The organism is Halobacillus massiliensis, assembly GCF_900166625.1.
Classification (GTDB): Bacteria; Bacillota; Bacilli; order Bacillales; family Halobacillaceae; genus Halobacillus_A; species Halobacillus_A massiliensis.
In genome coordinates, this window is the sequence record NZ_LT800499.1 from 3,290,859 (window position 1) to 3,347,007 (window position 56,149).

At 41.1% G+C, this 56,149-nt stretch carries 60 protein-coding genes (2 of these 60 only partly in view); 21 read left to right on the forward strand and 39 right to left on the reverse strand.

The genetic code is table 11. The features are described from left to right. The 6 genes in view from trpA to trpE are tightly spaced (at most 1 nt apart) and all read right to left on the reverse strand, a layout consistent with a single transcriptional unit that may run on beyond the window. Window positions 1-322, reverse strand: the start of a protein-coding gene (gene trpA / locus B7E06_RS16410; RefSeq protein WP_082235015.1) for a tryptophan synthase subunit alpha. 476 nt of this gene lie to the left of the window's left edge; the window shows 322 of its 798 coding nt (coding positions 1-322); it begins with the start codon at window positions 320-322; the stop codon falls past the left edge of the window. A 1-nt stretch (window position 323) separates the two neighbouring features. Continuing rightward, complete coding sequence (trpB, locus tag B7E06_RS16415) at window positions 324-1,520, reverse strand: tryptophan synthase subunit beta (protein WP_082235016.1); 1,197 nt, start codon at window positions 1,518-1,520, stop codon at window positions 324-326. Further along, a complete protein-coding gene (locus B7E06_RS16420) occupies window positions 1,498-2,157 on the reverse strand; it encodes a phosphoribosylanthranilate isomerase (protein ID WP_082235017.1) in 660 nt (219 codons plus the stop codon). Before B7E06_RS16420 ends, trpB begins: the two co-directional genes overlap by 23 nt. Further along, the gene (trpC, locus tag B7E06_RS16425) at window positions 2,154-2,915 is read right to left on the reverse strand and encodes an indole-3-glycerol phosphate synthase TrpC (protein ID WP_082235018.1); all 762 of its coding nucleotides are present in this window, start codon (window positions 2,913-2,915) and stop codon (window positions 2,154-2,156) included. The genes B7E06_RS16420 and trpC overlap by 4 nt, the downstream gene beginning before the upstream one ends. Then, window positions 2,908-3,930, reverse strand: a complete 1,023-nt coding sequence (gene trpD / locus B7E06_RS16430; RefSeq protein WP_082235019.1) for an anthranilate phosphoribosyltransferase — start codon at window positions 3,928-3,930, stop codon at window positions 2,908-2,910. Before trpD ends, trpC begins: the two co-directional genes overlap by 8 nt. After that, window positions 3,927-5,438 (reverse strand): anthranilate synthase component I, encoded by a 1,512-nt coding sequence (gene trpE / locus B7E06_RS16435; protein ID WP_082235020.1) that lies wholly within the window; start codon window positions 5,436-5,438, stop codon window positions 3,927-3,929. The genes trpD and trpE overlap by 4 nt, the downstream gene beginning before the upstream one ends. A 349-nt stretch (window positions 5,439-5,787) precedes the next feature. Between trpE and B7E06_RS16440 the strand changes: the two genes are divergently transcribed. From B7E06_RS16440 to B7E06_RS16455, 4 genes are all read left to right on the forward strand, one after another. Further along, window positions 5,788-6,003, forward strand: a complete 216-nt coding sequence (locus B7E06_RS16440) for a PLD nuclease N-terminal domain-containing protein (RefSeq protein WP_245807759.1) — start codon at window positions 5,788-5,790, stop codon at window positions 6,001-6,003. A 7-nt stretch (window positions 6,004-6,010) separates the two neighbouring features. Further along, the gene (locus tag B7E06_RS16445) at window positions 6,011-6,931 is read left to right on the forward strand and encodes an ABC transporter ATP-binding protein (protein WP_082235021.1); all 921 of its coding nucleotides are present in this window, start codon (window positions 6,011-6,013) and stop codon (window positions 6,929-6,931) included. Then, window positions 6,909-7,682: an ABC transporter permease gene (locus tag B7E06_RS16450; RefSeq protein WP_082235022.1), complete on the forward strand. Its 774-nt coding sequence runs from the start codon at window positions 6,909-6,911 to the stop codon at window positions 7,680-7,682. Before B7E06_RS16445 ends, B7E06_RS16450 begins: the two co-directional genes overlap by 23 nt. A gap of 66 nt (window positions 7,683-7,748) precedes the next feature. Next, window positions 7,749-8,519: an SDR family NAD(P)-dependent oxidoreductase gene (locus B7E06_RS16455; RefSeq protein WP_082235023.1), complete on the forward strand. Its 771-nt coding sequence runs from the start codon at window positions 7,749-7,751 to the stop codon at window positions 8,517-8,519. A gap of 42 nt (window positions 8,520-8,561) precedes the next feature. On the opposite strand, the gene B7E06_RS16460 is transcribed toward B7E06_RS16455, so the two are convergent. After that, window positions 8,562-8,966, reverse strand: coding sequence for a GNAT family N-acetyltransferase (locus B7E06_RS16460; protein WP_082235024.1), 405 nt, complete (start codon window positions 8,964-8,966; stop codon window positions 8,562-8,564). Between the two features lie 138 nt (window positions 8,967-9,104). On the opposite strand from B7E06_RS16460, the gene B7E06_RS16465 reads away from it, so the two are divergent. Continuing rightward, on the forward strand, window positions 9,105-9,587 hold the full coding sequence (locus tag B7E06_RS16465; protein WP_082235025.1) for a hypothetical protein: 483 nt from the start codon (window positions 9,105-9,107) through the stop codon (window positions 9,585-9,587). Window positions 9,588-9,940: 353 nt separating this feature from the next. On the opposite strand, the gene B7E06_RS16470 is transcribed toward B7E06_RS16465, so the two are convergent. Further along, entirely contained in the window at window positions 9,941-10,156 is a 216-nt protein-coding gene (locus tag B7E06_RS16470; protein ID WP_082235026.1) for a hypothetical protein, read from the reverse strand. 160 nt (window positions 10,157-10,316) lie between these two features. Here B7E06_RS16470 and B7E06_RS16475 point away from each other — a divergent pair, with 160 nt between their 5' ends. The 4 genes from B7E06_RS16475 (at window position 10,317) to B7E06_RS22265 (ending at window position 11,883) form a co-directional block, all read left to right on the forward strand. Beyond that, window positions 10,317-10,901 (forward strand): TetR/AcrR family transcriptional regulator, encoded by a 585-nt coding sequence (locus tag B7E06_RS16475; protein ID WP_082235027.1) that lies wholly within the window; start codon window positions 10,317-10,319, stop codon window positions 10,899-10,901. Window positions 10,902-10,905: 4 nt separating this feature from the next. After that, window positions 10,906-11,256: a DMT family transporter gene (locus B7E06_RS16480; RefSeq protein WP_082235028.1), complete on the forward strand. Its 351-nt coding sequence runs from the start codon at window positions 10,906-10,908 to the stop codon at window positions 11,254-11,256. Beyond that, window positions 11,256-11,570 carry a DMT family transporter gene (locus tag B7E06_RS16485; protein WP_082235029.1) on the forward strand — a complete coding sequence of 105 codons (315 nt, stop codon included), beginning with the start codon at window positions 11,256-11,258 and terminating at the stop codon, window positions 11,568-11,570. The genes B7E06_RS16480 and B7E06_RS16485 overlap by 1 nt, the downstream gene beginning before the upstream one ends. Window positions 11,571-11,751: 181 nt before the next feature. Continuing rightward, on the forward strand, window positions 11,752-11,883 hold the full coding sequence (locus B7E06_RS22265) for a hypothetical protein (RefSeq protein ID WP_281249114.1): 132 nt from the start codon (window positions 11,752-11,754) through the stop codon (window positions 11,881-11,883). 45 nt (window positions 11,884-11,928) lie between these two features. On the opposite strand, the gene B7E06_RS16490 is transcribed toward B7E06_RS22265, so the two are convergent. The 3 genes from B7E06_RS16490 to nadE form a co-directional block, all read right to left on the reverse strand. Next, window positions 11,929-13,857, reverse strand: coding sequence for an endonuclease MutS2 (locus B7E06_RS16490; RefSeq protein WP_082235030.1), 1,929 nt, complete (start codon window positions 13,855-13,857; stop codon window positions 11,929-11,931). A 377-nt stretch (window positions 13,858-14,234) separates the two neighbouring features. After that, window positions 14,235-14,786 carry a cysteine hydrolase family protein gene (locus B7E06_RS16495; protein WP_082235031.1) on the reverse strand — a complete coding sequence of 184 codons (552 nt, stop codon included), beginning with the start codon at window positions 14,784-14,786 and terminating at the stop codon, window positions 14,235-14,237. A gap of 6 nt (window positions 14,787-14,792) precedes the next feature. Beyond that, window positions 14,793-15,542, reverse strand: coding sequence for an NAD(+) synthase (gene nadE, locus B7E06_RS16500; protein ID WP_082235032.1), 750 nt, complete (start codon window positions 15,540-15,542; stop codon window positions 14,793-14,795). 188 nt (window positions 15,543-15,730) lie between these two features. Between nadE and bshB2 the strand changes: the two genes are divergently transcribed. Both bshB2 and B7E06_RS16510 read left to right on the forward strand, forming a co-directional pair. Then, window positions 15,731-16,411 carry a bacillithiol biosynthesis deacetylase BshB2 gene (gene bshB2, locus B7E06_RS16505; RefSeq protein ID WP_082235033.1) on the forward strand — a complete coding sequence of 227 codons (681 nt, stop codon included), beginning with the start codon at window positions 15,731-15,733 and terminating at the stop codon, window positions 16,409-16,411. A 102-nt stretch (window positions 16,412-16,513) separates the two neighbouring features. Beyond that, on the forward strand, window positions 16,514-17,272 hold the full coding sequence (locus tag B7E06_RS16510) for a FixH family protein (protein ID WP_082235034.1): 759 nt from the start codon (window positions 16,514-16,516) through the stop codon (window positions 17,270-17,272). A 681-nt stretch (window positions 17,273-17,953) separates the two neighbouring features. Here B7E06_RS16510 and typA read toward each other — a convergent pair. After that, the gene (typA, locus tag B7E06_RS16515; RefSeq protein ID WP_082235035.1) at window positions 17,954-19,795 is read right to left on the reverse strand and encodes a translational GTPase TypA; all 1,842 of its coding nucleotides are present in this window, start codon (window positions 19,793-19,795) and stop codon (window positions 17,954-17,956) included. Window positions 19,796-20,002: 207 nt separating this feature from the next. On the opposite strand from typA, the gene B7E06_RS16520 reads away from it, so the two are divergent. Further along, window positions 20,003-20,932 (forward strand): RluA family pseudouridine synthase, encoded by a 930-nt coding sequence (locus B7E06_RS16520; protein WP_082235036.1) that lies wholly within the window; start codon window positions 20,003-20,005, stop codon window positions 20,930-20,932. A 65-nt stretch (window positions 20,933-20,997) separates the two neighbouring features. On the opposite strand, the gene B7E06_RS16525 is transcribed toward B7E06_RS16520, so the two are convergent. Further along, window positions 20,998-21,294, reverse strand: coding sequence for a 4a-hydroxytetrahydrobiopterin dehydratase (locus tag B7E06_RS16525; protein WP_082235037.1), 297 nt, complete (start codon window positions 21,292-21,294; stop codon window positions 20,998-21,000). Further along, complete coding sequence (locus B7E06_RS16530) at window positions 21,295-23,094, reverse strand: M3 family oligoendopeptidase (RefSeq protein ID WP_082235038.1); 1,800 nt, start codon at window positions 23,092-23,094, stop codon at window positions 21,295-21,297. A gap of 150 nt (window positions 23,095-23,244) precedes the next feature. On the opposite strand from B7E06_RS16530, the gene B7E06_RS16535 reads away from it, so the two are divergent. The 4 genes from B7E06_RS16535 to B7E06_RS16550 all read left to right on the forward strand — a co-directional run bounded on the left by B7E06_RS16535 (window position 23,245) and on the right by B7E06_RS16550 (window position 26,238). Beyond that, window positions 23,245-23,601: a PilZ domain-containing protein gene (locus B7E06_RS16535; protein WP_082235039.1), complete on the forward strand. Its 357-nt coding sequence runs from the start codon at window positions 23,245-23,247 to the stop codon at window positions 23,599-23,601. Between the two features lie 564 nt (window positions 23,602-24,165). Further along, on the forward strand, window positions 24,166-25,104 hold the full coding sequence (locus B7E06_RS16540; RefSeq protein WP_082235040.1) for an LLM class oxidoreductase: 939 nt from the start codon (window positions 24,166-24,168) through the stop codon (window positions 25,102-25,104). A gap of 17 nt (window positions 25,105-25,121) precedes the next feature. Then, the gene (locus B7E06_RS16545; protein WP_245807819.1) at window positions 25,122-25,820 is read left to right on the forward strand and encodes a DUF5694 domain-containing protein; all 699 of its coding nucleotides are present in this window, start codon (window positions 25,122-25,124) and stop codon (window positions 25,818-25,820) included. A gap of 154 nt (window positions 25,821-25,974) precedes the next feature. Further along, window positions 25,975-26,238 carry a hypothetical protein gene (locus B7E06_RS16550; RefSeq protein WP_082235042.1) on the forward strand — a complete coding sequence of 88 codons (264 nt, stop codon included), beginning with the start codon at window positions 25,975-25,977 and terminating at the stop codon, window positions 26,236-26,238. Here the strand turns inward: B7E06_RS16550 and B7E06_RS16555 are convergent. The 13 genes from B7E06_RS16555 to B7E06_RS16615 all read right to left on the reverse strand — a co-directional run bounded on the left by B7E06_RS16555 (window position 26,235) and on the right by B7E06_RS16615 (window position 39,598). Continuing rightward, window positions 26,235-26,489, reverse strand: coding sequence for a hypothetical protein (locus tag B7E06_RS16555; RefSeq protein ID WP_082235043.1), 255 nt, complete (start codon window positions 26,487-26,489; stop codon window positions 26,235-26,237). The genes B7E06_RS16550 and B7E06_RS16555 overlap by 4 nt on opposite strands. Before the next feature lie 74 nt (window positions 26,490-26,563). Beyond that, on the reverse strand, window positions 26,564-26,989 hold the full coding sequence (locus B7E06_RS16560) for a hypothetical protein (protein WP_082235044.1): 426 nt from the start codon (window positions 26,987-26,989) through the stop codon (window positions 26,564-26,566). 125 nt (window positions 26,990-27,114) lie between these two features. After that, window positions 27,115-27,555 (reverse strand): GNAT family N-acetyltransferase, encoded by a 441-nt coding sequence (locus tag B7E06_RS16565; protein ID WP_245807760.1) that lies wholly within the window; start codon window positions 27,553-27,555, stop codon window positions 27,115-27,117. Further along, window positions 27,552-29,126 (reverse strand): acyl-CoA synthetase MbcS, encoded by a 1,575-nt coding sequence (mbcS, locus tag B7E06_RS16570; RefSeq protein ID WP_082235045.1) that lies wholly within the window; start codon window positions 29,124-29,126, stop codon window positions 27,552-27,554. The genes B7E06_RS16565 and mbcS overlap by 4 nt, the downstream gene beginning before the upstream one ends. 819 nt (window positions 29,127-29,945) lie before the next feature. After that, window positions 29,946-30,794, reverse strand: a complete 849-nt coding sequence (locus tag B7E06_RS16575) for a YitT family protein (protein WP_082235046.1) — start codon at window positions 30,792-30,794, stop codon at window positions 29,946-29,948. A 190-nt stretch (window positions 30,795-30,984) separates the two neighbouring features. Further along, window positions 30,985-32,856 (reverse strand): ATP-binding protein, encoded by a 1,872-nt coding sequence (locus B7E06_RS16580; protein ID WP_245807820.1) that lies wholly within the window; start codon window positions 32,854-32,856, stop codon window positions 30,985-30,987. Window positions 32,857-33,011: 155 nt separating this feature from the next. Continuing rightward, a complete protein-coding gene (locus B7E06_RS16585) occupies window positions 33,012-33,884 on the reverse strand; it encodes a DNA-3-methyladenine glycosylase family protein (protein WP_082235048.1) in 873 nt (290 codons plus the stop codon). Between the two features lie 85 nt (window positions 33,885-33,969). After that, window positions 33,970-34,746 carry a delta-lactam-biosynthetic de-N-acetylase gene (gene pdaA, locus B7E06_RS16590; protein WP_082235049.1) on the reverse strand — a complete coding sequence of 259 codons (777 nt, stop codon included), beginning with the start codon at window positions 34,744-34,746 and terminating at the stop codon, window positions 33,970-33,972. Window positions 34,747-34,836: 90 nt separating this feature from the next. Next, window positions 34,837-36,153 (reverse strand): Na+/H+ antiporter family protein, encoded by a 1,317-nt coding sequence (locus B7E06_RS16595; RefSeq protein WP_082235050.1) that lies wholly within the window; start codon window positions 36,151-36,153, stop codon window positions 34,837-34,839. Between the two features lie 98 nt (window positions 36,154-36,251). Beyond that, entirely contained in the window at window positions 36,252-36,452 is a 201-nt protein-coding gene (locus B7E06_RS16600; RefSeq protein WP_082235051.1) for an SE1561 family protein, read from the reverse strand. A 118-nt stretch (window positions 36,453-36,570) separates the two neighbouring features. Beyond that, entirely contained in the window at window positions 36,571-37,347 is a 777-nt protein-coding gene (locus B7E06_RS16605; protein ID WP_143414513.1) for a YfkD family protein, read from the reverse strand. 543 nt (window positions 37,348-37,890) lie between these two features. Beyond that, on the reverse strand, window positions 37,891-38,283 hold the full coding sequence (locus B7E06_RS16610) for an OsmC family protein (RefSeq protein WP_082235053.1): 393 nt from the start codon (window positions 38,281-38,283) through the stop codon (window positions 37,891-37,893). A 226-nt stretch (window positions 38,284-38,509) separates the two neighbouring features. After that, a complete protein-coding gene (locus B7E06_RS16615) occupies window positions 38,510-39,598 on the reverse strand; it encodes an NAD(P)/FAD-dependent oxidoreductase (protein ID WP_082235054.1) in 1,089 nt (362 codons plus the stop codon). Window positions 39,599-39,804: 206 nt separating this feature from the next. Between B7E06_RS16615 and B7E06_RS16620 the strand changes: the two genes are divergently transcribed. Then, window positions 39,805-40,974 carry an MFS transporter gene (locus B7E06_RS16620; protein ID WP_082236041.1) on the forward strand — a complete coding sequence of 390 codons (1,170 nt, stop codon included), beginning with the start codon at window positions 39,805-39,807 and terminating at the stop codon, window positions 40,972-40,974. 18 nt (window positions 40,975-40,992) lie between these two features. Here B7E06_RS16620 and B7E06_RS16625 read toward each other — a convergent pair whose 3' ends face one another. The 4 genes from B7E06_RS16625 to B7E06_RS16640 all read right to left on the reverse strand — a co-directional run bounded on the left by B7E06_RS16625 (window position 40,993) and on the right by B7E06_RS16640 (window position 44,241). Beyond that, window positions 40,993-42,000 (reverse strand): metal ABC transporter solute-binding protein, Zn/Mn family, encoded by a 1,008-nt coding sequence (locus B7E06_RS16625; RefSeq protein WP_082235055.1) that lies wholly within the window; start codon window positions 41,998-42,000, stop codon window positions 40,993-40,995. Window positions 42,001-42,206: 206 nt separating this feature from the next. Then, window positions 42,207-42,617: a Fur family transcriptional regulator gene (locus B7E06_RS16630; protein ID WP_082235056.1), complete on the reverse strand. Its 411-nt coding sequence runs from the start codon at window positions 42,615-42,617 to the stop codon at window positions 42,207-42,209. Then, window positions 42,614-43,471: a metal ABC transporter permease gene (locus B7E06_RS16635; RefSeq protein ID WP_082235057.1), complete on the reverse strand. Its 858-nt coding sequence runs from the start codon at window positions 43,469-43,471 to the stop codon at window positions 42,614-42,616. The genes B7E06_RS16630 and B7E06_RS16635 overlap by 4 nt, the downstream gene beginning before the upstream one ends. After that, a complete protein-coding gene (locus B7E06_RS16640; RefSeq protein ID WP_082235058.1) occupies window positions 43,468-44,241 on the reverse strand; it encodes a metal ABC transporter ATP-binding protein in 774 nt (257 codons plus the stop codon). Before B7E06_RS16640 ends, B7E06_RS16635 begins: the two co-directional genes overlap by 4 nt. A gap of 165 nt (window positions 44,242-44,406) precedes the next feature. Here B7E06_RS16640 and B7E06_RS16645 point away from each other — a divergent pair, with 165 nt between their 5' ends. Both B7E06_RS16645 and B7E06_RS16650 read left to right on the forward strand, forming a co-directional pair. Continuing rightward, entirely contained in the window at window positions 44,407-45,396 is a 990-nt protein-coding gene (locus B7E06_RS16645; protein WP_143414514.1) for a permease, read from the forward strand. Window positions 45,397-45,409: 13 nt separating this feature from the next. After that, complete coding sequence (locus B7E06_RS16650; RefSeq protein ID WP_082235059.1) at window positions 45,410-46,303, forward strand: TIGR03943 family putative permease subunit; 894 nt, start codon at window positions 45,410-45,412, stop codon at window positions 46,301-46,303. 94 nt (window positions 46,304-46,397) lie between these two features. Here B7E06_RS16650 and B7E06_RS16655 read toward each other — a convergent pair whose 3' ends face one another. Together B7E06_RS16655 and B7E06_RS16660 are read right to left on the reverse strand one after the other, a co-directional pair. After that, window positions 46,398-47,090, reverse strand: a complete 693-nt coding sequence (locus tag B7E06_RS16655) for an amino acid ABC transporter permease (RefSeq protein WP_082235060.1) — start codon at window positions 47,088-47,090, stop codon at window positions 46,398-46,400. A gap of 11 nt (window positions 47,091-47,101) precedes the next feature. Beyond that, window positions 47,102-47,941: a transporter substrate-binding domain-containing protein gene (locus B7E06_RS16660; RefSeq protein WP_082235061.1), complete on the reverse strand. Its 840-nt coding sequence runs from the start codon at window positions 47,939-47,941 to the stop codon at window positions 47,102-47,104. A gap of 213 nt (window positions 47,942-48,154) precedes the next feature. Here B7E06_RS16660 and B7E06_RS16665 point away from each other — a divergent pair, with 213 nt between their 5' ends. Continuing rightward, window positions 48,155-50,071: a heavy metal translocating P-type ATPase gene (locus tag B7E06_RS16665; RefSeq protein WP_082235062.1), complete on the forward strand. Its 1,917-nt coding sequence runs from the start codon at window positions 48,155-48,157 to the stop codon at window positions 50,069-50,071. Window positions 50,072-50,123: 52 nt separating this feature from the next. Here B7E06_RS16665 and B7E06_RS16670 read toward each other — a convergent pair whose 3' ends face one another. The 3 genes from B7E06_RS16670 to B7E06_RS16680 are packed head-to-tail and all read right to left on the reverse strand — an operon-like array spanning window position 50,124 to window position 51,774. Then, window positions 50,124-50,939 carry a YihY/virulence factor BrkB family protein gene (locus B7E06_RS16670; protein WP_082235063.1) on the reverse strand — a complete coding sequence of 272 codons (816 nt, stop codon included), beginning with the start codon at window positions 50,937-50,939 and terminating at the stop codon, window positions 50,124-50,126. Between the two features lie 29 nt (window positions 50,940-50,968). Further along, window positions 50,969-51,298 (reverse strand): YtxH domain-containing protein, encoded by a 330-nt coding sequence (locus B7E06_RS16675; protein ID WP_082235064.1) that lies wholly within the window; start codon window positions 51,296-51,298, stop codon window positions 50,969-50,971. Beyond that, window positions 51,295-51,774 carry a low molecular weight protein-tyrosine-phosphatase gene (locus B7E06_RS16680; RefSeq protein WP_082235065.1) on the reverse strand — a complete coding sequence of 160 codons (480 nt, stop codon included), beginning with the start codon at window positions 51,772-51,774 and terminating at the stop codon, window positions 51,295-51,297. Before B7E06_RS16680 ends, B7E06_RS16675 begins: the two co-directional genes overlap by 4 nt. A gap of 225 nt (window positions 51,775-51,999) precedes the next feature. On the opposite strand from B7E06_RS16680, the gene B7E06_RS16685 reads away from it, so the two are divergent. After that, window positions 52,000-53,379, forward strand: coding sequence for an alanine/glycine:cation symporter family protein (locus tag B7E06_RS16685; protein ID WP_082235066.1), 1,380 nt, complete (start codon window positions 52,000-52,002; stop codon window positions 53,377-53,379). A gap of 828 nt (window positions 53,380-54,207) precedes the next feature. Here the strand turns inward: B7E06_RS16685 and B7E06_RS16700 are convergent. The 3 genes in view from B7E06_RS16700 to B7E06_RS16710 are tightly spaced (at most 1 nt apart) and all read right to left on the reverse strand, a layout consistent with a single transcriptional unit that may run on beyond the window. Beyond that, the gene (locus B7E06_RS16700; protein ID WP_082235069.1) at window positions 54,208-55,281 is read right to left on the reverse strand and encodes a hypothetical protein; all 1,074 of its coding nucleotides are present in this window, start codon (window positions 55,279-55,281) and stop codon (window positions 54,208-54,210) included. Between the two features lies 1 nt (window position 55,282). Continuing rightward, entirely contained in the window at window positions 55,283-55,687 is a 405-nt protein-coding gene (locus B7E06_RS16705) for an anti-sigma factor family protein (RefSeq protein WP_082235070.1), read from the reverse strand. Beyond that, window positions 55,684-56,149 carry the 3' portion of an RNA polymerase sigma factor gene (locus B7E06_RS16710; RefSeq protein ID WP_082235071.1) on the reverse strand. 74 nt of this gene lie beyond the right edge of the window, so 466 of the gene's 540 nt are visible here — the last part of the coding sequence; the start codon falls outside the window, past its right edge; its stop codon occupies window positions 55,684-55,686. The genes B7E06_RS16705 and B7E06_RS16710 overlap by 4 nt, the downstream gene beginning before the upstream one ends.

Genomic DNA, 56,149 nt, shown 5'->3' on the forward strand with positions numbered 1-56,149 from the left:
ACTGCAGCACTGGATTATAGTATGTGAAGATCACGACAGGAATATCGACGCCTGCTTCACGAAGCTTCGGTACAAGCTCTATCGCTGCTGTCAGCGACATGCCGTTCTTAAGGGAACGCTGGGCCGCTCTCTGAATGGTCGGTCCATCTGCCAGCGGGTCAGAATAAGGAACTCCTAGCTCTAAAATATCCGCTCCGGCTTTCTGCAGCTTAAGGGCAAATTGGATCGTCAGCTCAGGATTAGGATCCCCGGCTACCACAAACGGAATGAATAAATCTTTAGTTTTCGTCAGCTTCCCTTGAAAGGGTGTCTGTGTCAGCATACTATTTTCCCTCCTGAAAGTGATCCATTAATGTGGCCATGTCTTTATCGCCTCGACCTGACAGGTTAATTAAAATTGTCTGATCCTTCGGCATATCTTTAACCTCTTTAAAGGCCTGTGCCAAGGCATGGGCACTTTCGATCGCAGGAATAATCCCTTCCTGTACGGTTAACAGCTTCAGGGCATCAAGGGCCTCATCATCTGTAATGGATTCATAGCGTACTTGTTTCGTTTGAAAAAGGTGGGCATGCTCAGGACCGATTCCCGGATAATCAAGACCGGCAGAAATAGAATAAGGCTCTGTAATCTGACCATTAATATCCTGCATTAAATAAGTCATTGAACCGTGAATGACTCCTGGTGTGCCTTTTGTTAAAGTCGCCGCATGCATCGGTGTATCGATACCCTTACCGGCCGCTTCAACTCCAATTAGTTCAGGAGAATCACCGAGAAACGGATAAAATATTCCCATTGCATTACTTCCGCCGCCTACACAGGCGTAAATGCGGTCTGGCTGCTCGTCTTCCACTTCCAGGAACTGCTTCTTCGCTTCATCACCAATCACCCGCTGGAAGTCACGGACCATCCGCGGATATGGGTGAGGACCGACAACAGAACCGATCAGATAAAAGTGGTCTTCACAGTTTGCTACCCAGTAACGGATCGCTTCGTTCGTCGCATCCTTCAGTGTTCCGTTCCCGCTTGATACAGAAATAACTTCCGCTCCAAGGAGCTTCATACGAAATACATTCAGCTCCTGACGGCGAATATCTTCTTCTCCCATAAATACTTTACACTCAAGTCCGAATTTGGCGGCAACGGTTGCGGAAGCGACTCCGTGCTGGCCGGCGCCTGTTTCTGCAATAATTTTTTTCTTGCCCATCCGTTTAGCAAGAAGACCCTGGCCGATCGCATTGTTCAGCTTATGGGCTCCTGTATGATTTAAATCTTCTCGTTTCAAGTAAATTTTAGCTCCGCCTAAATGTTTAGTCAGCTGGTCACAATAGCTTAGAGACGTCGGGCGCCCAGCATATTCTTGAAGTACATGATGATACTCATCGAGAAATGTCTGGTCGTTCATCGCTTGATCGAGGGCTTCTTCTAGTTCCTGCAGCGGCCCCATTAAAGTTTCCGGAACATATTTACCGCCGAAATCGCCGTAACGCCCTTTTATATCAGGAAATGCTTGTTTTAGCATGCTGGTTCACCTCTTTAAGAATGGATTGGATTTTATGAAGATCCTTTTGTTCTTTCGTTTCAATACCGCTTGAAATATCAATACCTTCAGGTTCATGTTCGAGAAGTTCACGAATATTCTCTGGAGTTATTCCCCCTGCGATCAGGCATGGAACGTTCTGCTCATTAGCGAGCCGGCTGTACTCTTTCACGGTACTCCAGTCAAAGCTTATACCGGTTCCGCCGTGAGCCCCGCGAACCTTCGAATCGACGACATAGCCATCGGCTACACCTTTAAAGACTTCCATTTCCTGAAACGCATTGTCGTTGTGTTTAATTACCTTCCATACAGGAAGGTTTATAAAGGCTTTAATGTGTAAAATATCAGAGACCGTTTCACTGCCGTGAAGCTGGATCACATCTAATGGAATGAACGAAAGCACTTCTTCAAGATAATCAACGGTTGGGTTTACGAATACACCGACAAGCTTCTGCTTCGGACGGGTCGCACGCACCCACTGTCCTGCTCTTTCAGGCCGCACATACCGCTTCGTTCCTCCAACAAAAATGAAGCCAAGATGAGAAGCATGGGAAGACGCGCTTTTTTTAATGTCAGCTGCAGAACGATTGCCGCACAGCTTCACGATCGGTTCAATCATACACTCACCCCGTTCATTAAATCCCTTACAGCTTTCTTAATATCTTTCTGTCTCATTAAAGATTCCCCGACTAATACGGCTTCAGCGCCATACCCGGAAACCTGCTCAATATCCCCGTAGCTGAAGATCCCGCTCTCTGAGACTAACAAAGATTCTTCCGGCGCCATTTTCGCCATCTTTTCCGTCTGACTCAGCTTCGTTTCAAAGGTATGAAGATTGCGATTATTAATACCGAGTACTTCCGGAGTAAATTCTTTTAAAACGCCTTCGAGTATCTCTTCACTGTGCACCTCTACTAACACTTCAAGGTCGCTTTCATATGCCTGCAGATACAGCTCATGGAGCTTCTTCGGTTCGAGAGCTTCTCCAATTAGTAAAATCGCATCTGCTCCAATCAGGCGGCTTTCTTCTACCTGAACGGGCTCAATGATAAAGTCTTTGCGCATCACAGGGACTTCCACGAATTTCTTAATATCTGTTAAAAAGTCACGATGTCCCTGGAAGAAATGCTGGTCAGTCAGCACGGATATAGCTTGAACTCCGGCATCATTATATTGCTTTCCGATCATCACGTGGTTGAAGTCTTCACGGATAATTCCTTTTGATGGAGAGGCTTTTTTCACCTCTGCAATCAGTCCGGCTGGATGGTTTGTATTTTTTAAAGAAGCAGCAAATGGAGTATTCTCCACCTCCGCAGCGTCCGGCATATATAGTTTTTCAATCTCCTGTTGTTTAATCGCGAGAATCGTATCAAGCATACTGACGTCGCTCCTTTAGTTCCTGGATGGATGTGAAATATTGCTGAACAGAACCATTTTGAATAGCTTCCTGTACGAGGGCGACTCCCTCTTTTAAGTTTTCTGCTTTTCCACCAATATACAGGCCGGCTGCCGCGTTCATTGTTACGATGGTCATCGCACTTTCGTTCGCCTTGCCTTTAATTACCTGCTCGATAATGGCTGCACTTTCACCCGTTGAGCTGATTTGAATATCTTTTAAAGACCCTGAGTTAAGTCCTAAGTCTTCCGGTGTTAATGTAAAGCGGTGAATTTCGCCATCCTTCAGCTCGACAATATCAGTTACGCCAGTCATCGTAATTTCGTCAAGACCGTCACGCCCTGTCGCAAGAAGGACGTGTTTTGAACCGAGCTGTTTCAGTGTTTCTGCCATTTTTTCTGCATATGCCGTATCATATATGCCGATCAGCTGGCGCTTGGCGTTTGCCGGGTTCGACATCGGTCCTAAAAGATTAAAAACTGTACGGAATCCCAGTTCTTGTCGAGCTGGCCCCGCATGCTTCATCGCCTGATGATAATTCGGGGCAAACATAAACGTCATCCCTTTATCTGATAAAGCTTTAGCTCCTTCTTCCGGTGTTGTATCAATCGGAATACCGAGCTTCTCCAGTACGTCGGCACTTCCGCTTTTTGATGATACTTTACGATTGCCGTGTTTAGCTACTTTTACACCCATTGCTGCGAGAATAATGGATACAGCGGTTGAAATGTTAAAAGTAGAACTTCCATCACCGCCCGTGCCGCATGTATCGACGATGCTGTCATCCTCGATAGACAGCTTTGTCATATTCTCCCTCATCGCACGTACAAAACCGGTCATTTCCTCAACCGTTTCCCCACGGTGGCGGATAACAGATAACAGACTCATCAGCTGGCCTGTCGTTACATTTCCCTGCATAATATCGTTCATCACCTGATAGGCAGCCTCTTCATTTAACGTGTTACCTTCAACAATCTGATTTAAAAATTCTTTCATCTCGTCTCGACTCCTTCTATGCTCTTCTCAAATGCCTGCTCTGCTATTTCTATTGTGCGCTTTAATGCGCTCGCTTTGTTAATCGTTTCCTGATACTCAGCTTCCGGGTCAGAATCAGCGACTACGCCTGCCCCTGCCTGGACATACACTAAATCTCTTACTTTCGTCATCGTTCGAATGGTAATACAAGAATCTATATTTCCGTCAAATCCCAAATACACGATACCTCCACCGTATAAATGACGTGGAGTTGGTTCAAGTTCCCGCAAAATCTGCATCGCTCTTATCTTCGGGGCACCTGATAACGTTCCCGCCGGATAAGCGGCAATTAATGCGTCAATCGGCGATATATCCTGCTTCAGCTTTCCTGTTACTTTGCTGATAATGTGCATCACTTTAGAAAATCGTCCGATCGTCATATAGTCGAATACTTTAACAGAGCCATATTCAGCTACACGTCCCATATCATTTCTTGCTAAGTCAACGAGCATACGATGCTCGGCCTGTTCCTTTTCATCTGCAAGGAGTTCTGCTGCAAGAGCATCATCCTCTTCCTGTGTTACACCGCGCTTTCTCGTTCCGGCAATTGGGTGAATTTCCAGCTGGCTGTCCTGCACTTCAAGAAGACGCTCAGGTGAACTTCCCATTACTTCTACATCATTAAATTTCAGATAAAACATATACGGAGAAGGATTGACTTTTCTAAGAATTCGGTAAAGCTCAAATCCACTTCGTTTTGTCACAGTGTGGAACCGCTGAGATAAAACCGCTTGAAAAATATCTCCGGCTACGATGTACTCTTTAATTTTTTCAACATCCCGCTTGAAATCCTCTTTTTTATAATTACTTTCAAGCTCGATGTTATGAGTAGCGGACTCATCACTCAGCATTAGATCTGGTAAAAAACTGTTTTCTTTCAGCCGGCGGCTGACATCCTTTACTCGCTCAACAGCCTGTTCATACTGAGCCTCTGCATTTCCATCTTCCATCCGGGCAAACGTTAAGATGGTCGTTTCCTTCGTCCGGTGATGGTAGGCAATCAATGTCTGACAAAATAATAAATGGTAGTTCGATACATCGATATCATCTGGAAGAGCCCTGGGTACGGGTTCGTAATCGGAAATCGCATCATACGCGACATAACCAACTGCTCCGCCTTTAAAAGGAAGGGAAACATTCGCCTGTTTAACCTGCAGGCGTTCAACGGTCTGTTCGAATGCTTCTTTGAAACTTCCTGCTGTTCTTGTAGAGTTTTCATTAAAATCGTCAATTAAAAAGGTGCCATCCTTCTGCTGACTAATATCAATCATTGGGTCTAATCCAATGAATGAAAAATTAGACCATGGCGATTCAGGGTCCTGGCTCTCCAGCATATAAACAGCTTCATCTCGCAGCGCATGAAACATGTGAATTGGGGTTAAGGTATCTGTAAAAAAAGATTGGGAAACTGGAATCGTGCGGTATTCCTGCGCATCGGCAAGAAAAGATTCCTTTGTTGTAATACTCATTTAGCGCTCACCTCTCCATAATTGGTTATGGAAAATGAGACGTTGAGGGGATTATTTATGGATGGAATTTGGGTAGGTGAAAATAGGCTTAGGCCATTTAACGGCTCCTGACGTCCGTCGCTCCCTAAAGCTCACTCAGCTCATCCTTTACTTCCTCAACTCTTCTCATCTCATTCTCTACTCAACACTTTCAAACAGTGTATAAAATTCTGATAATAATGTCAACCATTCAAGAGCTTCTTTAATTTAAAGAGATCAGCAACTTAAGCTTTTTCTAATAAAATTTCAAAAAAAGAAACCTTTTTAGAAACATCTTCGTAGACATATATATAGGAAAGGAGTGATTGTTATGTTGATGACCCAGTCGATCAGTGTGTTTTTGGAAGAGAATTTTGCTTTGTTAGCTCCTCTTATTATTATTCAGCTCGTACTAATGATCATTGCTATCATAAGTCTTATAAAAACAGAGTATACAAATGGACCGAAATGGATGTGGGCCCTTATCATTTTATTTTTTAATATTCTCGGACCGATCGCCTACTTCATTTTTGGAAGAAGGGATTAATCGTAAAATGTTAAAGGTTGAAGGCCTCACTAAAAAATTTAATAAACAGACTGCGGTAAACAATATCAGTTTCACTCTGGCACCGGAAACCTGCACCGCTTTACTCGGTCCAAATGGTGCAGGAAAGACAACTTCTCTCCGCATGATTGCCGGGCTTATGCACCAGACGAGCGGGAACATTAAGCTCACCCATAATCTTTCAAAAGACATTCGCCGGGAAATCGGCTATCTGCCACAGCATCCACAATTTCATTCGTGGATGACCGGCAGAGAATTTCTTGTCTATGTTGGAAGGCTAGCCTTTTTAACAAAAAAGGAAGCCGAAACGGCAGCTGATCAGCTGCTTGAAAGAGTTGGACTCATTGATGCAGGACGTAAGCGGATCGGCAAGTATTCAGGGGGAATGAAGCAGCGGTTAGGAATCGCCCAGGCGATGATACATAAACCTAAGCTGCTCATGCTGGATGAACCTGTTTCAGCACTTGATCCGATCGGCAGACGGGACGTGCTCAACTTAATGGAGGAGCTTAAAAAAGAAACAACTCTTCTGTTCTCTACTCATATTTTAAATGATGCTGAAGAAGCAAGTGATCATCTGCTGCTTATGAATCATGGCAACATTATAGAATCAGGGTCCTTCGCTGATGTAAGACAGCGTCATGCCATTAAAAAAATCGTGGCAGCTTTTGATACGAATTCTTCTGTCTCTCTTCAGGATTTGCAGATACTTCCCCACGTGGTGAATGTAGAAAAACATAAGCAGGAGTTTCACATATATGTAGAAGACATGCAATTAGGACGTCAGACTTTAATGAAGTATTTTTCTGATCATGATCTGCCTGTTCAATCCTTTGAAGCCGGCAGCATGTCGCTTGAAGAACTATTTATGAAGGTGGTGAATCAGGATGCAATGGCTGACCATATTTAATAAGGAAATGCTGGAGCTTTCTCGCAATTTCAAATGGATCTGGGTGCCGCTTGTATTCATCCTTCTTGGTTTGATGGATCCATTAACAACGTATTACATGCCCCAGATTCTTGATGCTGCAGGCGGGCTTCCTGAGGGTACAGTCATTGAAATTCCTACACCTCCTGCCTCTGAAGTCTTTATGCTGAGTATCGGCCAGTTTAATATGATAGGAATTGCCGTTATCGTCCTTATTTCCATGAACACAATTGCAGGCGAGCGAAAAAGCGGTGTTGCTGAGCTGATCCTCGTAAAACCAGTAAACTACTCAGCTTATATTACGGCTAAATGGGCAGGTTATTCTCTTTTAGCAGCAGCTTCCGTTTTGATCGGCATGCTTTCCAGCTGGTATTACGTAAGCCTTTTATTTAGTGAAATTCCTTTTATTCATTTTCTAATGGCAGCTGCTTTTTACATCCTTTGGTACCTTTTCATCATGGCTCTTGCCCTGTTTATGAACGCTTTAGTAAAAGAGCCGGGGGCTGCAGCTTTTCTAACTTTATTTTTATTAATTCTGTTAGGAATGATCGGCGGTATCTTTGACCATATTGTAAAATGGACACCTTCTCTTGCCCCAGGCCATCTTCTTAATATTCTGCAGACTGGTGAAATTCCAGTTGAAATGTGGGGGATTTTTATTACGACAGCAGTTCTTATCATTATCCTGCTCACAGCTGCGAGCTATCTTTTAAAATATAAGGAAATGGCTTAGTGATTGATATTTATATGAATAGGGTAAGGTTGGGATAGTACTACCGGAAAAAAGGAGAGATACTTAGTGAAACCAACAGCACTCATTACAGGAGCTTCCAGCGGTATTGGCTATGAGCTGGCGAAGCTTTTCGCAAAATCAGGATATGCCTTAATTATCGTGGCCCGCTCAGAAACTAAACTGCAGCAGCTGAAAGACGAATTGAAAGATTACCCGGTTTCAATTATTGTTCAGGACTTATCGAAACAAGGTGCGACTGAAGAGCTTTACAATAAAGTACGGGAAAAAGGACGCACCGTTGAAGTTCTCGTAAATAACGCAGGATTTGGTTTAAACGGCCAGTTTGATGAGATTCTGCTGAGAGATCAGCAGGCAATGCTTCAGGTGAATATTATGGCACTTACTGAGCTTACTCATTATTTTCTGCCCGATATGAAAAACAGTCGTATGAATGGAGTACCGCGCGGTGTCATCAATGTGGCAAGTACGGCTGCTTTTCAACCAGGCCCGCGCATGGCTGTCTATTATGCATCAAAAGCTTATGTCCTATCATTCTCTGAAGCTTTAGTAGAGGAGTTTAAAGGAACGGGAGTGTCCGTCACCGCTCTATGTCCTGGGGCTACGGAAACTAAGTTTTTCGAAACAGCGAATGCTGAAGGAACGAGACTGACTGAACGCATGATGTCGCCTAAGCAGGTAGCCAACGAAGGATTTATCGGATTTGTGAAAGGAAAGCGTATCGTAATTCCCGGAAAAATGAACCGATCAATGGCCCTTGCTGCCAAGTTTATGCCCCGCTCCACATCCGCAAAGCTTGCACACTATATGGATCAATAAAAAATCCCCTCAAATGGTGCTGATCATTTGAGGGGATTTTTATTAAATAGGTTTGAACTCTTTAGAAGCTTTTCTAAATCCGAAAAACGATCGAAAGCCCTGGCTTTTATAATATTGTTCTGTATCCGCATTTGCCAGAACCTCTACTCTTGTACTTGGAAAACAGCGGTGCGCTTCTTCCATTAAAGCCCTTGAGATCCCTTTTCCTCTTTCTTCCTGCCTCACAAGAATTTCACTAATATATAATGTAACGATTCCATCAGTAATTCCTCTCAAGTATCCAACAATGTCTTCATCTATACAAGCTACCAGTGCAGGTTCTGAGTTGTTTAAGGCGTGAAAAGTATCCTCTTTATTAGTCAGCCTGTCCCAACCTTCTTTCTCATTAAGCTTCAGGATTGCATCAATGTCCCTCTCTTTAAAAGAACGAATAACCATATTTTCCATCTATACCCATCCCCTCTCTCAGTTCTTGTTGTACCACTATAAAAACGAATAACTTCCATTTTCGTTTCAAAACAATCACTTAATTCTTCAAAATGTGCTAAAATGTGATGCGAGCATTTTTAGGCAGGAGTGAAAACTTTGAAAAGATTATTTCCCCTTATCTTTTTAGCCGCTGTTTTTCTTATAAGCGGCTGCTCATCAGATGAAAGCTTAACCTTAGAAAAATTAAAAGAGGATTATCCTAATGATTTCAAAAAACCAGTCGAAGACACACTCTCTGAATCAGAACAGAATTCGCTCGGCCTTCCATCAGAACTTGCTTTTACACCTAACACCGTAAAAGCCACTTCACAGGAAAATGAGACTCAAGTCGTCTACTCATCAGCGAGCGAGAAAGAAGTAAAGGTCATTACAACATTCAACCCTGAAAATAACATTAAAACCGCCAGTGAACAGATTACTCTTGACTCCGGAGCTGTTGCAGGAGTCGAGCGTGGAGATACCTCTGTTATTTTTGAATGGTATGAGAGCGAAAAAAACGTCATTCATCAACTCCAGTATATAAGCGGTGATGAAGAAACCAGATTAGAAGAAGCATTAGAAATGGTTAATTCTATTTAGGGAAGATCCAGGAGAACATTACTCCTGGATCTTCTTATTTGAAGATTTGGAATATAAGGCCGCGATCTTTCAGTGGTTCTTCTTGTTGTATCGTGGTATTTCTTCGCTCTTACGTCGTTTACGTATTCCCATCCGCTTTTTCCCGCTTGTGCCTTTCTTACAATCCTCCTCTTCATTTTATCAAATACCTTTATTCTTATATACTATTAATAGCAATATTTTCTTATATAATATCCATAAAATGTTCATTACAAGAGCAATACACGTACCCCTTCAGGTTTTAGAGAGGATATGTATTATCCTTGAAAAACATCTACACACAAAAAAAAGCACCTGAGCGATTCAGGTGCTTTTCAAACGCCTTCCAGATCGCGGTCTTCCTCAAATCTTGCGATCACTTCTACTTGTCTTAAATTTCCCATCTGGTCAAAATCGATGGATAAAAGGTCTCCAGGCTGAGCGAAAGCAATCAGCCTTTCTTTTAAGACCATAATTTCGTTATTGGCTAAGCTTTGCTGTATGAGAATGGCATAGTCGTTTTCGTAGCGTTCCAGTACATAGGTGTTCATATCTATCGACTCCTTATAATACGCAATTTTCCGACTATTATCGCTATAATACAACTGTTCCCTTCTTCACAAAGAATAAACATTTTTGCTTTACAACCGTATAAAATGGTGATAAATTATAGACTAACAACCGTTAGTTAGTTATACAAGGAGGGCTTCGATGACTGAACAAAAAATTATTGATGCGGGACTGGAATGCTTTTCACAGGCCGGTTACCAGAACACGAGCTTAGCCGATATCGCTGAGAAGGTTGGGATTAAAAAGCCTTCCCTTTATAATTACTTTTCAAGTAAGGAAGCTATTTTTCTCAGGGTACTCGATGAAGTAGCAAACAAGGAATTGGAACATTTAAAGGGATTTGCAGAATATACGAAAGATCGATCGGTCAAAGAACAGCTTCATGAAGTTTTTCTATTATATGTTGACCATATGGCCTATTCAACAGAAGGGGCTTTTTTCAAACGGTTTACATTCTTTCCGCCTGAGGAATTCTCTCGCGAAATCCAACAGGTATTCCTGCAGACAGAAGAGGAAGTCGTTAAGATTCTTCGGCCTATTTTTCAAAAAGGGATTGATGCTGGAGAAATTCGTCCACTTGAGATCTCAGAATTAACTTCAACTTTTTATACCATTATTGATGGTTTATTTTTAGAAGAGAATTTCTATGATCGCCAAACACTTCAGCACCGGCAGAAGGCCAGCTTTAAAATATTCTGGCTAGGAATACAGGCAAAGGAGGAATAACATAATGGCATGGATATATATTTTAATTGGAGCCATCTTTGAGGTGGGCTGGGCTGTTGGATTGAAGTTATCCGACGGATTCTCAAGGCCCATCATCTCAACAGTGACTGTTCTATTTATTTTCATAAGTTTCTACTTCTTTACGAAAGCTCTACGACTCATCGATATTGGAACAGGCTATGCGATATTTACTGGCTTAGGAGCTGCGGGCACAGCCGTCATTGGAATGACATTTCTTGGCGATGGAACAGGCGCTGGAAAGGTCTTTTTTATTGTTCTATTAGTATTTGGAGTCATTGGATTAAAAATGGCTGACTCTCCTAAAGAAACGGCTCACGTACAGGAGGAATTATAATAGCTTGGATCTTTTTATTAATAGCTGGTATAGGTGAAATGTCAGGAATGTTTTTCTTAAAACTTTCCGACGGTCTTCGCAAAGCGAAGCCTGCGGCAGCGGCTCTTCTTTCCGGAATTATGAGCTTTTATTTCCTTTCACTTTCTCTAAAGGAACTGCCTATTGGTACGGCTTATGGAATTTGGACAGGCATCGGGTCGGCAGGAACCGTTTTATTGGGGATGTTTATATTTAAAGAGCAAGCAAGCTTTAAGCGGATTTTCTTTATTGGATGCATTATCACCGGGGTTGTCGGCCTAAAACTTGTGTCCTAATTTTTGCGATAATCTCATAAATTCATGTTGCAATGTATCTAGTGTATAGTAAAATAAATAGTGGAAAATCCCTTAATTTTCGACAATTTTCGTCAAAAAGAACTTTCAACAATTTGTAGGGTTATAAAATAGACCTATCGTCTATATAGTATAAGATTATTTTTCATGGAGGATTGTTTTAATGAGAAGATTTTTGCTTGGTGTATTACTATTAATTGTTCTATCCTTTAGCTTTATCGGCTATACGGAAATGGATCATAATCCGGCCCCTCCTGAAACTTCTGAACAACAAAATTCCTTTTCTGAATTCTAGTAAAAAAGCCGCTTTCCCTTTACAGGAGAAGCGGCTTCCTTTATTTTATTCTTCATTCTCAACCCATAGACCTTCCACATGCTTGCGCTCGATCTGATGCTTTTTCTTCCGATATTCTTTCGATTTAAATACGATATCAAAATCATAGTCTTCAGGATAGAGCTCTTCTGCGGAAATATGGAGACATATTCTCTTATGATTGATAGGAAATTTCTCTCCTTTATGCTGGATAATATAGTCCCCTTTTTCATCAGGTCCTTTATAGACAATTGCTGTTTCTCCTGTTGCTAAAATCTTAACGTTATCCCCCTGATTGTAGGCGGGAACGACATCTTGAGTTTTTGTTTTCTCTTTCCCTTTCTTTCTATAACGATTTGCTGCTATTTGTTTCTTATATCTCTCTTTCGCCAGTTCTTCCTTACTTATTGAAAAATTCTTTTGCTCCTTATAGGTAATTTCATAAGCTTTTTCTAAAATATTTGGATGCAGTCCGAGCTTTCGGGCGATATCAAAGGCCTGACTTTTACCTTCCGTACCTTGAATTAGTCTATATGTGGGCTGAAGACTTTCTAAATCAAACTCCATAGCTGCATTCATAAATCCACTTTTAGCTTTCGCATAGTCCTTCATTTCGCTGTAGTGGCTCGTTGCCAATATTTTTGCCCCTTTATCAGCGAGCTGATCTAAAATAGCAATCGCAAGCCCCATGCCTTCTCCAGGATCTGTTCCTGATCCGATTTCATCTAACAGGACTAACGAGTGATCATTTGTCTCCTGGAGAACTTCAATAATATTTACGAGCCGGGAACTGAACGTACTCAAATTCTGTTCAATGCTCTGTCCATCGCCGATGTCCGCCAGCACATGCTGAAAGATCGGCATCAAACTACCGGCATCTGCGGGAATAGACAGCCCAGTCTGTGCCATAAGAGCGAACAGTCCCACAGTTTTTAATGTCACTGTTTTTCCACCTGTATTCGGTCCTGTTATGAGGAGTCCCTGTGTTTCTTCATTTAAGAATACGGTTAAAGGGACAGCCTTATCTCCCAGCAGAGGATGGCGGGCATTTCTTAAATCAATACACTGCTCCTCTTCCATAATCGGAGATTGTCCTTTGATCAATCTGCTGTATTTCGCTTTTGCAAAAATGACATCATAGACAAGCATGGTCTCTACAGCAATCGATAATTCCTGTTCATAAGACAGCACCTGATTGGTAAGAGAATAAAGAATCTGTTCGACTTCCTGTTCTTCCTGAATCATCAAAAGATTCATCTCTTCCTGCTGTACTGTAATCTCAGCAGGTTCTATAAAAAGCGTTGCTCCAGACGATGACTGGTCGATAACCGTCCCTTTTAGTTTGTTTCTGCTTTCCCGTTTGATCTGCAGTGTTAATTTTCCGTTCTTCTCAATTATTCTTTTCTCCTGCAGGTGAGTGGAATACTTTGGAGATTTAGTCATTTGGGTCATTCTATCTCTCATTTTTTCCCGCTTATTTTGGATTTGCTTTCGGAGCTTTGCCAAAAAAGGAGTCGCATAGTCATCAACTTGACCATGACGAATGGAACGGGCAAGTTCTTCTTCCAGATGAGCCAGGTCCCCCATTGAAAAAGCATAAGAACTGACCATAGGCGCTATCGTTTGCTTGTCATTCATATATCTTTTCAGCTTTGTACAATGCTCTATAAAAATCAGTAATTGTGCGAACTGGGCCGGACGGATGTACATCCCTTTTTTCCCTTGCTCCACCATCTGCTGAATTTCATGTAAAGCATGAATGATCGGCACATGACTGTTCATATTAAGAATGGCTTTAGCTTCCTCAATTTCCTTGTGCCAATGCTCTATTTTCTTTTTGTTTCGGGACGGTTTTAGTTCCCGGATTGTCTGCCTGCCTTGTTCAGTAAATGCGTAGCGGCTCACTTCTTCTAAAATATCTATAAAATTTAAATGTTCAAAGGTTTTGTGATTCAATTTAAGTTTCCTCCTGTTTTTGCCCATAAAAAAAAGCCGCGGCAAACACGGCCGCAGCTTATGGGAATATAAAGAGACTTCTCCCTCATTCGCCAGTTTAAAGATAAAAGCTATGACATCAGTGTCATAGCTTACTATCTAATACGCTATGGTTATGCTTGTTCTTAACTGTTCCTAAAAAAGCCATCTTTAAATAAACATGCACAAAAGGCACATTTTGAGAAACTTCTTTAGAAATCCGTATCCAATTAACGGTCTTAGTTAAGAACAAACACACTCATAAAAATATTCTCCTTCAAATTTTGAAATGGCGAAGGAGGAAAGATTCCTCCCTTATAGAATAGCCATTCCTCTTCTTAAAGTCAATGGGCAGCTGTCTAAAATGCATCATCAACGGAAGCCTCGCTCGTCGGCTTAACATTTGCAAACAGCGATCTCTTAATAATCTTTAAAGCATTATCATTATCGTCCATCTGTTCCGATGCGACACAATCTTCCGGAACCCAAAGATCATATTCTCTCATATAAGCATCATTTGCGGTAAAAAGAATGCAGATATCTCCTGCCACACCTGTTAATATCAAATTCTTAACTTCTAACTCCTCAAGCAGAATACTGAGCTGTGTGCCAAAGAAGCCGGAATGTTTCGGTTTAATTATAAAATAATCATCCTCAACCGGAAGCACTTCCTCAATAATTTCCTTACCCGGTCCTTGTTTGCACTCTTCCATCAGCTCATCCACATTATCCTGCCACAAGCCAAAGTTGTCGTTTACATAAACGACAGGCATTTCTTTGTCCTTCGCTTCTTTTCTTAAATGATTGATGGGCCCTGTAATTTCTCTTGTATGTTTTAAGAGGTCCTCACCCCCATCAAAATCCATCTTATTGATCATATCGATGATTAGCAATGCGGTATTATGGGCCATAATTATTCACTCCTCGCTGAATTTAGGCGGGCCCTGTGGAATTTGGCGTTTGTGTTCACTTTTATTGTGCAGATTTTGTAAGGTTTCTTCGTCTTCTGAACTAATATTTTCTCCTCTTAGAAAGGCATCAATCGCATTGTATGTGATTCCCATTTCTTCTTCATCGGACTGCCCTTCCCAAAGTTCTGCACTCGGTTTCTTATTAATGACATCTTCAGTGACACCAAGGTATTCCGCCATTTCCCGTACTTCTTCTTTCCTCATGTTAATAAGGGGCACCAGATCTACTCCCCCATCACCGTATTTAGTGAAATATCCCGTATAGTCTTCCGCTGCATTATCCGTTCCGACTACTAAGTAATTGTAATTCTGTGCCACAGCATAGAGGGTGCTCATTCTCATCCGCGCCTGCAGATTGGCGCTTCTCAGCTGAGCCGTTTCCTCATTCCAATCTCCTTTTTCTTGAAGCTGCTTTTGAATCTCGGCATATGTGGCCTGAAATCCATCGGTCAATTCAATTCCGACATATTCAAGTCCGGCCCCCTCTACAACGGCCAGGGCATCATCCTGCTCCTCTACGGTTTTATTAATCGGAAGCAGCACTCCTATGGAATTATCGGGAAACGCCTTTTTAATTAAGTAAGCGACAACTGCGGAATCTATCCCTCCGCTTATTCCTACCAGTGCTCCATCCGCTCCTGCGTTCTCTATTTTATCCTGAAGCCAGGAGACTAAGTAATCTACTCGTTTCTCCATTATCTTACCCCTCTCTTATTATGCTAAATGTACAGGCTGCTACCTTTGGCCCTGCCCTTTACTATATGTTCCTGAAAAATTCTCCCAATAAACCTCTAACCCTTGGAAACATAATCAAATGACTTTTCATAGAAAGAAATATACGGGATAATGAAAGATAAGATCGATCGGTCAAGGAGGAATTACAAATGATTGAACAAGAAGATCGCGTGCTCGTTATTTTTCCGCATCCGGATGATGAAGCCTTCGGGGTGTCTGGAACGATCACTTCATATATAAAAGCAGGAACACCAGTGACATATGCCTGCCTAACCCTCGGTGAAATGGGCAGAAATCTTGGCATGCCACCTTTTGCCACTCGTGAAAGCCTGCCTGAAATCAGGCGCAAAGAACTTCTGAAAGCGGCTGAAGCGATGGGGCTTGAAGATTTACGAATGATGGGCCTTCGTGACAAAACTCTCGAATTCGAAGACGATAATAAAATGAAACAACTTGTTGCTGACTTAATCAGTGAATTAAATCCATCCTTAATTATTAGCTTTTATCCAGGCTATGCGGTTCATCCTGATCATGAAGCAACAGCCAGAGCCGTTGTGGCAGCATTAAAAGAAATTGACCCGCCTCAACGTCCGAAATTCCACGCTGTCGCTTTCGCCAATAATACAGAAGAGGATCTTGGAGAACCCGATGTGATACACGATATACGTCATGTCCAAGAAGAAAAGCTTAACACGATGAGGGCGCATATATCGCAGACCGCTCGCATGCTGGAAATGCTGGATGAAGGCATAAAAAATAATGACCCTGAAGCAATGCAGTGGGTTACTTTCGAAAGATTCTACACGTTTAATTATAACGAGCTGGCCTAAATGGCCGGCTTTTTTTAAGTTCATAAAATCGACCATAGGATAAAACTCCCTTTTCATGGTAATCTATTGATATAGTTGAACTATTTAAAGGAGCTTTTGTATATGCGAAAAGTTATTTTTTTACTGATCATATCCATAGTATTATCCGCTTGCGGCACGACTGAAAATGAAGAAAAGAATGAGACGATTGCGGAAGACGAACTTTTTAATCCGGAAGTCGAGGTTAAGTTTGAAGAAGAGCCGTTACCCGTTGGAGAAGAAGCAGCAGTACAAGCTGTTGTCACCTCCAATGACACAGTCATCGAGGATGCCGATTACGTGAAGTTTGAAATATGGAATGATGCTGATGGACAGGATTCCTCGGAAACTATTGAGGCTGAACATACGGGAAATGGGGTTTATGAAATCTCCTATTCCTTTGAGAAACCCGGTAACTATCAAGTAATTGCACACACTCAGGCTCGAAATATTCATACAATGCCTCAAGTTGAAGTACAAGCAGGCAGTGATGATGAAGCTGCTGCTCATTCCCATGATAATGAAGATCAGAACCATGACCATGGTGAAGGGGAATACAGTGCTGCTTTGGAATCTGAGGAATATACAAGCGGAGAATCTTCTGAGTTATCAGCTCTAATTGAAAGAAAAAATGAAGCTTTTAATGATGCGGAAGTAACTTTCGAAATCATTTCAGACCAATTAGATAAAAATGAATTTATCGAAGCGCAGGAACAGGAAAGTGGAAAGTATTCCGCACAGTACGAGTTTCCGTCTGCTGGAGACTATACAGTGAATATCCATTACGAGAAGCCTGATGAAGAGATTCATGGACATAAGGAAATACCTGTAATTATAAAATAACCCTGATCGGATGCTCTCCATGATGCTTCTTTAATTCTCACTTAAACAAGAAAGAGAGTTCCGTTTACCGTGATATAAAAAAACGTGCCGAGGGAAATAGCTCGCTTTCCCCCGGCACTTTATGTTTATTAAAGTAAAGAAACATTGGAATAGCGAGGACAAATCTGATAGAAAGTTGAAGGAATTTCCCTTGTTCCGTTTACCGTGATAAAGAGGGGCGGGCCTGGGGAAACGACTCGCTTTCCATGGGCGAACGGTGAGCTTCCTCGGGCTTTGCCCTCCGGGATCTCCCCCTGTTCTATCCTCCCATAGGAGTCTCGCCGTTTCCCCTGTCCCTTTATGTTTTTTAGAGTAACGGAACATTGAGTAAGAGAAGACTATTTCCTTTAGAGCGGTTACTGAAACTACAGCGTTCCGTTTATACCATCAACAGTAAAGAGGCTGGGAAATGGCGAGACTCCTGCAGGGAGATAGAGCTAAGGTGAGATCCGCGAGTGCAACGAGCTAGCTCACCAGCTCCCCGCGGAAAGCGAGTCATTTCCCAGCCGCTTTTCTCTTACTACAGATAACGGAACCGCCTTTTCCTTATTAAAAGTTAAGATAAACGAAGGGAAATAACAGCACTCAATATTTCTATCTCTTCAAATAAAAAAACGAGCCGATCATCGGCTCGTTTTTTTATTAAAGCTCAGCGTTTTGTAACTTTTTCTTCTTCGCTGCTTTCTCACGTTCATTTTTATTTAGATATTTTTTACGAAGACGAACACTTTCTGGTGTTACTTCGCAGTACTCATCATCATCAAGATATTCGATCGCTTCTTCAAGCGTCATCTTGCGGGTTTTCTTAATGGTACTTGTATTATCTTTAGTGGCAGAGCGCACGTTAGTTAAGTGCTTCTCTTTCGTAATATTAACAGTTAAGTCGTTATCACGGTTGTGCTCGCCAACAATCATTCCTTCATACACTTCTGTACCAGGCTCCACGAAAATTGTTCCCCTGTCCTCCAGGTTCATAATTCCGTAAGTGGATGCTTTTCCTTTATCAAGGGAAACAAGTACTCCCTGGCGGCGGCCGCCCACCTGTCCTTGAGCAAGGGGAGCGTATCCGTCAAATGTGTGGTTTAAAATTCCATAACCACGTGTCTGTGTCATAAATTCAGTAGAGTAGCCAATTAGACCACGAGATGGCACGAGGAATTCAAGACGCACTTGACCGTTTCCGTCGTTAACCATATCCTGCATCTCGCCTTTACGGATACCGATTGATTCCATAACAGCTCCCTGATATTCTTCAGGTGTGTCGATTTGAACGCGCTCTACCGGCTCACAAGTTACACCATCGATTTCTTTAAGAATAACTTTCGGCTTGGAAAGCTGAAGCTCAAATCCTTCACGGCGCATATTCTCTACAAGAATAGATAGGTGAAGTTCGCCACGTCCTGAAACAGTAAAGGCATCCGGTGAATCTGTTGGATCCACTCGAAGACTTACGTCTGTCTCAAGCTGTGTTAAAAGACGCTCTTCAATTTGACGTGACGTAACATATTTACCTTCACGGCCGGCAAACGGACTATTATTAACAAGGAACGTCATTTGAAGAGTAGGCTCATCAATACGCGGGATTTCCATCGCTTCCTGATTGTCTGGAGGACATACAGTTTCACCAACGTTAATATCTTCCATTCCAGCCAGGGCAATGATATCGCCGGATTGAGCTTCTTGAATCTCAATCCGCTTAAGACCGATAAAACCAAACAGCTTAGAAACACGGAAGTTTTTCACAGAGCCGTCTTTCTTCATAAGAGAAACCTGCTGTCCTACTTTAATACTTCCACGGAATACACGACCTACCCCAATACGTCCAAGGTAGTCATTGTAATCCAGCAGTGTCACCTGAAATTGTAAAGGCTCTTCCTTCGTATCTTCAGGGGCAGGAATATTGTTCATGATCAGCTTAAAGATCGGATCCATCGTTTTTTCCTGATCCTCTGGCTCGTCGCCAGAAGTACCATTTAAGGCAGAAGCGTAAACAACCGGGAAATCAAGCTGCTCGTCATCCGCACCAAGTTCGATAAATAAGTCAAGAACCTCATCCACTACTTCCTCAGGACGGGCATTCGGGCGGTCAATCTTGTTTAAAACTACAACAGGCGTCAGTTTCTGTTCTAATGCTTTTTTCAGAACAAAACGAGTCTGCGGCATACATCCTTCATATGCATCAACAACTAAGAGTACTCCGTCTACCATTTTAAGGATACGTTCTACCTCGCCGCCAAAGTCGGCGTGTCCCGGTGTATCCAAAATGTTAATCCGCGCATCGTTATAATTGATCGCAGTATTTTTCGCTAAAATTGTAATACCGCGTTCTTTTTCCAAATCATTAGAATCCATAGCCCGCTCATCCACATGCTCGTTATCACGGAATGTTCCAGAATAGTGAAGCATCTGGTCAACTAACGTTGTTTTTCCGTGGTCTACGTGTGCGATGATGGCGATATTCCGAATATCATTTCTGTGTTGCATGAAGCACACACCTCTTTCAGATTGCAATTATTCAACTTACCTAGTATAACATATTTCATACATTGTCAATAGCTAGAATGGACATAACTAGCATATTTTACACATTTCTTAATAAATCATCGCTATACACCGCTTTCGCTTGCGGATAAATCCTTGTACAATAGAATCACTTGTATTGACGCACGTAAGGAAAGGAAGAGAGCACAAATGAAGACGAGAAGGCTGGGAGAATGGCTGGAGATAACCATTCCAATGAAATGGGAAGGTTTTACGATCGAGCGGATTATGAAAAAAGAATGGAATGTGCCGCGCAAACTTCTTCATAAGTTTCGCACGGAAAAGATGGTTACGCTTAATGGGGTTTCAAAGCATTGGAAACAGACGACAGTACAAAGCGGAGAAACACTTAGGGTAAGGGTTTTTGAGCCGCAGCCGCTTCAGGTTACTCCTTCCTATATTGATATCGATGTCGTGTACGAAGACGATCACCTGCTTGTAGTGAATAAACCAGTGGGCATGTTTACCCACCCCAGCCAGCCGGAACAGTCGGACACATTAGTAAATGCGGTCGCTTTCTATTTTCAAATGAACGGGTTTGAAGCTTCGCCTAAATACGTTCACAGACTGGACCGTGATACGTCAGGCGCCGTCCTATTCGCGAAACACGATTTAGCCATTGCCATGCTTGGCGAGCAATTAAAGAAACGGGATATCCAGCGAACCTACATTGCCTGGGTGGAAGGGAAAATTAAGCCTTCACATGGGACAATTAATGAGCCAATTGGCAAAGACAGACACCATGCAGTGAGACGCAGGGTGTCACAAGGCGGCCAGGAAGCCGAAACTTCTTATAGCCTGCTTCATTATGAAAGTGCTGAAAATGCCAGTCTGATTAAGCTTCAATTAAAAAGCGGACGAACCCACCAGATCCGAGTACACATGAGCTATATCGGATATCCTCTTTTGGGAGATGAATTATATGGCGGTAAAAAGAATTTGAGTGGACATCAAGCCCTGCATGGAGCAAAGCTTGCTTTCATCCATCCATTTACAGAGGAAAAAGTCGAATGTCTGGCCATGCCTGGAGGTACTTCTATTTTTAAACCAGAACATGTCCGCTTGCTTGAGCAGCGGTAATAAGTTTTTCTAAAAATTAAGGAGCTGCTATGATGGCAGCTCCTTAGTCTTTAGAATTATATTTTCTATTTATATCGCTCATACACTTCATCATAATGACCCGCACATTTCAAATCGAGATAGGTCAACCCTTTTGCATTCCATGAAGTCAGTTTCAACGTCACCATTTTATAATCGATGCTGATAAACGGATGATGCTGGATGTCCTCAGAGTAAGCAGCAATTTTATTTACAAACTCAATTCCTGTTAAAAACTCCTTAAACCGATATCTTTTCACAATAAATTTTTCCTCTTCAAGCTTCCATCCATTCAGCTCATTTACACGACTCTGTATCTCTTGCTCAGGAATTCTTTCTTCCAATTATAGACCCTCCTCACTTCTTAGTTTTTCACTTAGTTCCATAAACTCTTCTACGTCTTTTATACAAAGCTTCAGTGCTTCTTCCCAGAATTCTGTCTGCGTCAGATCGGCTCCTAAATGTTTATCTGCAAGCTCTTCCACTGTCATCCTCCCTGTATCCTGAAGCAGTGAAATGTAGCTGTCTTCAAAGGCTGTTCCCTCTTTTACAGCAATGGCATATAAACCTAGACTGAAAAGGTAGCCAAACGTATACGGAAAATTGTAAAAAGGTACTCCGGTAATATGAAAATGCAGCTTGGACGCCCAGAAGGTCGGATCATATTCTTCCAATGCGCCCCTGTAAGCTTCATCCTGAGCTTCAATCATTAACTCGTTCAATCGTTCTGTTGAAACCGCTCCCTCTTTTCTTTCTTCATAAAAACGTGTTTCAAATAAGAAGCGTGCGTGGATATTCATGAAAAAAGAGACACTTCGCTGTACTTTATCCTCAAGCAGCACGAATCGTTCCTTGTCATTTGAAGTACTTTTAACGGCGGCGTCAGAGACAATGGTTTCAGCAAAGGTTGAAGCTGTTTCAGCAACATTCATTGCATATCCCTGATTAAAGATAGCCATATCATTCATCACATGCTGGTGATAGGCGTGTCCTAATTCATGAGCCAGTGTCGCCACATTAGAGAGAGTTCCGGAATATGTCATAAAAATTCTCGTTTCCTTACTATGAGGAAAGCTCGTACAAAATCCACCCGGCCTTTTTCCCGGCCGGTCTTCTGCTTCAATCCAGCTCTTTTCAAAAGCCAGCTTTGTAAAATCAGCCAGCTTTGGACTAAACGACCGGAAATGATCAATGATAAATTGAGCACCTGTCTGATAGTCCATCATCTCTTCTGATTTCGCAATGGGGGCGTGAATATCAAAGAAGCTGAGTTTCTCTACTCCGATCCATTTTGCCTTTTCCTTAAAAAATTCCAGATAGTCAGACTTATATTTATTAATCGCCGTCCACATGGCCTGCAAAGTCTTTTCACTCATTCTATTATAGTCAAGCGGCTCTTTTAACGGGCTTTCCCACCCCCGGTGCTTATATGTCTGAAGGCGAAACCCAGCTAAATGGTTCAATGTTTCTGTAAACAAATCAGTTTGAGAGCCCCAGGCCTCCTGCCACTTCTCAAACATTTCCTTTCTCACTTCTCGATCTCCGTCATTAAGCTTATTGGAGGCTTGTCCCACTGACATTTCCTCCCCATTGTAATGAACGCTCATCCTGCCGACAATGGCGTCATACATTTGTCCCCAGCCATGATAGCCGTCAACAGCCAGGTTATTGATCATAGATTCCTGCTCAAGCGAGAGCTTTTCTTTCGCCTTCTCCCGGCGTTCGTCAAGCACGAACGCTACTTCACTGATATTCGGCTCATTTAATAGTGTTTTCCAAATGTTCTCTTCCGTTTTTAAAAGCTTCTGATCAATTTCAGTTTGAATATTTTTGTAACGTGCCGTCATTTCACTTCTTCTCGTCACCCATTTTTGCGCTTGCTTGTCTCCCACATTTTGTGCAGAAAGACAGCTTGCGAATGCTCCAAATTCGCCGAGTCTTTTTACAACATCCTGTGAGTGATTGATCACTTCTTTAAGATCCTTTGTCTGTTCTGGACTCTTTGGATACGAGAATCTGCTGACTCTCTCCTGAAGATTTTCAATCCGCTCATTCAAATCTTTCACATACTCTTCCAATTCTTTGGAATGGCTGCCTCCGCTGAAAATGCTGTCAAGGTCCCAGGTAAGCTTGTATTCTTTCATATGAAATGTCAGCTCCTATCATCAGCTTGTATAATCGCTATTTTTATTGTATCAAAGATTTCCAGCATTCTGCTAATACAGTTAAACCCTTCCCCTTTTTAACGCTTTGCACTACTATAATAGTATAGAGACTGAAAGGAAGTGAAAGTAATGAGATATAACAGACAGGAAAGCTTACGGTATACCTTCGGCCATCCTCCCGAAGCTTCCTTTACGATTCTCGATGCAGAAGATTTTGACCTTGTCTCCACTATGGGAAAAGGGTCTATTCTAAACATGAGTCCTAATGGAATGCTTCTTGCCACAGACCTTAAGCTTCCTGTAAACCAGAAAATTCAGCTGCTTATCGAAACGACTCTTTTCAATCAGCACTCTCTTATATGTAAAGCAGAGATTGTCTGGGCAAAACCATGGGGATCCAAATCTCATTACGGTCTGCAGCTGCTTGATGATAAACGCGACCAAATTATAAAAATTCTTAAAGATATTAATAAAACAGAGAAATAGTCCGATTAAAAAAGCTGGATGAGAAAGCATCTCTCGTCGGCTTTTTTCTTTTAGAAACAGGGTATCCCATCGTTTTTTAAATTATTGTTAAGCATGGCTTCCCTATTTTTTGAAAATTCACCTAAATCCTAGTTGTTTTATATCCATTTTATGTTACAATGGTTTTGTAACATAATTGAAACATTAAAGTTACATAAACGAAATACTTGTAACAAAATGTCGATAATGCTCGCTTAATGTATCCCCTGTTTAACTTGATCACCGATGGGGAAATGCTTACTAAGATATTTTTCTTAGGAGCTGTATCAGATCATTCCATAGAAAGGAGTTTTATTTATGAAAGAGAAAGCTGTTTATGATTCCACTGATTTTATCTATGGTTTAGGTGGTTCCGCACTATTAACCGGATTCTTATATGTACTTATATACGTTATTTAAAACTCTGCTATTATACTTAAGCAGGCCCGCATTTTCTCCTATGAGAAATGCGGGCTTTTTTATGGTTATTATTTCTTTCGTTTGATACCAGACTCGCCTATACTTGAAAACAAGAGGTGATAATGAATGACAGTACATAAAGGATACTCCTCTGCCTTTCAGCCGGATAGAATCAGTTTCGGCCTGACAGTCCCACTGGAAAATTACGGAAGACAAACTCCAGTAATGACACATCAGGTCTTGCATGCACGGCTTGCGGAAGCCATGAACTTTAAATTCCTCTGGCTGCAGGATGTTCTTCTAGAAGATCCTTCTTTTGAAGATCCGGCAACAGGCCAAATCTATGACAGTTTTATATACGCTGCTTACCTTGCATCACACACTTCTGCCATTTCTATCGGCACCGCAGCCACTGTCCTCCCGTTAAGACACCCGCTGCGAATCGCCAAAGAGGCTGCAAGTCTTGATCGTCTTTTTCCAGGTCGTTTTCTGCTTGGTGTCTCCTCAGGGGATCGCCGGAAAGATTTTGAAGGATTAGGAATTCCGATTATGGAACGCGGTGAACGATTCAGAGAAGTTTACGAGGATTTAAATCATGCTCTTTATGAAGAATTCCCTCATTATGAATCAAGGTTTGGCAAAATGGAGAAAGCCAACCTCGTTCCTAAACCTGTTCACAAAATTCCGATGCTGATGACCGGCTACTGCCAGCAGACGATCGACTGGGTCGCCAAAAACGGCGACGGCTGGATGTTTTACCCTCAGCGTCCTGAAAAGCAGAAAGAAATCATTGACCTTTATCGAGAAAAAGTAAGAGAATATCACGGAGAAGTATTTATGCCATTCATTATGCCTTTGCCAATTGACCTGTTAGAAGACCGGCACGCCCCTGTTGAAAAAATTCCGGCAGGATATCGTACCGGCCGATTAGGTTTAATTAAACTTATAGAAAAATACAGGCTGATCGGTGTCAACCATATCATGTTTGGTCTTTCTCAAAGTACACGGTCAGTAGAAGAAGTTATCACAGAAATTGGCAAAGAAGTTATACCCCATTTTCAGTAATAGGAGGAAATAGAGTGATGAAACCAGAAGTTCTTATCCTGGGTACCTCCCATTTTGCTATAGAACCTGATATTGTGAATCACCAGCAAGAGTCCATCCATTCCCTTGTTGAATCCTTAAAAGAATTCCAGCCGACTAAAATAGCGGTGGAAAAACCTTTTCTTATTGAAGGAGAGCTGCAGCGTAAATATGAGGAGTACTGCTCGGGTGGTTTAATTCCCGCATATGACGAGGTAGAACAAATCGCCTTTCCTTTAGCTCAACATTTTGAACACAATGTTCTTTATCCGGTAGACGAAGTAGTGGACATGTCGACACCTGCCCTCAATCAGGTGTTTGAATGGGCAAAAGAGCACCAGCCTGCTCTTTTCCAGGAAATTATGGAGGTACAGCACCATTTGAAGGAACGGGAAAATACTGATAATTTCCTTACAACACTTCGATCAATTAATGAACCTGCTTATATTAAAGAATTGCAGCGTATTTACATGAAGCTGACGCGTGTCGGCGACCGGCAGCATCAAGTAGGTGTTAAATGGCTAAAGCAATGGCATGAACGCGACCTGGCGATAGCTGCTAACATTGCCCGCGCGGCTGAGCCAGATGACCGTATTCTTGTATTAATCGGTGGAGATCATGTTCACCTGTTAACTCAATTTCTTAAAGAGAGCCAGGATTTTGAAATCATTCCAAGCCTGAACTATATTCCCAAATAAAAAAGAACTTTCCGTGGGAAAGTCCTTTTTTATCTTCTCTTCCTTATTTTTCGGGTAAATTTAAACCTTAATCGATATCCAGCCGTCGCAGTATTGACCTGAAAAAAATAGAAGCCTGCGTTTCTGTGCAATCCTCTTTAAAAGGAGTATGACCATGTTAAAAAAACTTTCATCAAAGTTCAATCCATTGTATGTCCCTTTATTTACGGCTGTTCCTGCTGGTCTATGGCTGCTCTTTTCCAATCCTCCATGGACAAGTACATACCTTAGCCTTTATTTTCTCCTCATCGGTTTCTTAACATTTTCCGGGGCTGTAGAGATTAGTGATGAGGAATTAAAGCATCAACTGCTTGGTGGTTTATATATGACTTTCGCTCTTATCCTCGCTATTACCGGATTGATCCGCTGGCTGCTTTAAATAAAGAATAAAAACGGCAGGATCATCGGAATCATAATGATCATGGTAAAAATCAGCCATGCACTTGGGTTTTCGCTTGTGAGCTGCTTACGATAGGACATCCCCCAGGCCATTAACAGCAGGAGTGTCATAACGATACTTCTTAAATGAAAATCCCCGTCTTTATTATTCGTAAAAATATAGACACCGCCTTCAACGAAGAGAAGAAGACCGACAGCACTATTAAATATATGTGTAAAAAACTTGCTCATATCTGCATCACTCCATCTAGAATGTACCCCTACAGTATAGCAGAATCTCTATAGGACAGAAATTATAACCTTTTTTACCACAATTCATTAACTGCACGTTTAAGTGAATCTGTGATCTGAAAGGCAGGTCCCTCGTTTTTTAAGACCCTCCAGTGGTCCGTATAAAATAAAACTTCTAATAGAGTCCGATTCTCTGTTGTAAGCGTTAAGCCGCCAGTCACATCACTAACATCACTTGCTTCCTCTTCAGGTGGACTGGATTTTAACTCATCAATCACCTCTCTAATTTCGTCTTCACTTTGAATGGTTTTTATTTCACGCTTATCTTCTGTCGTATATAGCTTAATCGTTATTGGCCTTTCGTATGCACTCCAGTTATGAGGTGTTACACTATCTTTTTCAAAAGAAAGCGGATTATAAAAGTAATTAAATTTTATGTAGAAGAGACCTGCGCCCATCATAACGATACATATAAGACCGATTCCAACTGTTTTTTTCATACTTTCACCCCTGATTGCTATCACTTACCTTCTATTTATACGATCCTCCCCCTCTCTTCGTTTCAGAAAAAAATCCTTAAAATGTAAAAGCTCCAAAAACCTAGTAAGGTCTTTGGAGCTTCTGTTTATAGTTGCTTATAGAAACCAGTGGCTTTTCCTTCAAATCCTAAATGGTGATAAACAGAATGAGCCTGCTGACGATCTCCCCGATTCCCGCTGTTAAGCGTAAGTCGAGTGGCTTTCTTTTTTTGTCCCCACTTTTCAGCTTTATTCATAAGCGCTCTGCCAATTCCTTGTCCCCGATAGGCAGAATCTACAACAAAGGCAATAATGCGGATATGAGAATCGTCTGTATGATAAGCAAGACTATACATCATCCCGATCATACCTGCCAAATGTCCATCCTCTTCATATACATACGTTTGATAAATCGGGTCATTTAGCAGACCCGGCAAGCGTTGTTCCATCTCCTGTGCAGACACCGGATAGCCTAAAAAAGTCATCAGCTGGGCTAATCCTTCTGTATCACTTGCTTCTGCTGCTCTTACGTAACCCGTTCGTTTCACAGCTGGCGTTGTTCCTGTTTTCTTAACTCCACTCGCCGGATTTTTCCAGAAGTTGTTTTCGGAAGGCCTTCAATAAATTCAATTTTTCTTGGGTACTTGTAAGGTGCCGTTAATTCCTTTACATGGTTTTGAAGGATTTCAATTAATTTTTCATCTCCTGTTACACCTTGCTGCAGTACAACAAAAGCCTTCACAACATTCCCCCTTACTTCATCTGGGCTTGCTACAACTGCACATTCCTGGACTGCTGAATGCTTCACAAGGGCATCTTCTACTTCAAAAGGTCCGATCGTATAACCTGAGCTGATAATAATGTCATCACTTCGGCCCTCAAACCAGAAATAACCGTCTTCATCCTTAGATGCCTGATCTCCTGTAATATAATAATCGCCCCGCTGAGCCATCTTTGTACGCTCAGGGTCTTTGTAATATTCTCTAAATAAAGCCGGTGTATCTAAATGTACCGCAATATCTCCTACATTGCCTGGTTCTACAGGTTGCCCTTCATCATCAATAATTTCAACCGTATTTCCAGGTGTCGGACGCCCCATCGATCCCGGACGAACCTCCATATCCTTCATAATGCCGACAAGCAAGGTGTTCTCCGTCTGTCCATAACCATCCCTTACCGTCACATTAAATTGTTTCTGGAAAGTCTCAATCACTTCTCTATTTAATGGTTCACCTGCTGATACTGCGCTGTGCAGAGATTCCAGTCTGTAATCTGTAAGGTTATCAACTTTTGCCATCAGCCGATATTCTGTAGGTGTACAGCATAAGACATTCACCTTGTATTCATCCAAAAGATTTAAATACGTTTTGGGATTGAATTTCCCGTTATAAACTAATCCAGTGGCTCCAGTGCCTAGAACGGACAAAAACGGACTCCATACCCATTTTTGCCAGCCCGGCCCCGCGGTTGCCCATACAGTATCTCCTTCTTTAATGGCCAGCCACTCGTAAGCAGCTGTTTTTAAATGAGCAAATCCCCAGCCGTGAGTATGTACGACTCCTTTCGGATTGCCTGTCGTACCCGAGGTATACGATAAAAACGCCATATCACTCTTTAATGTATCAGCTGTCGCTAATTCGTTTGATTGGTCTTTTTTCAGGTCATCCAGGCTCAGCCATCCCTCTTCCTGGCCTCCAACAGAGAAAGCGGTTACATTTCTCATCTCAGGGACATTATTGAATTGAGTGGTAAAAGGTGCATATGAAACTACAGCATTTGCTTCTCCATGAGAGAGTCTGTAAGAGATGTCTTTAGGTCTCAGCATTTCTGAACTTGGGATCACTATAAGGCCAGTTTTTAAAGCTGCGATATAGACTTCGTATGCAGGAATCAGCCTTGGAATCATCACCAAAACTTTATCGCCTTTTTTTAATCCGGCATTTAAAAAAGCATTACCAATTCTATTGGCGTTATTTATTAAATCTTTATATGTAATTTCATCTTTTTCTCCTTGCTCATTTTCCCACAGGATGGCTTGTTTCCCAGGATCGCTGGCATGTTTTTCAAATTCCTGAACCAGATTATAGTTTTCTGGAGCTATAAGTTCTTCGCGATTCATTTTCTTTTCCTCCTTAAGAAATTTCATAGATAGACACAATGGTATTATATCAAAAATTCAAAATTATGAGAAATTGACTATTACAAAATAAGAAATATTCCTGCTCAATTTTTCCACTGAACAGAGAAAGAGGTTCGGAAATCACTCGCTTTCAACCAGGAGCCGGTGAGTTAGCTTGTACTTCTGTACCCTATATAGACTTCTATATTCTCAAAAAAATCCTATTCCGTTTGCCTGAATAAAGAGGACCGGGCCTGGGGAAAGACTAGCTTTCCATGGGCGAACGCTGAGCTTCCTCAGGCTAAAGCCTTCCGGGATCTCACCCTGTTCTATCCTCCCATAGGAGTCTCGCCGTTTCCCCCGTCCCTGTATGGTATTAAGAGTAACGGAATTTTGACGAAAGCGAGCTTAAAGTTCTTTTACACTGGATTTTAGTGTTCCGTTTCAACTATTAAACAGGTTAGCGGCTGGGAAATGGCGAGACTCCTGCAGGGAGATAGAGCCACGGTGAGATCCGCGATTGTAACGAGCTAGCTCACCGGCTCCCCGCGGAAAGCGAGCTATTTGCCAGCCGCTTTTCTCCGTACTCGATAAACGGAACAGTCTGCTTTCTGTGAAACAAGAGAAATGGCGAGACTTAGGGAATAATCCCAAAAAATCTTTTGTCTTAGGTATTTCTCGTCCGCCCATGGAAAGCGAGTTATTTCCATGCACGGTTTTCTATAATAAGGTCACCGACACTCTCTTCCCCTTTACGTGAGAATCGAAAAAGTCTAGAGTTCTCTACAAAAAAAGAGCAGCCGACTGGCCGCTCTTTTCCTAGGCTAATCGTTTAAAGTTCTGTCCCAAAATTTCATTCATGGAATGAACAGTAATAAACGCACTTTCATCGATTGCCAACATATATTTTTTTAATTTCGTATAATCTTTTCGATTCATAATAGAGGTAATAACTTCTTTATCCTCTTTGTTAAAGGCGCCCCGGGCGTGGTGAATGGTAGCACCTCTTCCCAAATGTTTAACGATAAACTCACGAACTTCATCGCTCCTGCGGCTGATAATGACAATCTCTTTATTGTCATCGAACTGCTGCAGAGCATAGTCAATAACAAGCCCATTTAAAATTACTCCGAAGAAGGCATACATACCAATAGCAGGCCCAAATAGAAACGCAGAAGATAAAGCAATAGCAATATCAGAGAACAATACACCTTTTCCAACATCAATGGAAAAATATTTATTTAAAATCATCGCAATGATATCTGTACCGCCTGTTGATGCGCCCTGGTGAAAAACGAGCGCCATTCCGGAGGCAGCAATAATCTGACCGATGATCAACTGAATGAGTATATCATTACTCAAAGGCTGTGAAATAGGGAAGAACGTTTCAAGCCCCCACACCATAAACGAAAGAGCGAAGCTGGCATAAATTGTTTTCGCCCCAAACTGAAAACCTAAGAAGATAATGCCGATAATAAATAAGACAATGTTTAGCAAAATCATAAGGGTACCGAGCGTCAAACCAGGAAATACTTTATTGAGCACAATGGATAAACCACTGACGCCTCCGGTAGCAAGGTCATTGGGTGATAGAAAGAAATGAACGTTGACCGCTACTGCTAATGCACCTATATTTATGAGTAAAAATGATAGCAATTTCTTTGTCATTTGAAAGCCTCCTTCTTCGGAATTTTTTACCGCTGCGAAATACGTCACATTACGGGATTATAGAAGGCTTTCTGTTACTTGTAAACCGTTAGGCAGGAAAAAGTTTTATTAAGTTTTTGTAAGCGGTTGAAGTAAAAGAATTGCAAAAATTATGCCTGAATAAACACTAAAAACCGAAGACTCTTATGCTTCAGCCTTCGGTTTTATAAGGAAGCCGGACAGTAACTTTTGTACCTTTACCGACTGTGCTTTCGTATATAATTTTTCCATCAAGATCATCAATCATTTTCTTGGTCACCATAATGCCTAAGCCGGTGCCTTTTTCTTTCGTTGTATAAAAAGGTTCTCCCAGCTTGGAAAGTTCATAATCCGTCAGACCATGTCCATTATCTACAATACAGAGAACGAGTTCATTGGCTCTTAAAAGGGCTTCTAATTGTACTTCCCCTTTTTCGCCAAGAGAATCTATAGCATTACTTAACAGGTTAATCAAAATCTGTTTAAGACGCTTTGGCTCACTGTAAAAAGCATCTAATTCCGGATCACATGTATGAAACAGTTTAATACCTTTATTGGAGGAATCAGGATCAAGAAGACGACTTACATAAGTGATAATGGATTCCAAATCGACCGTCTCAAGCTGCACAGAGGATTTGGGCTTCGATAACATCATAAAGTCCTGAACGATCGATTCAATCCGGTTTACTTCGTCCAAAATGATATCATGGTAACTATCCCTTAAATCAGGATTTGCGGCACCGATTTGAAGAAAACCTTTAATAGCAGTCAGCGGGTTTTTAATCTCATGCGCAACGCCTGCTGCCATTTGTGTAATGGTTGACAGCTGTTGGGATTTCTCCTGAAGCTCCGTCATTTCTTTAAATTTCGTAATATCTTCGTCCATTCCAATGACAAACGTCTGTCCGTTCTCTTTCACTGGAAAGCCCCGCATACGCACCCATTTCTTTTCACCCGCAGGGGTAGTAATAGAATACTCCACTTCATATTTCTGCTCTGTCATCAGCTTGCCTGCTTCCTGAACTTCAGGAAGAAATTCATCATCTATCAAGCTAAATATCAATCCGGGTTCTTTTAACACTTCTGCTTTATCTAAACCATATATTTCGTTAAATGCAGGACTGAGGTAAATTAGTTTGTTTTCCTGTGGATAGCAGATCCAGCAAGCTTCTTTTATATTTTCTGATAGAAGGGTGAAACGGTCTCTCACCTGTTCCAGGTCACGCAGCTGCTGAGTTGAGCTCGTCACATCCTGAGCTATAATTGTAATCCCCTGGTCACTTGGAACGACGGTAACTCCAAGTAAAAGGTGGGGCTTAAATAATTCACCTATGAAATTTACAATTTCCTGGGTTTCCATTGCTCTTAAATAGTGTTGGAAAAAATCATAATAGTCATCAATAGGGAAAAGGTCCCATATTTTTTTGCGATAATACTGACTAAGTTTTAAATTAACCATTTTTTCCATTGCATTATTCGCATAAATGATTTCCCAATTTCGATTCAGCATGGCTATCCCATGAGGAAAGTAATCTGAGGATTGTACAAGCCTTTCTTTCACCTGGGAGGTTCGAGTTGTTTTAGGCTGTGTTGCAAACATTTCCGTTTTATGCAAAACCGACCCACGAGGTAACGGGTTTATATGATCACAGTCTGATTTCTGCTTAAAAACAGGCAGGTAGGGTTTATTAAATTGTGAGGAAAAAATAAAGGCTATATTATTATTTGAAAGGTGAAGCATTTTACAATAATAACGCTTCGAAGTATGGGTTGTTTTTACAGAAACACTCATTTCTTTCTCATTCCATTTGGAATTTTGATGGATCGTCCTGTAAATTTCTCCGCGATCAAGCATTTCAAACAAGGAGAGCCATCGTGACATGTGAAGGTTTGATTCATCGAGTAGAAGTTCATTTTTCAGTTCGTTATTAAGCGTAACGGTCTGGTGATGTACATCTAGAAGGCATGCAGGAGTTCCGCTCACACCTAGGATGTAAAGCATTTCATCGCTATTAACGTGATCTGAATACTTCTCTTTTATCACCAATAGTATGACCTCTTTCCTTTATTACTCAATATTTTCCAACACGGTTTTAATTATAAACCATAAATGCTAAATTTTGAATATGATATTAGTATTATCCGACTAAAATAATTGTAGAATGAAAATGCTAAGATTACGGAAGATAGCCCTACAAATTAAACGCCTTCAATGCTTCGCCACAATGTAAGGGACGCATAGCTTTTAAATGGGGCCCAATCTTTGCTCAAGCTCTCCATTTCTTCGTAGTCGGGCTTTTTTTCCATATTAAAATAACTTTTTAAGGCATTTTGTATTCCTATGTCGGCTTTTGGAAATAAATTTTCCCGGCCAACTCCAAACATCAGCCAGTTTTCAGCCGTCCATGGCCCGATGCCCCGCACTTTGACAAGCGTATCACTGACACTGTCATTTGATTCCAGAGCCAGCTTATCCAGATCAATCTCTCCTGAAGCGATCAACTTCGACGTGTCGATGACGTACTCTGCTTTTCTCTGGCTGAACTGTAGTTCGCGCAGCTGATCATATTCTAGGGCCGCTGTTTGTTCAGGAGAAGGATAAAACCAGACTCCTTTTCTTTCTGTTCCGAAAATTTTAACAAATCTTGTGCTTAATGTATAGGCAAAACTCATATTTAACTGCTGATGTATAATTACTTTCATTAAACAATCATACAAATGAAAATCTTTTACAATTGGTGTTCCATAATGGTTTTGAAAGAGAGCGGCGAGATTCGTTTTTTGAAAATGCTGGTGGACCCTGTTTAAATCACTCCCCCATTGGAACAGTTCAAAAACATGATCAATCAGTGTTTCTTTATCGTGAATACTCGAACTGCTTAGTTCAAAAAGCGGCTGCGATGTGGTGCCTAGTGCTCGAACTCTTACAATATGGAATTCATCGTCGAGTTTAACAGGTACATCTACCCAGCGTTCGTCCCGATCCAATTGAATCAGCGGATCGAGTGACCATCTGAGCAGTGTGTAATCAAAATCATATTCCGGGACAGATTCAATTTCTTCTTTCCACATAGAAGTTCACCTCTTTTATTATAAAAATGACAATGAAAAAAGACCTAGCTATTCATACAATAGCCAGATCTTTATTTAATAAAACTTAAAGGCGAAAAATTGGATAAGGAAGCAGCTCTTTCGCCATTAAATCATTAAGGCTTCCAAATTGATACCCTCGCTTGCGCAGTTCTACGATCATCTGTTCCAGAGCTTCTGCATTATCCTCTGAAACGGTATGCATTAAAATCACGGCTCCTGGATGGATTTGCTCTAAAACGTTATTGTAGGCATATTCCCAGCCCTTTTGATTATCTGTCTCCCAGTCCTTAAAGGCTATTGACCAAAAAGCATGTGTGTAACCAAATTCCTGGGCCCATTTTAAAGACTGTGAATTAAAAGTTCCTCTTGGTGGACGCACAAAGGTCATCGCTTCCTGATCTGTCAGCTTTTGAACTGATTCATTCACTTGATCCAATTCTTTTTTCATTTCTGCTTTTGAAATTTTCGTGAAATCCGGGTGTGACCACGAATGGTTCCCAATTAAATGTCCTTCTTCATTCATTCGTTTAACCAGTTCAGGAGCACTGTTAATATAATGCCCGGTTACAAAAAAGGTGGCAGGCACCTGTTGTTCTTTTAAAACATCAAGTACTTTTCCGGTATATCCCTGTTCATATCCATTGTCAAACGTGAAATACACCATTTTATCGCCAGATTTGTCTGCATAAAAACCATCATATTCTTCCACCATAGGACCATAGCGCCCTACTTCCGGAAGTTTTCCATTTTTATTTTTTGAAAATCCCCATCCTTCCGCATATACAGCTGTTGGTGAGGCAAGAATTGCTGTGACAAGGATAAGGGCTATTAATTTTTTCATAAAGGTCACCCACTTTTTGTTTAGTATGCGTGGGTTGAATTCTTACTATTAAAAATGACGAACGGGAAAATTACCCATCCGTCTGAAGAACTATAAAATAAGAGCGGCCACCCATCCGAAAATAAACAATGGGATATTAAAGTGGATAAAGGTCGGAACACATGTATCCCAAATATGATTGTGTCTTCCATCCGCATTAAGTCCAGAAGTCGGTCCGAGTGTACTATCAGAAGCAGGAGAACCTGCATCACCAAGGGCACCCGCAGTTCCGATCAATGCCGCTGTTGCAAGAGGAGAGAAGCCCGCTCCGGCACAAATGGGAACAAATAAAGCTGCGATAATTGGAATGGTTGCAAAAGATGAACCAATTCCCATCGTAACGACTAACCCGACAAGCAGCAGAACAAAAGCAATCAGCAGTTGATTATCTCCAAGATACTGTGAGCTTAAATCCACTAAGGAAGTAACGGAATCTGTAGCTGTCAGCACGTTTGCATATCCGCTGGCAATCAGCATGACGAAAGCAATCGTTCCCATCATGGCGATTCCGTCGCTTACAACTTTATCTCCTTGTTTAAAGGGTACAATTTTAAAGGCAAACATGATCACGAGACCTGCAAGAGCGGCAAGCACTAATTCTTCATAATAGGCCTGAATAAATAAAGTAACGAGAATAGCAAGAATGGTAAATGCATGCTTTTTAGTAAATGTAATGGACTGGAGATTTTCGGCCTCTGCTTTTATGTCTATTTTATGGGAAGCAATCGTTTCTTTCGGGTCTTTTTCTTTTCTATACGTGATAAATACAGCAATCAGCAAGCCCACAATCATACCTGATCCTGGAATGAGAAGGGATAGGGCAATATCTCCAATTCCAAGAGAAACCCCATTGGCTTTCATTGATTCTTGGATCGTTTGGTGAAAAATCAAACCGAATCCGGCAGGAATCATAACGTAAGGCGCCTTTAAGCCGAACGTTAAAGCTGTTGCCACAGCTCTTCTATCCAATTTCATCCGATCAAACAGATAGAGTAATGGCGGGATTAATATCGGGATAAAGGCAATGTGAACAGGAACTACGTTCTGGGACAGACTGGCAATTGCAGCGATAATTAATAATGTAAACGTGCGCTTATCTTTAAAAACACGCAGCAGCCGGCCTACTAAAAGGCTGGTAATACCTGAATAAGTAATAGCCACTGCAAATGCACCGAGCAGAATATAACTTAACGCGACACTGGCTTGCTCTCCCATACCATCGATGATCAGCTGCAAAGAATTTATAAGCGATTCTCCATTCATCACTCCGGCCGTTAAACCAGCCGCTATAATAGCAATAATGACATTAATACGTAATAAACTTAAAACGGTCAGTACAAGAACTGACACTATAACAGCTAGTGCCATAATCCAAACTCCTCCCAATAATCTTTCTTTCATTAGCGATTTACCATATTAAAGGATTAAGGTAAAAAATGCGACTCTCATATAAAAATGAGAGCAGCTTACAGTTTTTTTTCTAAATCTTCGAGCATACGAATTAATGCATCTATATCATCAACCGATGTTTTCTCAGGATCCATTTTTTCGATTCTGCTCATCACATCTGTTAGTCTTAACTTCAATTCAGTCATTTTTTCATCTTGTGCCACAGAAGAAGCTCCTTTTTTCAATGAATTAACCTTGCCTATCATAGTACAAGTCATTCATTCTGTCCACCCGCTAACGCTTATTCTCCACTAATTACCAGACGGATACTGCATTCCACTCAAAAAAAGCGCTGCGAAATTAGTAGGAGGATTCCAAATTCCGCAGGCACTTTTTTTAGTGTAATTCATAAGAAAAACTGACATGGTCCTGAACAGGAATCCAGGCCCCCACATTCTGTCTTGTCACATTCTTTATTTCGAGCATTTTCTTGGAACCTTTTAGTTTGATGTAAACATCCCCAAAGGCAACCTCTCCCTTTTCATTAAGTGCGGGAGCAAATGCTTTTAACTGTCCGACTTTGTCTACAGGCACAGCATATTTATTCGGCTGCTCTGTCCCTCTTCCAATGACTGCTTTATAAGAAAGTGGAAGTTTGGAGTGGCTTTGAGCTTCAAGCAGGATCAGTCTCATTATCTGCTCGCTTTCCTTGCTTTTTGTTGTAAGGCCACCGTTTACTGTCTTCTCTTCCTGCTGAAGATAACTTATTTCTTCCGTTTGCCTGCCTACCTGGTTATTCAGCTCGTTTGTATTTATCTGCTGATACTCCCAGTTGATGTTACTTTCTTTTGAGCTATAAGATAACGGCCACCTGCCTAGAAAAATTTCACCACGATAACCGATAGCAATCGGAGAGGGTTTAATAGTTGACCCGTTGAGCATTTTAATCAGCTCCGGGTTTACGACCGGAACTTCTGACTCATAGATCAGCTCCCCGGTCAGATCTTCCGCCTCAAGGATTTCCTGCTGCTCTGTTGAATTAGGGAACGTATTGTCTTTAGAAATGTTCAATACATGGCTGGGAATGTGAGGATGTTTTTCTTTTGCCACTGTATGGAATGGCAGAGAAAACAGCAAAAAGCTTATAAATATAATAAATCCTAGGCTCTTCATGATAGGGACTCCTTTCTTTTTCTTTTATCATGTGAAATTAGCCTCGGCCTATTCGTTACTGTGAAAGCAGATGATTTATCGCGCGTTCTGCTTTTTGATTAAAAAATTGGATAAACGGACCATTAAATATCTGGAATTATAGTGCCGAATCCGTCGGTTCTCCCTATCATAAGAGCCAAAATCATTGCAAAGGTTTTCGTTAGAGTTTTTGATACTGTAAGGCTTAAGCCGAATCTTTTCTGCAAGACGAACATGAAATTATCAATCGATATAAAGAAAATTGAGGAAGAAAATACAGTGCAACATCAATAGCAATTTTACGAATTGCTGCCAATAGCATGATTTACCGGCACAAAAATCCAGGAGATTCAATGTCAAATAACGCTAACTTCATCCAAAAATCAATCATTTTCCCAACAATTACTATTGTAATAACTGTGAGCGATTGATATTTATCACTGAAAGCAATAAAAATCTAACCGCTTTCATGATTACATAAAAAAAGAGCCTAAACCTGCTCTTCAGGATTGGCTCTTTACATTCTTATTTTGTTAATTCAATACACTCAAGAGTTTCTTCCACTTTTATACTGTTAATGACAGACTGGACCATCGAACAGTTTTTCTTGGAGATTTCCAAGCTCTTCAGTAGTTTATCCTGGCTTAGGCGATAGCCTTTAACGACGAAATGAAGTTGAATGCGTGTAATTCGATTGGACTCTTCTGGGTTACGGACAATATCCGCGGAAACTTTAATATCTTCATAATTAACTCTCTGCTTGTCCAGGATTTTCCGATATACTCCAAGGCTGCAGCCGGCTACAGAAGCAACCATCAGCTGATACGGCCGATACCCATACGTCTCGTCTCCGGAAATATCCATTTCGCCATACTCAAAAGATGTACGAATGCCGCCTTCTTTTAAATAAAAATCCATATTTCATCCTCCTCTTTTATAACTCTTACTCTTATATTAACTTAAAATTACACGCTGTAAAATTATGCTGATTTTTTGAATTATATGAGACACAACATACTTAAATAGTTCATAAATAACCTTCATTCCTTAAACGCTGTCGAAAAGAGGTTCTAAAAAAAGCCGTTCATAATTTGAACGGCTTAACCTACACCTTACTTCTTCCGGAAATATAAAGAGGACTCGCCTAAGCCTTCCTTGGAAGAGGGTGAATGATTCGACTTAACACTTTAAAAAAGTCGACTTTCTTACTCGTAATCAGCTCTTCCACTAATTTATTATTAAGTGACTTTGTTAGAAGATCTAATTGATGATTATCCAGCTTCTCTAAAGTTCTGCGTAATGTTAAAGAATCATGGTAACTTTGATATAAAGGCTGGACCAGCTTTTCATAATTCCCCATACCGGCTATATCCTGAGCAGCATATATACCTGTTAACATAGATTCAAATTGGCCAAAACCAAAAACCGGTGTAATGGCTCCCCAGCAATTTCCTACAAAAAATGTGTTGCCTATTCGCGGTGTCTCTGTTTTACCAATTCGATAATCTTTTATGGAGTACTCGTGTACTACTTTAAAGTCCTGGTCTAGACGCCTGCAACATTCTTGAAAGAATTTCCCCCATAAATATTCCTTATCCAGTTTTTCATTTTCCGGGTATTGTGGATAGACTAACACGAGGGTGGCTTCACAATTTGAATGTGGTAAAAGGTATCCCATTCCCTTAGGCGCATAGTCATTATTAAAGAAGGCGTGGGCCTCAGTCTCCATAAAATCTCCTTGAATGATGGCTCCTTTAAAGCTGGCTTTATAAGCCACCTCATATGGCTGCAATTTCTTTGTATCTAATGCATCTCCTGTGGCTAAAACAATATGAGTATATTCTTTTGAAAGGTCCTCATAGGTCACAGTGGCATTATAATGAATCGAGCCTTTTAATTGTTCAGCCAGCTGTCTTTCATAAGCCTCGGGGTGTTTGCCTCTCATATTCGTGAACCCTAAAGGTCCGTCGATAAAAGATGTTTCATTTTTAGAGTAAACAAATACTTTATTAAGGTTACTTGATGGTTTTAAATGAATATCGTGGGTTTCAGACAAATACCTTACCGCATCATCGAACGGAGTATGGAACATAGAAAACATGGCTTCCGCAATGATAAACCTGTCCCCTGCCATCTCCCGTTTTTCAAATATATCAGCCGTAAACCCTTGCTTTTCCAGAGTCAGAGCACAGGAAAGGCCTGATAGTCCAGCACCCATAATTGCTATTTTCATACGTTCCCTCCTATCTGCATTATTTTAGTATGAAACAATACAAAAGGTTTATTCTCAAATAAATGAACAGACAGAGCAGTTTTTCTTTAATAATATGGGAGAATCCTCCTAACTCGATTAGAGTCAGGGCAAATAAAATCCGTTGGCTTTCCAAAGGAAATCAGATAGGATAAATAAGTATTCCTATTTTCATGGAGGTGGTTTCCATAGTTTCCAATCGCACGCGTTTTTGGATCCTTATCGCTCTTGTTACAATTTCAGGATTTTCTCAAGGTATGCTGCTCCCATTACTTGCTGTTATTTTAGAGCAGAATGGTGTTTCATCATCAGTAAACGGACTGCATGCAGCTGCTTTATACATAGGGATTTTAATTTCATCCCCTTTCATGGAAAAACCTTTGCAGAAATTCGGTTATAAACCTGTCATTATGTTTGGCGGAGTTTTAGTTATTGTTTCACTGGCTCTTTTCCCGCTATGGCAAGCCTTATGGTTCTGGTTCATTCTTAGGATGATGATCGGTATTGGAGATCAGATTCTTCATTTCGGTACCCAAACCTGGATTACAGCAACCGCTCACGAAAAATCACGTGGACGAAGCATAGCTTACTACGGTCTGTTTTTCAGTCTTGGCTTTACATTTGGTCCGCTGATGACAAATTTACTTTCAATCAGTATGGCTCTGCCATTTATTATTTCATCTGTCATTAGTTTCGCTGTCTGGATGACGATGTGGCTTGTCCGCAATCAGATGCCCCCTCAGGAGCAGCAAACGGCTTATGGAACAAGTTCCATTAAAAGGTTTGGCCTTGCAATCAAGCTTGGCTGGGCAGCTTTCCTGCCTCCGTTAACCTATGGTTTTCTCGAAGCAACTCTGCATGCCACTTTCCCCGTTTATGGACTGAGAATCGGTCATGATGTAAATATGCTTTCACTAATCATTCCATCCTTTGCGGCTGCCAGCCTTTTGTCTCAGATTCCTTTAGGAGCGCTGAGCGACCGATATGGAAGAAAAATCATCATTACTTCAGTCATAGCCGGAGGAATTGTCTCCTTTACACTAGCCGGCATTTTTGAAAGCTCAACGGCCGGATTGTTTATAACGTTTGCCATCGGTGGTTTCTTTGTAGGTTCTCTTTTCTCGCTTGGAATTACTTATATGACGGACCTTTTGCCTAAGGATCTTCTTCCCGCAGGCAACATTCTCTGTGGGATGTCCTTTAGTATTGGCAGTATTGCAGGACCATCGATTACAGGAGTATTCATCGATGTATTTGAAGGAGTATCCTTCTTCTTTCTCATCGTCATAACATTAGTTCTTGTTTTTCTCGGTGTTGCCTTACATCCAGCACAAAAAAAAGCTGCCTCTTCTGCATAGGAAGGGCAGCTTTTTGTATTAATCTGTTAAGGCCTTGTGTAACACTTCAATATTTTTATCCATTAAGCTGAAGTAGTCCTCTCCTGCTTTGATGTCATCTTCCGTAAGTACGGATAAGTTATGAATTCTGAGCGGTTCTGCTCCAATTTCTTTTTGGACGACTTCTGATACTTTAGGAGTAATGTTCTGTTCAAACAGGACGTAATTTAAGTCGTGCTCTCTGGCTGTCTGTATAATCTTTTCAAGCTCTTTTTGGGATGGCTCATTTGTTGGACTGATTCCGGATACAGGGATTTGCTCTAACCCATAAGCCTGCTCCCAGTAACCATATGCGGCGTGTGAAACAATAATTTCATTTTTGTACTGTCCCGCTACCTCGTCATGGAATTTTTGATCCAATTCTTCAAGATCTGTTTTTAAAGTTTCAAAATTCTCGTTAAACTGTTCTTCTGATTCAGGGTCCAGACTTACAAGCATTTCCTTAATATTTTCTGCGATTTCAACGGAACGAACGGGATCAAGCCAGATGTGAGGATTGTTTTCTCCATGGTCGTGTCCTGTATGGTCATCATGTGACTCTTCCGTTCCTTCATCGCTATGACTTTCTTCCTCGTGATTATGTTCACTCTCATTTTTTTCATCTTCCGCATGAGTGTGGCCGCTCTCTTCAAGATTTATTCCTTTTGCGGCTTCCAGAATAGTCACATCCTCTGATTCTATTGCATCAGATATTTTTTCAGCGTAGGATTCTAATCCGGCGCCGTTGTATATAAATGCATCCGCTTCTGCTAATTTAACCATTTCTTTCGTCGATGGCTCATATGAATGAGCATCAGATCCTGCCGGCAGGATCGACTTTACTTCAGCCTTCTCCCCAGCGATTCTTTCTGTAAAATATTCCAGGGGATAAACCGTTGTATTAATTTTCAACCTGTTCTTTCCTTCTTCTTCAGAGGATTGATTACTGCACGCTCCCAGTAATAAAATCCCTGTAAATATAAAAATATAAATGATTCCCCGTTTCATGATTGTGTTCCTCCTTGCTATCATGGACATTAACTCAGTATATAGTAATGATTACGCTCTGTAAATAGTAATCATTACTTCTGTTTTCTTTATCCATTTCTATAGAGTGATCTTCTTCCATGCTAAGGTTTAAAAAAGCTTGAAGAAAAACTTAGTTTCTCTTCAAGCCATATAAGATCTTTCAAAAACCTTTACCATATAAATGATCAGCTGCAAACCGGACATTTCCCATAAATTTCAAACTTATGATTTTCAATATCGTAGCCTCGAAGATTTTCGTTGAGGCTCTCCATCGGGCAGAAATCAATAGACTTAGTCTTTCCGCAATCGGTGCAAATGAAGTGATGATGGTGTCCTTTCGTATCACAGCCCATCCGGAAATGCTTTTCACCACTGAGATCTGTAGATTCAAGGATTTCTTCTTCTGTAAGCAGATATAAATTACGATAGACCGTATCATAGCTGACTCCCGGAAAATCCTTCTGAATCTGTTTTAAAATCGTTTTTGCTGCAATATATTGATCATGCTCAATAAGAATTTCTAAGATTCTTTCTCTCTGCTTTGTTTTCTTATATCCGCTCGTTTTTAACTTCTGCAAAGCTGACTCTAATTTCATGCGGTTTCACCCTTTACATGTAACTGATTTCTTACTTTCTTAAATAAGATAGCCATAATAAGCACGAGAATAGCAATCACTACTATCGTCCCACCAGGTGGAACGCTTAAATGATAAGAAGAAATTAAGCCAAGTATAACAGAGAATTCTCCAAAAAATATAGACAAGCCAATCGTTTGTTTAAAGCTTGATGCTATCCTTAAGGCAGCTGCGACAGGAAGGGTCATCAGTGCGGATACAAGCAGTATCCCAACGACCTGCATCGACGAAGCAATAACTAGGGCTACCATAACAATGAACATTAAATGAATCCAGCGGCCGTTCACCCCGGAGATGGAAGCATGTTCCTCATCGAAGGAAAGGACGAAGAGTTCCTTATAGAACATGACCACAACTGCAAGCACTGCGAGGGTAATAAAAACTACGGTCCACATACTGGAACGGCTTACTGCGGTTACACTTCCAAACAAATAGCTGAACAAGTCTGTATTAAAACCTTCAGCCAGCGAAATTAAAATGACTCCAACTCCTATACCGCCTGATAAAATAATAGGAATGGCAAGCTCTTCATAATGTTTGTAAACTTTCCTCAATTTCTCAATAAGAATGGCTCCTCCTACAGAAAACACCATTCCCATGTAAACAGGATTTAATTCATTTATATTAGACACTCTTTTCTCCAGCAGCAGGCTGGCCGCTATTCCTGTGAGAGTGATATGTGAGAGGGCATCCGCGATTAATGAAAGCCGCCTCACAACGATAAATACACCGAGCAATGGCGCAACAATCCCAATTAATAAACCAGTAATTGCAGCGTTTTGCAAAAATTCATATTCTAGAAAGCTGCTGATCATGGATGAGTCACCTCATGATTGTGGGTGAGCTGCTGAACGGAATGACCATACAGGCGGTTTAAATCTTCCTCCCCAAATTCTTTATACTCTTCAGAAGCCCCGTGAAAATGAATGGTCTTATTCATGCAGACTACGTGAGTCGCGTGTTCTGTAATCGTCCCAATATCATGAGTAACCATAAGCAGGGAAATACCTTTTTCTTTATTAAGATCTTCCAACAGTTTGTAAAATGCAGTCACATGCTCGGCATCTACACCGACCGTCGGTTCATCAAGGATTAACAGTGAAGGATCACTCACCAGAGCTCTGGCTATAAAGACGCGCTGCTGCTGGCCGCCGGATAACTCGCCGATATTGACATGGGCATAATCTTCCATCTCTACGGTCCTTAAAGCATCCATCGCTTTTTGCTTATGCTTTTTATTAAAGAAGCGGAAAGCTCCTATTCTCGATACCAGTCCTGTTTTTACAACTTCTATCACAGTTGCGGGAAACCCTGAATTAAAACTGTTCGCTTTCTGGGAAACAAACCCGATCTCCTGCCATTGGTGAAACTGTTTAAATGGCTTGCCGAACAGCTTCACAGAACCTCTGTCCGGTTTTTCAAGGCCGAGCATCAGCTTAATTAAAGTTGATTTTCCTGAACCGTTAGGTCCGACAAGACCAAGGAACTGCCCTTGTTCAATCGTGAGGTCGACATCCTTTACAATCCACTCTCTGTCATATTTAAAAGAAATCTGGTTCATTTCTATTATTTTATCTGTTTTCATAGAAAATCCCTCTCATAATAATAATCATTACGAATTAAATTATAATACGTTCATATGTTGAAGTAAATGGCAGTAAACTTTATATTGACAAAACTAATATTTAAGGCAGAATAATGGAAGGGAAAAAGTAATTATTACGATTTACATTTTAAAGGAGGATGACCATTGGATCAAGTAATTCAAACTTCCAATAAGTGGGGGTACCTGCTGCTTTTTTTATTTTTTGCCGCTTTTATCTACGGAGATCTTTTTCCTGTTTCGGTGATAGCTTCAATTGTTCCCTCACTGCTGGACGTGAATACTATTTTCTTAAGTATCGTACTTGAAGCCATTCCCTTTGTCCTGCTTGGTGTTTTCGCTTCAGCTTTAATTCAAACCTTTGTGAAGGAAGAGACCCTCGACCGATTTATACCTTCTAATCCAGTACTGGCACTGTTTCCTGCAGTGACAATTGGAGCCGTGTTTCCTGTATGCGAATGTGCAATTGTCCCGATTGTACGACGGCTTATCAAAAAGGGGATGCCGCTTCATGTAGGAATTGTAATCCTTGTATCAGCTCCAATATTAAATCCAATTGTTTTTCTATCAACCTTCTATGCTTTTCAAACGAACCTTACGATCGCCTGGGCAAGAATGGGACTGGCCTTTGTGGCCTCAATCATCATTGGTGCCTTTATTTATAATAAATATAAAAACTCCTGGCAGTTAAAAGAATCGATGAGAGCTGTGGACCACCAACATAGTCATGGGAATCGTTTCGTTGAAACCTTCTATCATGCCAGCGATGAATTTTTTGAAATGGGCAAATACTTAATTATCGGTGCTTTAATTGCCAGCATCATACAAACCTTCATGGCAAGAGACCTGCTTGTAGAAGTAGGGAACGGATTTATTACCGGTCCGGCAGTAATGATGGGACTAGCTTACTTGCTTTCCTTATGTTCAGAAGCAGATGCTTTTGTAGCCTCTTCATTTGGAAGTCTATTTTCCAGCAGCTCCCTACTAGCTTTTCTCGTATACGGACCGATGACTGACTTAAAAAATACTATATTAATGGTGGCCTATTTTAAAAAGAGATTTGTACTGTCTTTCCTTATCATCGTAACCTGTGTCGTCTTTGCTGTAACTCTTATTTTTGAAATGTTATTTATGTAAGGAGTGAAAATTTATGTCAAAAAACTCTCATTATTTTTTTAGAAGCATCATTCTGTTGGGCTTTGGTCTATTTATCATAAACCTTCTTATAACAGGGGATATCCACAAATTTATCGCTCCTAGGATGACTCCCTATATTTATTTTGCCTTATTTGTAATTATCGTACTGTCTGTTATTCAATTTTTCAAAAGTGATAGTCCTGAGGATGAACATTCATGCGACTGCGGCCATTCTCATGACTTAACGGATTCCATGCCCCGTTCATTCTTAGTGTATTCGTTATTCATAGTTCCTATTTTTACAGGCATGTTGTTTTCGGATCATGTTCTCGGGAGTTCTCAAGCCTCTATTAAAGGTTTTAAATATGAACTTAATTCCACTTCACCAAGTGACAGCTTTAATAAGCCGGAAAGTAACGTTAGTACAGGTGATTCTGCAGAAGAATCAGATGAGCAGGACCTGTTGGAAGACCCGGCAATATTAACCCCGGAAGACCGTTACCCTAAACTATATAAAGAATTTTCAAACAATGAGAGTTTAGTTTTAAACGAAGATACATATATCGGCGGTATTTCCATTTTGGAAGACAATGCTGATCAATATGTCGGTAAAGAAATTACGATGAACGGTTTTGTTTTTCGAGAAGACAGTTTCCCTGAAGACCAAATTGTTATTGGCCGATTCGGAATCAGCTGCTGTGTGGCTGATGGAGGGATTTACGGGCTTCTGGTCCAAGGTGGGGGGCAAGAGTATAGTCGTTTTAAAAACGATACGTGGGTAGAAGTTACAGGTACCTTAAAAAAAGTAAAACATAATAATTGGGAGCTTCCCATGATAGAGCCTGCTTCTATTAAAAAGATTGAAACACCAAAAGAACCATATGTGTATGAAGAATTAGAGTTTTAGTGGCCAATAAAGCTGACAGGAGTCTTGCCAGTTTTATAACCACATAAAAACACAGGCTGTCAAAACTTCTCAACAGCCTGTGTAATATGCATTTTTATAGATATTTGCTGTATTTTTTTTCCAAACGATCCTGCAAAAAGGAAAACACCATAGTAAGCGGCCAGTAAACAAGAGCGGCTAAAATGTAAAGAGTCATTGAGTCATTTGTCCGTCCTGCTACAACCTGAGCTTTGTTTAATATTTCAGGAACCGAGATCATAGCTGCCAAAGAAGTGGCTTTTAACAGGTCTAAGAATACATTGCTGAGCGGTGGTACTGCAATCCGGACAGCCTGAGGCATAATGATTCTTCTCATCGTCTGCCAATAGGACAGTCCTAACGCCCTCGCGGATTCCCACTGCCCTTTCGCCACGCTGGCTAAAGAAGATCGGTTAATTTCAGCAATATAGGCGGCACTGTTTGTTCCAAAACCGATAATTGCAGCCAGTACGGCGGAAAGAGTTATTCCCAGAATTGGAAGTCCAAAGTAAAGAACGAATAAATAAACAAGCACCGGTGTTCCGCGCATAAAGGAAATGTAAAGCCTGGCCGGCCATCTGAGCAGCCGTTTCTCCGAACTTCTGGCAAGTGCCAGGAAGAAGCCAAGAATCAGTCCGATGGCCATCCCTATCACAGCCACTAATAACGTATAGGGTACTCCTTCGAGTATAAAAGGAAGGCTATCCCATGCACGGTCTAAAACAAAGAACTTCTCAAAGTTGATGGATCTTACGTCAACTGACAGCATAAGATTTCACCTTACAGTTCCAATCCTTCAATTTCTTCTATATCTTCTTCCGGTTTTTCAGAAGCGTCTTGACCGCCGAAGAATTCTTTAGAGATTTTTGTTAAAGTTCCGTCTTCACGCATTTCCTGTAGTGTCTCATCAATCTTCTGTTTCAGTTCATCTTCCCCATTCCCCATAACAATCGCAGATTCGGTGGGATGAAATTTAAGGTCCGGGTGAAGCGTTACTTCTATATCGGGCAGCGCCTTTAAAGCAAGAGATTGCAAGTAATAATCATTTATAACCAAGTCCGTGTTTCCATTTTCTACGTCTCTTAAGTATACGTCATTAGCTACATTGCCATAGGAAACAATTTCTGCCCCGTAATGTTCAGCAATTTGGGCGAATACGGTAGTGGCTCCACCGCCGTGTCTCTTTCCTTCGATATCTTCAAGAGTTTCAATCCCTGACAAATCATCTTCTCTAACAATCATTGTTGAATAAGAATATTTATAAGGCTCACTGAAATCAAAGCTTTCTTCACGGCTTTCCGTAATTTCCATATCATTAATAACCATATCTACTCGCCCGCTCTCAATTGATGAAAGCAGACCATCAACGCCATACTCTTCAAAGGAAAGTTCTAGATCAAGCCGATTGGCGATCTCTTTCATAACTTCCACATCATAACCTGTCAATTCCTCAGAGTCTTCAGGGTAGAAAGAAGCAGGATACAGTGTGCCTGATGTTCCTACAACAAGTTCACCGCTTTCCTGGACTTCGTCCCACTTAGATGTAGACTCCTCCGACCCACAAGCAATTAGAACAACAGACAACAAAAGAATAAGTATGGATAAAATACCTTTACGCATTAAATTCACCTTCCTGTAAAAAATTCATACCTATACAATATTGCACCAAGTCTTTCGGAATATCAACCTCTCTGCTTGGTTTAAAAGGCCTGGTACATTTTACAAAATTCTATTGTAGTTTCATGAATGTATGATATTATAATAATCAATATAAAATTAAAATTATTATAATTACAATTAGCCGTTCACTTAATTGATAAAGGGGCTGAGAAAATGTCTATTTTGACATCTGCTTTACGTAAATCAATGACTTCCCTCCCGTTTTCTCCTTATTTTGATAAAATTAAGCCACATGCAGAATTAATCGCAGCTTTAACGAGCGGTGCTCTGCTATTATTGGCATGGATTACTACTGATCACTCTTCTGCCCCCTTCATCGTCCTTCACGTCTTAGCCTTCGTAATTGGCGGGTATGCCAAAGCAAAAGAAGGGATTACAGAAACATTGCAGGAAAGAGAACTCAATGTGGAACTTCTGATGATTTTAGCAGCGATAGGAAGTGCTTCTATCGGTTATTGGACAGAAGGAGCCATACTTATTTTCATCTTTGCTTTAAGCGGTGCCCTGGAAACCTATACATTAAATAAAAGCAATCGTGAAATATCAGCCCTTATGGATATTCAGCCAAATGAAGCCTTAAAAGTGACAAACAGCGGCTATCAACTCGTTTCTGTCAACGAATTAAATATTGGCGACCAAATCCTCGTAAAAGCTGGAGAGCGACTTCCGGCTGATGGAGTGATTATTAAAGGAAACACCTCTATTGATGAGAGTGCGATAACCGGTGAATCTCTTCCTGTCTATAAGGAGAAACAGACCGAAGTTTTTGCAGGAACCGTGAACCTGACAGGCAGCATCACCTGCGAAATTACAAAACGCTCCGATCAAACGCTCTTTCAGAGGATCATTCATATGGTCCAGCAGGCCCAAAGTGAAAAGTCACCTTCCCAGCTGTTTATCGAACGTTTTGAAAATGTTTACGTAAAAGCTGTCCTGATCACAGTCGCTGTTATGCTTTTTCTTCCCCACTATCTGTTTGGCTGGTCTTGGACAGATACAATATACCGAGCTATGATTTTATTGGTAGTTGCTTCACCCTGTGCCTTAGTCGCTTCGATTATGCCTGCTACTCTATCGGCTATTTCAAAAAGTGCTCGCCAAGGGCTGCTTTTTAAAGGCGGAGTACATGCAGAAAACTTATCTCATATTGATGCCATTGCATTTGATAAAACAGGTACATTAACAAATGGCACACCTAAAGTAACCGATATTGTACTAAGTGATGAATCATTAAAAGAGGAAACCTTCGCAATAACGATAGCGGTAGAGCAGGAATCAAACCACCCACTCGCCAAAGCGATCGTTAATGAACTTTCTAAATATTCCGTTCCATCCTTACAGATGGAAGAGGTCACAAACGTAAGCGGCCAAGGTGTGAAAGCCAAATATAACCATGACATTTGGAAAATAGGTAATGCGGAATTTGCGGGTAGAGAAGAAGCTTTCGCCTTTCAAGAAGGCATCGCTGAGAAGCTTGCTTCCGAAGGAAAAACGACTGTTTTTGTAACAAAAAACGATGAAATTATCGCGCTAATTGCTCTTAAAGATACGGTTCGAAAAGAAGCGAAACAGGCCATTGAAAACTTAAAGAAGCAAGGGATTTACACGGTTATGCTGACAGGGGATAATCCTGTTACTGCAGAAGCGATTGCTAAGGAAGCCGGTATTCAGACATATATCGCTGAATGTATGCCGGAAGATAAAGTGAAAGAACTCAAACTTTTAAAGCAGCATTTTAATAACGTTGCCATGATCGGGGATGGCATTAACGATGCACCGGCCCTTGCTTCGGCTGACTTAGGAATTGCCATGGGAGAAGGAACAGATGTAGCTTTGGAAACGGCCGACTTAGTGTTAATGAAAAATAATCTGAGCAGGCTTGAAGAAGCAATCCATCTTTCTAAAAAGATGAACACAATCATTAAACAAAATGTTGTCTTTTCAATCGCTGTCATTTCTTTATTGATCGCCAGTAACTTTCTTCAGATCCTTGACCTGCCTTTAGGAGTTATTGGGCACGAAGGCAGCACGATTCTTGTGATCCTCAATGGGCTGAGGCTGCTAAGGTAATAGTAAATTTCCCGCAAAAAAGGAACAGCCTCGATAAAGGCTGTTCCTTTTTTTATCTTTTATGGGGAAATTTTTGTTTATAGATGAGGGCGTTTATTTCACCGCCGACAAGGATTATTACCCCGGAAATATAGAACCAGATCATTAGTACGATAACGCCGCCAAGACTTCCATAAGTTGCTGAGTAGTTGCCTAAATTTGCAACATAAAAGGAAAAAAGCAAGGAGACAATCTGCCAGCCTACCGTTGAAAATAAAGCCCCATAAAAAACATCCTTCACCCTCAAATGCTCATCTGGTGCCATATAATAAAGAAAAGTAAGTACGGTAAAGAAGATAAAGGAAGATATGACCCATCTTAGCGTATCCCATAGCTCTCGAAAACTTTCAGATAGTCCAAATAATGATGAAACAAAAACCCCAATCGCATTTCCTAATACAGGCAGCAGAAATGCAACGGCTATTACGAGTACCATAGAAAGGGTCAAGAGTATGGCAACGAGCCGGGTAACGATTAATGATCTTTTTTCTCTAACCTCATATGCTTTATTAAACGAGCGGATAAGAGATGTTACTCCGTTTGATGCCGCCCAAAATGTGCCGATAATCCCGAAAGACAGCAAGCCGCTATTCCTCTCACTCAGCAAAACCTTTAAGTTTTCTGAAATCATCTCATAAGTATTCGCAGGGGCATATACACTTAATATCGAAAGAATTCTCTGTTCATCTATGTTTAAATAACCTAAAAGTGTAATTAAGAAAATTAAAAGTGGAAATAGAGACAGCAGGAAAAAATATGAAAGTTGAGCAGCCATTCCTGGTATTTCATGTTTACCAATTTTGCCGAACAGCTTCTGAATAAACCGCATAATCCCCCGTCTCCTTCCAATCTTGACGCTTATGAAGCTTCTTTAGAATTATTTGCGGATCTGAACTGATTATTCACCGCTTCGTCGACCTCACCTATTTTATTTAATGCAGATTCAACCTTATTTAGAAGTTCGATTGCCTGATCAATACCGCTATTTAGCTTGTCCGAAAAAGATTCGTATTTCGTGCGCAATGTATAAATAGCCTCAGAAGGATGTTGAGCCACATTTCTGCATGAAGAAACACATGTTTTAGATCTCCCTGTTACGTACTGCCTTGTTTCACGATCAAGCATCATAAGCGCCCCTCCAATAATCGCTCCTGCTGCTACTCCTTTAATCAGTTTATTACCCATCATAATTTTTCCTCCTTAAATTGTTGTTCTTTAATCTCTGTTAATAATTTCTCACAGCCTGCTGTAATTAACTCATAGACATAGTCGAAATTACCGGTAAAGTACGGGTCTGGAACATCGCTGAAATCTTCATCGTCTACATAATCCATAAATAAGCTGACTTGTACATTATTTTTTTCACGGATAGATCGTAAGTCCTCCATATTTTGAGTATCCATCGCAATAATGTAATCAAACCGATCCCAATCACTTTCATCAACCTGACGGGCCAGCATTCCTTCATAGGAAATCTTATTCTGATCCAATATAGTTCTTGTCCCTTTATGAGGAGGATTTCCAATATGCCAGTGGCCGATACCTGCGGAGTCTACAGAGACTTGATTTGTCAGTCCCTCTTTTTCCAGAAGATTTTTCAATATAGCTTCAGCCATTGGTGAACGGCAAATGTTACCAAGACATACGAATAAAACATTAATCATTTCTTAGCGTCCCCCATCTTCGCCATTTTCATTTCATTATATCACGAAAAGCTTTATATAGAGCTTTAAGGAATTGATTATTATAGTTTTAATTATCCCTAACGAGAGTTAATTAAACCCCTTTAAATAATTCCTAATTCATAAATAAACTTGACTTTTGCTTTCAATTTTCGGAATATTTAATATATAGACAGATATTTTTTACTATAAAAAGGGGGAGTCTGAATGGGCCAACTAGGCGCTATTCAAGGATTTTTAGAACAGGCAAGTGCATTTGTATGGGGACCTGTCCTGCTCATTCTTATAGTGGGTACAGGGGTATATTTAACACTAAGGCTTGGGTTTCTGCAGTTTAAAACCCTTCCCTACGCTTTAAAGCTGGTATTTAAACCAGGCAAAACACAGAAAAAAGAAAAAGGGGATATCTCTCACTACGAGGCATTAACGACCGCCCTTGCGGCTACCATTGGAACAGGTAATATTGCCGGGGTGGCAACAGCGGTTATTTTAGGTGGTCCGGGAGCTATTTTTTGGATGTGGATTACCGCGGTATTTGGAATGGCCACTAAGTATGCCGAAGCTATCTTAGCTGTAAAATATCGTATCACTGATAGAAACGGCAAAATGTCCGGCGGACCGATGTATTACTTAGAAAGAGGTTTGAAGCAAAAATGGCTTGGCGTTCTATTTGCTATCTTTGGAGCTATTGCAGCTTTCGGAATCGGAAACATGGTTCAATCGAATACCGTTTCCGATGTTATGGAATCAACCTTTAATGTGAATCCATGGATTACCGGGATTCTTCTTACTGTATTTGCTGCACTTGTCCTTATTGGCGGTATTAAAGGAATCGGCCGCGTTACAGCATTCTTTGTGCCAATCATGGCAATCTTTTATGTTTTAGGTGCACTTATTATTATCTTCTTAAATTTTGAAGCTGTACCGGCAGCATTCGGCCTCATTTTTTCTGATGCCTTTACTGGAAGTGCAGTCGGCGGAGGTATTTTGGGGACAGTCATCCGATTCGGGGTTGCCCGAGGCGTATTCTCTAACGAAGCCGGCCTTGGTTCTGCACCAATTGCTGCGGCCGCTGCACGAACTGACTATCCTGGACGTCAGGCGTTAGTCTCCATGACCCAAGTATTTATTGATACGATCATCGTATGTTCCATGACTGGACTAACCATTGTTATGGCAGGATTATATGGAAATGAAGGAGTGGATGGAGCTGACTTAACGACAACTTCTTTCCAGTATTTCCTAGGCGATACTGGGATGTACATTGTGACGATCGGCGTTATTTTCTTCGCCTTTTCTACCATTGTCGGCTGGTCTTACTATGGAGAGAAATGCTTCGGTTACTTAACAGGCGACCGTGGTATTACGATGTATAAGGCGTTATTCGTTATCTTTGTGTTAGTAGGCTCCGTTGCTCAGCTTGATACCGTGTGGTTATTTGCTGATGTAATGAACGGTTTAATGGCTGTTCCTAACTTAATTGGCCTTCTGCTTCTGTCTGGTGTAGTTGCATCTGAAACGAATAAATTCCTAAATGTAGCCAGAGAGGAACGTCTGCAGGAAAGAAGAGCTAAGTCAACTAGTTAATTAACAGGTGCCGTTTACCTTAATAAGAGAAACAGGCCGGGGAAAGAACAGATTTTTATGTACGAACGCTGTGCTTCTCCAGGCCGAGGCCTTCCGGGACTCTATCCTTTTCTCCCGGGAAGGCTTTTTTGTTTCTCAATTAAAGGAAAGAGAGTGCCGTTTACCTTGTTTAGAAAACCGGGCCGGGGAAAACAACTCGCTTTCCATGGGTGAACAATGAACTTCCTCAGGCAAAGCCTTCCCGGATCTCACCTTGTTCTTCCCTACCATAGGAGCTTCGCCATTTCCCCCGGCCCTTTGTGTTTATAGTAAAGATACATTGGAATAGCAAGAACAAATTCCGATAGAAAGTTGAATTGGATTCCTGTGTTCCGTTTACCTTGATAAAGAGAAGCGGGCCTGGGGAAACCACTCGCTTTCCATGGGCGAACGGTGAGCTTCCTCGGGCTTTTAGCCCTCCGGGATCTCACCCTGTTCTCTTCTCCCATAGGAGTCTCGCCGTTTCCCCCGGCCCTTTAAGTATTTTAGAGTAACGGAACCTTAACTTAAGAGAAATAGGGTAGAGTCGAAGCATAGTGTTCCGTTTCCACCACCAACGGTAAAGAGGATGGGAAATGACGAGACTCCTGCAGGGAGATAGAGCCAGGATGAGATCCGCGAGTGTAACGAGCTAGCTCATCGGCTCCCCGCGGAAAGCGAGTGATTTCCCAGCCGCTTTTCTCTTACTACATATAACGGAACATCCTTTTCCTTCCTCAAATGATTTCTCTCCATTAAGAAAAAGCCCTTTTAAGTCTTAGCAGCTTAAAGGGGCTTTTTCTGTTTTTTCTAGCTGGCATTTCTATTACTTTTCAGCAAGTAAACTCCGCTTCCAATTAATATTAACGAGACAAGAACAACCTGGAAATATCTTTGATAATAATACCAGATATCAATATTAAGGATACGCCTTAGATCATCAGCAAATAAAGGAAAGAGGACTGTATCAGCCATGTAATAAATTCCGAGAATAATAAGTATGCCGCCAACCAGCCCTTTTCTCATTGAAAGATTTTGAATAATCGGCCGGTCTTCAGCTTTCCCCTGCTTCACAAGACTCGTCTGCTGAAGGGCATCGAAAAAGCTGTAAAACCAAATCACTGGGACAAGGAAAAGAAACAGCGACAGCCTTAGCACATCTAATATGTAGATGGCAGCTAGAAAACCAAGCATAAGCTGAAGCCCACGTTTTTGCAGTCCTAAATACATATGGCCTGCCCCTGGGAAAACTGCCAGAATCGTCGCGAAAACTCCGCTTTTTTCGCCCCGCATTCTTAATTCATTAAGGTCTTCTAAGAGTGGCCTGTCTTCAAGCGGCTCTCCCGCCTGTTTTTTATTAAGAGCCTGTATGGTGTCAAACAAGCTGTACACCCATATAACAAGCAGGGCTGGAAGAAAAACAAGAAATCCGGACTGCCTTGTTAATAGTGTGACAAAGATAATCATTGTTCCGGCTCCAAGGAAAACCGCCAGAAAGGTCAGGCCTCTTTGTTTTAACCCTATTTGAAAATGGCCGATACCTGGCATAAATGATAATAATATTGTAAAAAAGCGCTCATTTTGAATTTCGTTCTCTGCTTCCACAGTGGCAGTTAAAGAGGCAGGCGTGCCTTCCTTATTTCTCCGGAGCAGCGTGAAAATCATGTCAAGTATGTTTATGATCCAAATGAGCAAGGCAGCAGCAAGAAAGAACAGAACCAAATTTCCTTCAACAATATTTACTAGCACGCCGAAAAAAGCAATTGCTAAAATTCCAAAGAACGCGAGCGGATAGAGAGTACCTTTCACAAACCGTCCTAAATACATGTGCCCAAAACCTGGTATAAATGCCAGAAAAAAAGCTAAAATCGGTGATTTATTCAACCTATCTCCCTCCTAATTCGTCATTGTTTTTCCAGTAGTCGGATTCATTAATTAATTTTTCCGTGATGGAAGGCTGTTCCTGAAATTGCTGGTCATCAAAAGCAGAAAAAACATAGTGAAAAATGCCGCTTCCCATTAGCACAAGAGTCATAGCTGAAGCAATTGCGTAATGAACCAGCGTCGATTTCCCTTTCGTTTTTGGTGTTTTTTTATTTATTTTATTGAAGATTTCTTCCGTAAACGAAGGAGATAAATCATAAGAAGGTTCTATTCGATCTACAGCCTCCAAGTAAGATTCAAAGCAAAGCGTACAGTCATTTAAATGATCTTCTATCAGGTCCCTCTCTTCTTCAGACAGCTGATCCCCGATATATGCAGCAATATTTTCCTCTCTCAAATGGCTCATCGAAAATCGTCCTCCTTCCAATGTTTTTTCATCCACTTTCTGGCTCTATATAACTTCATTTCTACTGTTTTTTCTGCTAAACCAAATTTTTCTTCCATTTCCTTGTAGCTCAGCTCATCTATGTAGTAGGCCTCTACAACTTCCCGGTAATTCTCAGGGAGTTGATCAACTGCCATTCGAATTAAATGAATAGATTCATTTTTCAAGAACTCCTTCTCTGTACTGTCAGCTGACTTTATTTCAAAATCCAATTCAACTGGATCTTCCGGCCTTCGCTTCTGCTTCCTTTTCTCATCTAATGCTTTTCGATAGGCAATTTTACTAATCCATGTCTTAAAACCAGGACCTTTGTAAGAAGGGAGGGCATCAAGCATTTTTATAAAAGTTTCCTGGGCCACATCCTCCGCCAGCTTTTCGTCTCTCATAACACTCATTGCTACTTTAAATACGTGATGTTTGTAA

What these genes read in the sequence shown, in the direction of transcription:
- trpB (WP_082235016.1), bottom strand. Translation starts at nt 1,520, where the DNA reads ATGCTAAAACAAGCATTTCCTGATATAAAAGGGCGTTACGGCGATTTC.
- B7E06_RS16420 (WP_082235017.1), bottom strand. Translation starts at nt 2,157, where the DNA reads ATGATTGAACCGATCGTGAAGCTGTGCGGCAATCGTTCTGCAGCTGAC.
- trpC (WP_082235018.1), bottom strand. Translation starts at nt 2,915, where the DNA reads ATGCTTGATACGATTCTCGCGATTAAACAACAGGAGATTGAAAAACTA.
- trpD (WP_082235019.1), bottom strand. Translation starts at nt 3,930, where the DNA reads ATGAAAGAATTTTTAAATCAGATTGTTGAAGGTAACACGTTAAATGAA.
- trpE (WP_082235020.1), bottom strand. Translation starts at nt 5,438, where the DNA reads ATGAGTATTACAACAAAGGAATCTTTTCTTGCCGATGCGCAGGAATAC.
- B7E06_RS16440 (WP_245807759.1), top strand. Translation starts at nt 5,788, where the DNA reads ATGTTGATGACCCAGTCGATCAGTGTGTTTTTGGAAGAGAATTTTGCT.
- B7E06_RS16445 (WP_082235021.1), top strand. Translation starts at nt 6,011, where the DNA reads ATGTTAAAGGTTGAAGGCCTCACTAAAAAATTTAATAAACAGACTGCG.
- B7E06_RS16450 (WP_082235022.1), top strand. Translation starts at nt 6,909, where the DNA reads ATGCAATGGCTGACCATATTTAATAAGGAAATGCTGGAGCTTTCTCGC.
- B7E06_RS16460 (WP_082235024.1), bottom strand. Translation starts at nt 8,966, where the DNA reads ATGGAAAATATGGTTATTCGTTCTTTTAAAGAGAGGGACATTGATGCA.
- B7E06_RS16470 (WP_082235026.1), bottom strand. Translation starts at nt 10,156, where the DNA reads ATGAACACCTATGTACTGGAACGCTACGAAAACGACTATGCCATTCTC.
- B7E06_RS16475 (WP_082235027.1), top strand. Translation starts at nt 10,317, where the DNA reads ATGACTGAACAAAAAATTATTGATGCGGGACTGGAATGCTTTTCACAG.
- B7E06_RS16480 (WP_082235028.1), top strand. Translation starts at nt 10,906, where the DNA reads ATGGCATGGATATATATTTTAATTGGAGCCATCTTTGAGGTGGGCTGG.
- B7E06_RS22265 (WP_281249114.1), top strand. Translation starts at nt 11,752, where the DNA reads ATGAGAAGATTTTTGCTTGGTGTATTACTATTAATTGTTCTATCCTTT.
- B7E06_RS16495 (WP_082235031.1), bottom strand. Translation starts at nt 14,786, where the DNA reads ATGGCCCATAATACCGCATTGCTAATCATCGATATGATCAATAAGATG.
- nadE (WP_082235032.1), bottom strand. Translation starts at nt 15,542, where the DNA reads ATGGAGAAACGAGTAGATTACTTAGTCTCCTGGCTTCAGGATAAAATA.
- bshB2 (WP_082235033.1), top strand. Translation starts at nt 15,731, where the DNA reads ATGATTGAACAAGAAGATCGCGTGCTCGTTATTTTTCCGCATCCGGAT.
- B7E06_RS16510 (WP_082235034.1), top strand. Translation starts at nt 16,514, where the DNA reads ATGCGAAAAGTTATTTTTTTACTGATCATATCCATAGTATTATCCGCT.
- typA (WP_082235035.1), bottom strand. Translation starts at nt 19,795, where the DNA reads ATGCAACACAGAAATGATATTCGGAATATCGCCATCATCGCACACGTA.
- B7E06_RS16520 (WP_082235036.1), top strand. Translation starts at nt 20,003, where the DNA reads ATGAAGACGAGAAGGCTGGGAGAATGGCTGGAGATAACCATTCCAATG.
- B7E06_RS16530 (WP_082235038.1), bottom strand. Translation starts at nt 23,094, where the DNA reads ATGAAAGAATACAAGCTTACCTGGGACCTTGACAGCATTTTCAGCGGA.
- B7E06_RS16535 (WP_082235039.1), top strand. Translation starts at nt 23,245, where the DNA reads ATGAGATATAACAGACAGGAAAGCTTACGGTATACCTTCGGCCATCCT.
- B7E06_RS16540 (WP_082235040.1), top strand. Translation starts at nt 24,166, where the DNA reads ATGACAGTACATAAAGGATACTCCTCTGCCTTTCAGCCGGATAGAATC.
- B7E06_RS16545 (WP_245807819.1), top strand. Translation starts at nt 25,122, where the DNA reads ATGAAACCAGAAGTTCTTATCCTGGGTACCTCCCATTTTGCTATAGAA.
- B7E06_RS16550 (WP_082235042.1), top strand. Translation starts at nt 25,975, where the DNA reads ATGTTAAAAAAACTTTCATCAAAGTTCAATCCATTGTATGTCCCTTTA.
- B7E06_RS16555 (WP_082235043.1), bottom strand. Translation starts at nt 26,489, where the DNA reads ATGAGCAAGTTTTTTACACATATATTTAATAGTGCTGTCGGTCTTCTT.
- B7E06_RS16560 (WP_082235044.1), bottom strand. Translation starts at nt 26,989, where the DNA reads ATGAAAAAAACAGTTGGAATCGGTCTTATATGTATCGTTATGATGGGC.
- mbcS (WP_082235045.1), bottom strand. Translation starts at nt 29,126, where the DNA reads ATGAATCGCGAAGAACTTATAGCTCCAGAAAACTATAATCTGGTTCAG.
- B7E06_RS16575 (WP_082235046.1), bottom strand. Translation starts at nt 30,794, where the DNA reads ATGACAAAGAAATTGCTATCATTTTTACTCATAAATATAGGTGCATTA.
- B7E06_RS16585 (WP_082235048.1), bottom strand. Translation starts at nt 33,884, where the DNA reads ATGTGGAAAGAAGAAATTGAATCTGTCCCGGAATATGATTTTGATTAC.
- pdaA (WP_082235049.1), bottom strand. Translation starts at nt 34,746, where the DNA reads ATGAAAAAATTAATAGCCCTTATCCTTGTCACAGCAATTCTTGCCTCA.
- B7E06_RS16595 (WP_082235050.1), bottom strand. Translation starts at nt 36,153, where the DNA reads ATGGCACTAGCTGTTATAGTGTCAGTTCTTGTACTGACCGTTTTAAGT.
- B7E06_RS16600 (WP_082235051.1), bottom strand. Translation starts at nt 36,452, where the DNA reads ATGACTTGTACTATGATAGGCAAGGTTAATTCATTGAAAAAAGGAGCT.
- B7E06_RS16605 (WP_143414513.1), bottom strand. Translation starts at nt 37,347, where the DNA reads ATGAAGAGCCTAGGATTTATTATATTTATAAGCTTTTTGCTGTTTTCT.
- B7E06_RS16610 (WP_082235053.1), bottom strand. Translation starts at nt 38,283, where the DNA reads ATGGATTTTTATTTAAAAGAAGGCGGCATTCGTACATCTTTTGAGTAT.
- B7E06_RS16615 (WP_082235054.1), bottom strand. Translation starts at nt 39,598, where the DNA reads ATGAAAATAGCAATTATGGGTGCTGGACTATCAGGCCTTTCCTGTGCT.
- B7E06_RS16625 (WP_082235055.1), bottom strand. Translation starts at nt 42,000, where the DNA reads ATGAAACGGGGAATCATTTATATTTTTATATTTACAGGGATTTTATTA.
- B7E06_RS16630 (WP_082235056.1), bottom strand. Translation starts at nt 42,617, where the DNA reads ATGAAATTAGAGTCAGCTTTGCAGAAGTTAAAAACGAGCGGATATAAG.
- B7E06_RS16635 (WP_082235057.1), bottom strand. Translation starts at nt 43,471, where the DNA reads ATGATCAGCAGCTTTCTAGAATATGAATTTTTGCAAAACGCTGCAATT.
- B7E06_RS16640 (WP_082235058.1), bottom strand. Translation starts at nt 44,241, where the DNA reads ATGAAAACAGATAAAATAATAGAAATGAACCAGATTTCTTTTAAATAT.
- B7E06_RS16650 (WP_082235059.1), top strand. Translation starts at nt 45,410, where the DNA reads ATGTCAAAAAACTCTCATTATTTTTTTAGAAGCATCATTCTGTTGGGC.
- B7E06_RS16655 (WP_082235060.1), bottom strand. Translation starts at nt 47,090, where the DNA reads ATGCTGTCAGTTGACGTAAGATCCATCAACTTTGAGAAGTTCTTTGTT.
- B7E06_RS16660 (WP_082235061.1), bottom strand. Translation starts at nt 47,941, where the DNA reads ATGCGTAAAGGTATTTTATCCATACTTATTCTTTTGTTGTCTGTTGTT.
- B7E06_RS16665 (WP_082235062.1), top strand. Translation starts at nt 48,155, where the DNA reads ATGTCTATTTTGACATCTGCTTTACGTAAATCAATGACTTCCCTCCCG.
- B7E06_RS16670 (WP_082235063.1), bottom strand. Translation starts at nt 50,939, where the DNA reads ATGCGGTTTATTCAGAAGCTGTTCGGCAAAATTGGTAAACATGAAATA.
- B7E06_RS16675 (WP_082235064.1), bottom strand. Translation starts at nt 51,298, where the DNA reads ATGATGGGTAATAAACTGATTAAAGGAGTAGCAGCAGGAGCGATTATT.
- B7E06_RS16680 (WP_082235065.1), bottom strand. Translation starts at nt 51,774, where the DNA reads ATGATTAATGTTTTATTCGTATGTCTTGGTAACATTTGCCGTTCACCA.
- B7E06_RS16685 (WP_082235066.1), top strand. Translation starts at nt 52,000, where the DNA reads ATGGGCCAACTAGGCGCTATTCAAGGATTTTTAGAACAGGCAAGTGCA.
- B7E06_RS16705 (WP_082235070.1), bottom strand. Translation starts at nt 55,687, where the DNA reads ATGAGCCATTTGAGAGAGGAAAATATTGCTGCATATATCGGGGATCAG.